The sequence below is a fragment of the Bacillus rhizoplanae genome, from assembly GCF_917563915.1.
Classification (GTDB): domain Bacteria; phylum Bacillota; class Bacilli; order Bacillales; family Bacillaceae_G; genus Bacillus_A; species Bacillus_A rhizoplanae.
In genome coordinates this window covers 1-42,540 of record NZ_CAKJTI010000030.1, presented here as the reverse complement: position 1 = coordinate 42,540, position 42,540 = coordinate 1, and the positions used below count along the sequence as shown (strand labels likewise).

At 35.0% G+C, this 42,540-nt stretch carries 39 protein-coding genes and 3 other annotated features; of the genes, 11 read left to right on the top strand and 28 right to left on the bottom strand.

What is annotated here, in order from left to right; translation table 11 throughout:
• Positions 1–47: 47 nt before the first annotated feature.
• Positions 48–875: a peptidoglycan-N-acetylglucosamine deacetylase gene (locus LRP84_RS18960; protein ID WP_230576499.1), complete on the top strand. Its 828-nt coding sequence runs from the start codon at positions 48–50 to the stop codon at positions 873–875.
• Between the two features lie 204 nt (positions 876–1,079).
• Here the strand turns inward: LRP84_RS18960 and LRP84_RS18955 are convergent, their stop codons facing one another.
• From LRP84_RS18955 to LRP84_RS18890, 14 genes are all read right to left on the bottom strand, one after another.
• Entirely contained in the window at positions 1,080–1,520 is a 441-nt protein-coding gene (locus LRP84_RS18955) for a sigma-70 family RNA polymerase sigma factor family protein (protein WP_230576496.1), read from the bottom strand.
• Between the two features lie 23 nt (positions 1,521–1,543).
• On the bottom strand, positions 1,544–1,981 hold the full coding sequence (locus tag LRP84_RS18950) for a sigma-70 family RNA polymerase sigma factor (RefSeq protein ID WP_230576495.1): 438 nt from the start codon (positions 1,979–1,981) through the stop codon (positions 1,544–1,546).
• 37 nt (positions 1,982–2,018) lie between these two features.
• Positions 2,019–2,270, bottom strand: a complete 252-nt coding sequence (locus LRP84_RS18945; protein WP_230576494.1) for a hypothetical protein — start codon at positions 2,268–2,270, stop codon at positions 2,019–2,021.
• Positions 2,271–2,477: 207 nt separating this feature from the next.
• On the bottom strand, positions 2,478–2,954 hold the full coding sequence (locus tag LRP84_RS18940; protein WP_230576493.1) for a YbaK/EbsC family protein: 477 nt from the start codon (positions 2,952–2,954) through the stop codon (positions 2,478–2,480).
• A 144-nt stretch (positions 2,955–3,098) separates the two neighbouring features.
• Complete coding sequence (locus tag LRP84_RS18935; protein WP_230576492.1) at positions 3,099–4,727, bottom strand: ABC-F family ATP-binding cassette domain-containing protein; 1,629 nt, start codon at positions 4,725–4,727, stop codon at positions 3,099–3,101.
• A 641-nt stretch (positions 4,728–5,368) separates the two neighbouring features.
• Complete coding sequence (locus LRP84_RS18930) at positions 5,369–6,592, bottom strand: MFS transporter (RefSeq protein WP_230576491.1); 1,224 nt, start codon at positions 6,590–6,592, stop codon at positions 5,369–5,371.
• 602 nt (positions 6,593–7,194) lie between these two features.
• The gene (locus LRP84_RS18925; protein WP_230576490.1) at positions 7,195–8,367 is read right to left on the bottom strand and encodes a GNAT family N-acetyltransferase; all 1,173 of its coding nucleotides are present in this window, start codon (positions 8,365–8,367) and stop codon (positions 7,195–7,197) included.
• Between the two features lie 123 nt (positions 8,368–8,490).
• Positions 8,491–9,783 (bottom strand): 3-phosphoshikimate 1-carboxyvinyltransferase, encoded by a 1,293-nt coding sequence (aroA, locus tag LRP84_RS18920; RefSeq protein WP_230576489.1) that lies wholly within the window; start codon positions 9,781–9,783, stop codon positions 8,491–8,493.
• A gap of 24 nt (positions 9,784–9,807) precedes the next feature.
• Entirely contained in the window at positions 9,808–10,908 is a 1,101-nt protein-coding gene (locus tag LRP84_RS18915; protein ID WP_230576498.1) for a prephenate dehydrogenase, read from the bottom strand.
• Positions 10,901–11,995 (bottom strand): histidinol-phosphate transaminase, encoded by a 1,095-nt coding sequence (hisC, locus tag LRP84_RS18910; protein WP_230576488.1) that lies wholly within the window; start codon positions 11,993–11,995, stop codon positions 10,901–10,903. Before hisC ends, LRP84_RS18915 begins: the two co-directional genes overlap by 8 nt.
• Positions 11,996–12,010: 15 nt before the next feature.
• A complete protein-coding gene (gene aroC, locus LRP84_RS18905; protein WP_230576487.1) occupies positions 12,011–13,183 on the bottom strand; it encodes a chorismate synthase in 1,173 nt (390 codons plus the stop codon).
• A 113-nt stretch (positions 13,184–13,296) separates the two neighbouring features.
• Positions 13,297–13,528 (bottom strand) — a binding site (T-box leader).
• A 7-nt stretch (positions 13,529–13,535) separates the two neighbouring features.
• Positions 13,536–14,612 carry a bifunctional 3-deoxy-7-phosphoheptulonate synthase/chorismate mutase gene (locus LRP84_RS18900; RefSeq protein ID WP_230576486.1) on the bottom strand — a complete coding sequence of 359 codons (1,077 nt, stop codon included), beginning with the start codon at positions 14,610–14,612 and terminating at the stop codon, positions 13,536–13,538.
• 141 nt (positions 14,613–14,753) lie between these two features.
• Positions 14,754–14,988 (bottom strand) — a binding site (T-box leader).
• 50 nt (positions 14,989–15,038) lie between these two features.
• Positions 15,039–15,273, bottom strand: a binding site (T-box leader).
• A 98-nt stretch (positions 15,274–15,371) separates the two neighbouring features.
• The gene (locus LRP84_RS18895) at positions 15,372–18,887 is read right to left on the bottom strand and encodes a DUF4020 domain-containing protein (protein WP_230576485.1); all 3,516 of its coding nucleotides are present in this window, start codon (positions 18,885–18,887) and stop codon (positions 15,372–15,374) included.
• 212 nt (positions 18,888–19,099) lie between these two features.
• The gene (locus LRP84_RS18890) at positions 19,100–19,345 is read right to left on the bottom strand and encodes a DUF2651 family protein (RefSeq protein ID WP_230576484.1); all 246 of its coding nucleotides are present in this window, start codon (positions 19,343–19,345) and stop codon (positions 19,100–19,102) included.
• Positions 19,346–19,501: 156 nt separating this feature from the next.
• On the opposite strand from LRP84_RS18890, the gene LRP84_RS18885 reads away from it, so the two are divergent.
• Positions 19,502–19,951, top strand: a complete 450-nt coding sequence (locus LRP84_RS18885) for a YndM family protein (RefSeq protein WP_230576483.1) — start codon at positions 19,502–19,504, stop codon at positions 19,949–19,951.
• A gap of 536 nt (positions 19,952–20,487) precedes the next feature.
• Here LRP84_RS18885 and LRP84_RS18880 read toward each other — a convergent pair.
• The 3 genes from LRP84_RS18880 to dsdA all read right to left on the bottom strand — a co-directional run bounded on the left by LRP84_RS18880 (position 20,488) and on the right by dsdA (position 24,309).
• Positions 20,488–21,192, bottom strand: a complete 705-nt coding sequence (locus LRP84_RS18880) for a YoaK family protein (RefSeq protein ID WP_230576482.1) — start codon at positions 21,190–21,192, stop codon at positions 20,488–20,490.
• 560 nt (positions 21,193–21,752) lie between these two features.
• On the bottom strand, positions 21,753–22,781 hold the full coding sequence (locus LRP84_RS18875) for a DUF2332 domain-containing protein (RefSeq protein ID WP_230576497.1): 1,029 nt from the start codon (positions 22,779–22,781) through the stop codon (positions 21,753–21,755).
• 196 nt (positions 22,782–22,977) lie between these two features.
• Entirely contained in the window at positions 22,978–24,309 is a 1,332-nt protein-coding gene (gene dsdA, locus LRP84_RS18870) for a D-serine ammonia-lyase (protein WP_230576481.1), read from the bottom strand.
• Between the two features lie 175 nt (positions 24,310–24,484).
• Here dsdA and LRP84_RS18865 point away from each other — a divergent pair, with 175 nt between their 5' ends.
• Positions 24,485–25,039 (top strand): helix-turn-helix domain-containing protein, encoded by a 555-nt coding sequence (locus tag LRP84_RS18865; protein WP_230576480.1) that lies wholly within the window; start codon positions 24,485–24,487, stop codon positions 25,037–25,039.
• A gap of 492 nt (positions 25,040–25,531) precedes the next feature.
• Here the strand turns inward: LRP84_RS18865 and LRP84_RS18860 are convergent, their stop codons facing one another.
• Positions 25,532–26,035 (bottom strand): GNAT family N-acetyltransferase, encoded by a 504-nt coding sequence (locus tag LRP84_RS18860; RefSeq protein WP_230576479.1) that lies wholly within the window; start codon positions 26,033–26,035, stop codon positions 25,532–25,534.
• A gap of 430 nt (positions 26,036–26,465) precedes the next feature.
• On the opposite strand from LRP84_RS18860, the gene LRP84_RS18855 reads away from it, so the two are divergent.
• Together LRP84_RS18855 and LRP84_RS18850 are read left to right on the top strand one after the other, a co-directional pair.
• The gene (locus tag LRP84_RS18855) at positions 26,466–27,014 is read left to right on the top strand and encodes a DUF1572 domain-containing protein (protein WP_230576478.1); all 549 of its coding nucleotides are present in this window, start codon (positions 26,466–26,468) and stop codon (positions 27,012–27,014) included.
• 247 nt (positions 27,015–27,261) lie between these two features.
• Positions 27,262–27,711 carry a DUF5946 family protein gene (locus LRP84_RS18850; RefSeq protein ID WP_230576477.1) on the top strand — a complete coding sequence of 150 codons (450 nt, stop codon included), beginning with the start codon at positions 27,262–27,264 and terminating at the stop codon, positions 27,709–27,711.
• Between the two features lie 378 nt (positions 27,712–28,089).
• On the opposite strand, the gene lsrB is transcribed toward LRP84_RS18850, so the two are convergent.
• From lsrB to LRP84_RS18830, 4 genes are read right to left on the bottom strand one after another with little or no spacing between them, the layout of a single operon-like run.
• Positions 28,090–29,133 carry an autoinducer 2 ABC transporter substrate-binding protein LsrB gene (gene lsrB, locus LRP84_RS18845; protein WP_230576476.1) on the bottom strand — a complete coding sequence of 348 codons (1,044 nt, stop codon included), beginning with the start codon at positions 29,131–29,133 and terminating at the stop codon, positions 28,090–28,092.
• Positions 29,130–30,125 (bottom strand): ABC transporter permease, encoded by a 996-nt coding sequence (locus LRP84_RS18840; protein ID WP_230576475.1) that lies wholly within the window; start codon positions 30,123–30,125, stop codon positions 29,130–29,132. Before LRP84_RS18840 ends, lsrB begins: the two co-directional genes overlap by 4 nt.
• Positions 30,122–31,090 (bottom strand): ABC transporter permease subunit, encoded by a 969-nt coding sequence (locus LRP84_RS18835; RefSeq protein ID WP_230576474.1) that lies wholly within the window; start codon positions 31,088–31,090, stop codon positions 30,122–30,124. The genes LRP84_RS18840 and LRP84_RS18835 overlap by 4 nt, the downstream gene beginning before the upstream one ends.
• Positions 31,087–32,580 carry a sugar ABC transporter ATP-binding protein gene (locus tag LRP84_RS18830; RefSeq protein ID WP_230576473.1) on the bottom strand — a complete coding sequence of 498 codons (1,494 nt, stop codon included), beginning with the start codon at positions 32,578–32,580 and terminating at the stop codon, positions 31,087–31,089. The genes LRP84_RS18835 and LRP84_RS18830 overlap by 4 nt, the downstream gene beginning before the upstream one ends.
• Before the next feature lie 199 nt (positions 32,581–32,779).
• Here LRP84_RS18830 and LRP84_RS18825 point away from each other — a divergent pair, with 199 nt between their 5' ends.
• Genes LRP84_RS18825 through lsrF form a run of 4 tightly spaced genes read left to right on the top strand, consistent with a single transcriptional unit; the run spans position 32,780 to position 36,452 of the window.
• Positions 32,780–33,712, top strand: a complete 933-nt coding sequence (locus LRP84_RS18825; protein ID WP_230576472.1) for a sugar-binding transcriptional regulator — start codon at positions 32,780–32,782, stop codon at positions 33,710–33,712.
• Positions 33,712–35,274 carry an autoinducer-2 kinase gene (gene lsrK / locus LRP84_RS18820; RefSeq protein ID WP_230576471.1) on the top strand — a complete coding sequence of 521 codons (1,563 nt, stop codon included), beginning with the start codon at positions 33,712–33,714 and terminating at the stop codon, positions 35,272–35,274. The genes LRP84_RS18825 and lsrK overlap by 1 nt, the downstream gene beginning before the upstream one ends.
• A gap of 25 nt (positions 35,275–35,299) precedes the next feature.
• The gene (locus tag LRP84_RS18815; RefSeq protein ID WP_230576470.1) at positions 35,300–35,656 is read left to right on the top strand and encodes a cupin domain-containing protein; all 357 of its coding nucleotides are present in this window, start codon (positions 35,300–35,302) and stop codon (positions 35,654–35,656) included.
• Between the two features lie 13 nt (positions 35,657–35,669).
• Complete coding sequence (gene lsrF / locus LRP84_RS18810; protein WP_230576469.1) at positions 35,670–36,452, top strand: 3-hydroxy-5-phosphonooxypentane-2,4-dione thiolase; 783 nt, start codon at positions 35,670–35,672, stop codon at positions 36,450–36,452.
• A 122-nt stretch (positions 36,453–36,574) separates the two neighbouring features.
• Here the strand turns inward: lsrF and LRP84_RS18805 are convergent, their stop codons facing one another.
• A complete protein-coding gene (locus tag LRP84_RS18805) occupies positions 36,575–36,784 on the bottom strand; it encodes a DUF4083 family protein (RefSeq protein WP_230576468.1) in 210 nt (69 codons plus the stop codon).
• Positions 36,785–36,843: 59 nt separating this feature from the next.
• Positions 36,844–37,413, bottom strand: a complete 570-nt coding sequence (locus LRP84_RS18800) for a DJ-1/PfpI family protein (RefSeq protein ID WP_230576467.1) — start codon at positions 37,411–37,413, stop codon at positions 36,844–36,846.
• Between the two features lie 294 nt (positions 37,414–37,707).
• On the opposite strand from LRP84_RS18800, the gene LRP84_RS18795 reads away from it, so the two are divergent.
• Positions 37,708–38,202: a GNAT family N-acetyltransferase gene (locus tag LRP84_RS18795; protein ID WP_230576466.1), complete on the top strand. Its 495-nt coding sequence runs from the start codon at positions 37,708–37,710 to the stop codon at positions 38,200–38,202.
• Between the two features lie 64 nt (positions 38,203–38,266).
• Here LRP84_RS18795 and LRP84_RS18790 read toward each other — a convergent pair whose 3' ends face one another.
• Together LRP84_RS18790 and LRP84_RS18785 are read right to left on the bottom strand one after the other, a co-directional pair.
• Entirely contained in the window at positions 38,267–38,830 is a 564-nt protein-coding gene (locus LRP84_RS18790; protein ID WP_230576465.1) for a GNAT family N-acetyltransferase, read from the bottom strand.
• Between the two features lie 14 nt (positions 38,831–38,844).
• Positions 38,845–39,228: a VOC family protein gene (locus tag LRP84_RS18785; RefSeq protein WP_230576464.1), complete on the bottom strand. Its 384-nt coding sequence runs from the start codon at positions 39,226–39,228 to the stop codon at positions 38,845–38,847.
• Positions 39,229–39,362: 134 nt separating this feature from the next.
• Here LRP84_RS18785 and LRP84_RS18780 point away from each other — a divergent pair, with 134 nt between their 5' ends.
• Complete coding sequence (locus LRP84_RS18780; RefSeq protein ID WP_230576463.1) at positions 39,363–39,608, top strand: DNA alkylation repair protein; 246 nt, start codon at positions 39,363–39,365, stop codon at positions 39,606–39,608.
• A 316-nt stretch (positions 39,609–39,924) separates the two neighbouring features.
• Here LRP84_RS18780 and LRP84_RS18775 read toward each other — a convergent pair whose 3' ends face one another.
• Together LRP84_RS18775 and pdxR are read right to left on the bottom strand one after the other, a co-directional pair.
• Positions 39,925–40,839: a D-alanine--D-alanine ligase gene (locus tag LRP84_RS18775; RefSeq protein WP_230576462.1), complete on the bottom strand. Its 915-nt coding sequence runs from the start codon at positions 40,837–40,839 to the stop codon at positions 39,925–39,927.
• A 5-nt stretch (positions 40,840–40,844) separates the two neighbouring features.
• The gene (gene pdxR, locus LRP84_RS18770) at positions 40,845–42,293 is read right to left on the bottom strand and encodes a MocR-like pyridoxine biosynthesis transcription factor PdxR (protein ID WP_230576461.1); all 1,449 of its coding nucleotides are present in this window, start codon (positions 42,291–42,293) and stop codon (positions 40,845–40,847) included.
• Positions 42,294–42,540: the final 247 nt, after the last annotated feature.

Below are 42,540 nucleotides of genomic sequence, written 5' to 3'. Positions count from 1 at the left end.
ATAGAATGGAATGGAATGGAATTATAGAAATAGAAAGAAGGACATTTATGCGTAGCAAACCATCTCTTGTGACCTTATTTAAAAGAGCTTTTATTATGTGCGTAGGAATTTCGTGCATATATGGAGTATCCGGAGGAACAAAATACATTGTAAATGCGAGTACAGAAGATTCCTCACAATCAGTTCAGCTAGTAAGTGAAATACAAACAGCGCTAGCTCCAAAGCAGGCACCAGAACAATATAATGGTCAAGTTAGAAAAGTAGCTTATCTTACTTTTGACGATGGACCAGGAAAGTACACAGCTCAATTATTGGATATACTAAAACAAAACGATGCGAAAGCCACTTTTTTTCTGGTTGGTTCTAATGTTAAAGCATATCCCGATTTAGTAAAACGTGAAATATCAGAAGGACACTATGTTGGGATGCACAGTATGTCTCATGACTATAATAAATTGTACAAACAAGGCGGTTACGTAAATGAAATGATAGAGGATCAAACATTAATAGCCAACATTATTGGGTATGCTCCAAAATTAACACGCCCACCATACGGTTCTATGCCAGGTCTTACAGAAGCTGAGAGAAATCAAGTCGCGGAAAAGGATTTGCGAGTATGGGACTGGACAATTGATTCTTTAGATTGGAAGTATAATAAAATGCCAGTAGATGCTGCTTCTGCACAAATTGTACAACATGTACTTGACGGTGCAAAATCAAATAAAGAAGTCATTCTTTTACACGATATTCATCCGCAATCCATTTCTGCTGTACCTGCTATTATTAAAGGGTTAAAGGAAAAAGGTTATGAGCTTGATAGTTATAATGAAAATGAACATTTCCCATTAAATTTTTGGCACGATAAACGAATTTAACATAGTAAAAGGCTTACATTCTATTATATAGAATGTAAGCCTTTTATATTTTCATAATAAAGTGAAACTTTCATCAGTAGAGGACTTATTGCTCTTTAATACGGATGAAATTATATTTTTCATACAGTATGTGAAATTACATCATATCCAGTTCGCAAAGCAAATGAACCATCATTAACAATTCCTAATAATATAATTCGTTTCTTAACTGGCTGAATGCGTATCAATATGCAAATGTCTTAACTTATCAGGATTTAAAATATTATAAATGGATTTAATTTTATTCCCTTCAAATTCGAAACTCATTACCGCTTGTATTCCTGTATGATTTCTTATTACAATTCCAATACAACCGTTTACTTCTGTTTGCATCATAGAGTAGTCTTCTTGATTAGTAAGAAATTTAGTTGCTAAAGAAATAAGAAGTTGTTTTACACGCATTGCACCGTAAATAGGTTTTACTGCAGCTGTTACTTTTCCGCCGCCATCTGCATAGTAAGCAACATCTTCCCGAAGAACTTCCATAACTTGATTTGTATTTCCCTGCTGAATAGCATTTATAAAACATACGATAACTTGTTCATGATTTACCTTTACATTTTCAATCTCAATCTGCTTTTCAAGTTCTGGAAGCATTTTTTTCATTCTACTTAAAATCTTACGGCAATTCACTTCTTTTTTTGTACAATTTCAGCAATTGTTTCATAGTCATATTCCAAAATTTCACGGAGTATAAAGATTGCTCTTTCAATTGGATTCAATTGTTCAAATAATACAAGCAAAGCATATGAAATATCATTTTTCATCATTATTTCCTGTAATGGATCTGTTTCTATCACAGCGATTGGTTCCGGTAGCCATGTCCCAACATACAGTTCTCTTTTTTTCTTAGAAGATTTCAATAGGTCTAAGCAGCGGTTCGTAACCACTTTACACAAAAACGCTTTTACATTTGAGGTGTGCTTCATTTCATATTCATTCAGCTTTATAAATACATCTTGAATAATATCTTCTGCATCAGCAATACTACCCGTCATTTTATAAGCAAGTGAGAAAAGAAGAGGTTTATACTCAATATATAGTTGGCCTAATTCAGCTTTTTCCATAGAAAAAAATCCCCGTTTTCTATTCCATTATGCATAATTAGACAAGTAAACTCGCCTGATCCCATGTTCGTTCTCGAATACGAGCACCAATCTTTCCTGATAAAACAAAATCAAGTCCCCATTTTTGAACCCAAACAAAGCCATTGTTAGGCCCGAGACTAATACAATATAATTTGACCGGATACGCTTTGTGTGTAATAGAATTAGATATTCCATATATCTCATTCTTTAAAATTTCACTTAATCTCGTTGCCTGAGGAATCGCTTCTTTACATGTCATTCCATCCACTTGATTCGTCTTCTTATCAACAATTCTCGCACAGTCTCCGATTGCATATATATGTGAATGCCCTTTTATACAGTACGTATCAGTAACTAATATTTGATTCTCATTTGACAAAGGAAGGTGAAATTAAGAAAAAATAAACTACCTGTCCCTCCACTGAATATAGAAACAGGTAGTTTATTGTTTTAATACGCATTCCATTTTAATAGCTCACTTTATACAAATTACTTGACCCTTTGTCATTTGTACTAATTCATCAGGTGTTAAACGAAATATTGCTTTTGGGTGCCCTGCAGCAGCCCAAATCACATCATACTGCAAAAGATCTTCATCAATGAACGTCATAATAGGTTCTGTATGTCCTAATGGCGGAACACCTCCGATTACAAACCCAGTATGTTTACGTACAAAATCAGCATCAGCTTTTCCTAACTTGTCATGTAGCTGTTTTGTAATTTGCTTTTCATTAATTCGATTTATTCCACTTGCAACAACTAACAGTGGTTTATCGATTGTTTTGAGCCTAAAAATAATTGATTTACCAATTTGCGCAACTTTACAGCCAATTGCTTCTGCTGCTTCTTGAGCAGTTCTTGCACTTTCTGGTAATTCTATTACTTGATTTGCATATCCTAGCTCTAACAACTTATTTTGTACCCGTTGTGCACTTTCTTTCAAATCTTTCATGCATTTCATTCCCTTCAACTTTCTAAAATATTTACTATCTATTCTTTTTAAAAAGCCGAGACTCCTCTTATTATGCAGCATCAATTTTACCTATTCCATAAAACATAAAAAAAGCATCCCCTTCATATAAGGGGATGCTAGTAGTTATTTTGCTTCTTTATACATCGCTGCTACTTGTTTTTGAAGCTCTTGGTTTTCTAAATACTCATCATATGACGTTTGTTTATCAACAACACCGCTTGGCGTTACTTCGATAATTCGGTTCGCAATTGTTTGAACAAACTGATGATCATGAGATGTAAATAGAATTGTACCTTTAAATGCCATTAAACCGTTGTTTAATGCTGTAATAGACTCAAGGTCTAAATGGTTCGTTGGATCATCAAATGTTAATACGTTTGCACCGCTTAACATCATTTTAGAAAGCATACAACGCACTTTCTCTCCTCCAGATAAAACAGACACATTTTTCTTTACTTCTTCACCAGAGAATAGCATACGACCTAAGAAGCCGCGTAAGAAACTTTCAGACTCGTCTTGTGGTGAGAATTGACGCAACCACTCTACTAAGTTATACTCACTATTTTTGAAGAACTCAGAGTTATCTCGTGGGAAGTATGCTTGAGATGTTGTTACACCCCATTTAAATGAACCACTATCCGGCTCCATTTCACCCATCAAGATTTTGAATAATGTTGTCATCGCAATATCATTGCGGCCGATAAATGCAACTTTATCACCTTTATTTAAAGTGAAGTACACGTTATCTAATACTTTTTCACCGTCAATAGTTTTTGAGATGCCTTCTACTGTTAATAAATCATTACCTACTTCACGTTCTGGTGTAAAGCCAACGAATGGATAACGACGAGAAGATGGTTTAATATCATCTAATGTGATTTTATCTAATAATTTCTTACGAGAAGTTGCTTGCTTCGCTTTTGATGCGTTCGAACTAAAGCGTGCAATAAAGTTTTGTAATTCTTTTACTTTCTCTTCTTTTTTCTTATTTGCATCTTGTGTTAACTTTAATGCTAATTGACTAGACTCGTACCAGAAATCATAGTTACCAACATAAAGTTGAATTTTACCAAAGTCAAGATCCGCCATGTGCGTACATACTTTGTTTAAGAAGTGACGGTCATGGGATACAACGATAACTGTGTTTTCAAAGTTCATTAAGAAGTTTTCTAACCACTGAATCGCTTTTAAGTCTAAATGGTTGGTAGGCTCATCTAGTAATAAGATATCTGGCTGACCAAATAATGCTTGTGCAAGTAATACTTTTACTTTCTCTGCCCCTGTTAACTCAGACATTTTTTTTGCATGAAGGTCTTCCCCAATGCCTAATCCTTTTAAAAGAATTGCAGCTTCTGATTCTGCTTCCCAACCGTTTAACTCAGCAAATTCGCCTTCTAACTCAGCTGCGCGCATGCCATCTTCATCACTGAAATCTTCTTTCATGTAAATCGCATTCTTCTCTTGCATTACTTCATAAAGACGTGTATGTCCCATAATAACTGTTTCTAAAACTGGGAATTCTTCATATTCAAAGTGGTTCTGTTTTAAAACAGCTAAACGCTCACCTGGTGTAATATGAACATCTCCTGTTGATTGATCAATTTCACCGGATAGAATTTTTAAGAATGTAGATTTACCAGCACCGTTTGCTCCGATTAAACCGTAACAGTTACCTGGTGTAAATTTTATATTAACATCTTCAAAAAGCTTACGATCTGCAAAACGTAAACTTACGTTACTTACTGTAATCATGTAGTTCCTCCTAGTAATACCGCTGTTTTCAGCGTTTTCTCGCCAATTGCCTTAAAAGTCGCAGCTTACGACTCACTTATTTTAGACTATTGCTATTATATAGTAGAACTTGAATGAATAGCAACGATAGATTCATTTTCTGCAAGGAAATCAAAGAGCTTCCTGCAGCAATCCCTCGTCTTTCTCTCATAAATTTTACTTCACGATCCTATACATTAAATGTCGTCTCAATACGATTCTCTTCCTACAAATGTATATTACTATTCTAAAAGAAGCTCAGGAAGCATAACTTTTTGTTCAAAACGCGTAGACAATACCATCAAAGGAGATGTTAATGTATGAGCTATCATAACAATCGAAATGATTCCAATGGTTTAAAGATACAACGTAAAACTTCCAATTTTGATGATTGGAAATATGAGTCAATTTATAAATATTCTCCTCTATTTTCATATAAAAAGCTTTTCAAAACTTTTTTTCGTATCTTTTCCACAACAACAAAAAATTAAATAGCTAAAGTTATCGGTAAAAGGACACGCTTATAAAGTAACTAAATCCTAATTTCTCAGTTTTGTAAGCGAGAAATTAGGATTTTTTATATTTGGATTTCCTTAACGTTATAAATCCGCATTTTCCTAACGTTACCACATTGTATGGTGAATATCCATTTTCTCATTTTTTGTTTTAATTAAAACAAAAGATAGTCCAGCCGATATACAAATAAGTATAGCCCCAAATATATAAACCATTCTGATACCCAGGTATTCAGCTATAAGGGCAATTATAAAAATAGAAAGACTCGAAATCGTTGATAGCAGCACGCTACGAGATGCATATACTTTTGGAAGTAATGACACATCTATATTTGTTTGAAATGCAGTTTGCTGCGCTACATCCCGTATTTGATATGCCGGCCCCATGGCAATACAGAGTATGAGGGATAAGAAAGGAATACTACTAAGCCCATATAACAAAGTAAGAACGCTAAATAAAAAAGACCCTGCTGCCATACTGAGTACAAGATTTTTTTGAATCTTTTTCGCTAAATATATCGTTATAACTCCTCCTACAATTGTACCGATATAATAACTAGCGTTAATATATCCCCACCATTGTTCTCCTTTGTGAAGTATTTCTTTTACATAAACCAATGTAATCGCACCAACCCATATTTGACCTGCAATCCCTTCAATTACATCCATTAATGTAACCAATCGCAGGGTTGAGTTACTCCAAAGATGAATCCAACCTTCCTTCATAAGAGTCCATTTAGATGCCGCTTGATTTTCTGTTATCTGATTGTAAAGGGAGCGAATTGCTATATATAAACAAACAATAGAAATCCATAATAAGACAGCCATTATTAGTAAAGTAGGAATATGTCCTATTTTTACGACAATAAATCCTGTCAGAGTATAGCCACCAATTTGCACCGCTTGATTGGAAATACTTAACAAGCTATTAGCTTTCACGAGCTCTTCTTTTAAAACAATTTGGGGAATTATAGAATTTAATAAGGGACTCCCCCATCCTTCTACGAAAGAAAGTATCAATATGTAGGTGAATAAAATATAAATATGAGAAGTTAAGAATGTAAATCCTAATAGTAATAAAGTGATCAAAATGGCTTTAGTAATTTGTAAGTTTACAAGTGCTTTTGACATAGAAATATTTTGTAGGATTAGTGGTGCTGTCAAGCCAGCTATTAATCTTGTAAGGGCTTTTAAAAAAGGAAATAAAGAAGCGAATAATACAGATTCCGTTTTCTGATAAATGTAAGTCGTAATAACCATGATGTATACGACATCAGCTAACGAGATGCTTGTTTGAGCTATCCAAAATGAATAAAATCTATAATTTTTCATCGCCACCTCCAGATAAGAAATATAATTTAATTAAAATAATTATAAAATAAACATTATTAAAATAAATAGAAATTGAACGGGCGCTATAAATATTCAGAATACAAACCGAAGATATGAGTACATAGCATTTTTTAAAATGAACTGTAAACAATTGAATGCTCTTATCGATGGAGTAAAAGTGAAATAACCACTTCCTGAAGGTAGAAATTACAAACAAGAAAAAGAACCTTTACAATCCTAACTAAAATTCACCTGCACATTTCAAACAAACGAAAGAATATACTATTTCATACATGATCCATTGGAGTGAACATATTATGAACCTCTTTCTAACAAGGGTTGTTGCCGGCATTTCTGTAGCAACCCCTTCCGTTCACATTGCCACTGTCCATACAGCAAGTCCCGTTGTAGGAATTCAAATGCCATTCATCTGGCAATATCCCCCATTTCACTTATCGCTAACACATCCGTACGTCAGCTATCATCTCTATCACATTCCTACAATATATAGAAGATATTGATGAAACGTTAGATTTTTAAAGAACATAAAAAAGCACTACTTATAAATAGCGCTTTTTATGTTCTTTATCTATTCTAAATGATTAAAAGAAATCATAAATAAATGGTTGTTGGAAAGGAATCAGGTTTTCAAATTGTTTTATGTCTTTTTCCATCCCAGAAATGACACCAATTTGATATAATTCCCATGGACTTTTATAGCCGAAAAGTGCTGTAGACAGTGCGTTAATATTTAGTTGTACACCTTTTCCTTTAAATGCTACAGCTTCTTCTTCGTTTACCATAACTATCTCTTTATCCCCGAATAAGACTGTCTGATTATTCCAAGGTGCAAATGAATCAGAAATATGTAAAATAAGTTCTTCTTCGTTGTTCTCCCATACAAATGGATATTTCTTTAAAAAACGCTCAACATCTACGATTCTAACCATAAAGTAAGGTTTTATTTCAGCCTTAACACGAGGTTCTTGCAATGAAAACAGCAATGGTTCTTTTTCATGAACAATCATCTCGAGCTCTTGAATCATCGAATCATGCTGACAAATGAAATTCCACAAACCATTTCTAGCCTCACTGTTTAATGGTAAAAATTCTTCTACCTTCATCTTAGAACTCTCTATTTTATAAAGCATATAACCTGTAGGCTCATCAACTTGATTATAATAAACAGCTGCATGCAAATCACCATAAACAAAATCCAACCAGAAACCCTGATTACGAACTAACATACCAGAATATCTTTTTGCAAATTGCTCATATATGATTTCAATCTCTTTCAAATGTGATTCCTTATTAAAACGTTTTATGCTTCCTGATACGTGTTCTTTCATGATTAAATCAGCTTTTGATAATGACCATACAAGACGATTCGCAAACAACTCCCATCCATACTTCCTATAAAAAGAAACGGAAAATGGGTGTAGCATTGAAACGCTATATCCATCTTGTCTCATTGTCTCTAATACGTGCTTTAATAGTTTTTTTACATACCCATTGCGTCTAAATTCTGGATATGTAGCAACACCGGCAATTCCACCCATTTTACAATTTTCTTCCCCTAAAAATATTTCAAATGGAATTAGGTGCAATTTTGCTGTAAGCTCTTTTTCTTCCAAAACCCCAAATATTTGATGATACTTTTTAAAAAGTTGCAAACGTTTTTCAATTTGATCTTCTGGTACTTTATATTGAAAAGCATATTCAGATAGTCGAATTGCCTCGAGGTATTGTTCTTCCAACAATTGAATAACTTCCATACTATCTTCTCCTCCATCGTATTACTAACTGCACATGTACAATACATCAAATATAACACATTAATCAGAAAAATATAAAAATACAGTATTTACAAATAAAAAACCGGTAGATTTCATATCAATCTACCGGTTTTCCAACTTCAACTTCTCAATCTCTTCAAAAAAACTTGGATACGATACTCCAACAGCTTCCGCATCTTGGATCAATGTCTCCCCTTCTGCAATGCATCCAGCTACTGCAAGCATCATTCCGATCCGATGATCACCATGACTATTTACGGTATTTCCCTTTAATGATGTTTTCCCATAAATAATCATACCATCGTTCGTTGCTTCTATACGCGCCCCTAATTTTGTTAATTCTTCTACAACTGTATCAATTCGATTTGTTTCCTTCACTTTTAATTCATGTGCATCTTTAATAATAGTAACCCCTTCTGCTTGCGTTGCTGCAAGAGCGATAATTGGAATTTCATCAATTAATCTTGGAATCATATCACTGCCAATCTCAATTCCTTTTAACTTTGATGTTTCAATTAAAAGATTAGCAACGGGTTCTGCAGCATCTGTATCATATTGTTCAATTTCTAACTTTGCTCCCATTTTTGTAAGAACTTCGATAATTCCCGTTCTTGTTGGATTGATTCCAACATTTTTTAATGTAAGTTTGCTATTCGGAGTGATAGCACCGCCTACTAGGAAAAACGCAGCCGATGAAATGTCTCCTGGTACATGAATGTTCGTGCCTTTTAGTTGTTGCCCACCTTCTATTGAAACTTTTGTTCCATCTCGTTTTACTTGTACACCAAATGCTTGAAGCATTCTTTCCGTATGATCTCGTGATATATGAGGTTCTGTAACACTTGTTACACCCTGCGCTCCAAGGCCTGCTAATAAAATAGCAGATTTCACTTGAGCGCTTGCAACAGGTGAAATATAATCAATCGCTTGAAGGCTTCCTCCTCGTATCGTTAGCGGTGTATACGTTCCGTCTTCTCTTCCATCAATTATTGCTCCCATTAGACTAAGCGGTTTTGTAACGCGTTTCATTGGTCGTTTTCCAATTGAAGCATCACCTTGCAAACAAAAATGAAGATTTGTATTCGCTAATATTCCAAGCAATAAACGAATCGTTGTACCAGAATTTCCAACATCAAGTACGCGCTCTGCTTCTTGTAATCCTTTAATTCCTGTTCCAATTACCTCTACTTCATCTCCGTTTTGCGTTATCGATACACCCATCTCACGAAAACAAGAAATAGTGCTTAAACAGTCTGCTCCTGGTAAAAAACCTTTAATCGTTGTTTTTCCGTGGGCGATTGCGCCAAACATGACAGAACGATGCGAAATTGATTTATCACCTGGAATAATAATCTTTCCTTGCAAACCTTCTATAGCTGTTTGTACAGTTTTCATATTTGTTACGGCACCTTCTTTCATTTAAATATTTTCATATGTTTGATACTGTTCATTCTGTAAAAATTGCGTTGCTCTCATGCGATCTTCTTCTGTTTGAAAGCTAATACGTAACACCCCGAGTAATCCTTCACGCGCTTCTAGTATTTGCAAGTTCGTAATACTAATCTCTTGCCTTGCAAGTATGCTTGTAATATGCGCTAACGCCCCTACTTTATCTAAAACATCAACGTATAGATCATGATAAGAAGGAATCGCACCACTTTTACGAACAGGCATGGAATCACGGTATTCTTTTGCATTCGCAAAGTAAGTGTGTAGTACTTCTGCATCTCCTTCTGCGACTGTATGCTGCAATTGCTTCATTTCCGTAATCCATTCCTCTAATAACTGTAATAAATGAGTACGGTTTTGTCTTACAATATCACTCCACATTTTCGGACTACTAGAAGCGATGCGGGTAATATCTTTAAAACCGCCAGCTGCCAGCATATGAATCAATGGATTGTCACCCGCATGTTTTTCTACTTGCTTAACTAATCCTGCAGCAATTAAATGCGGAAAATGACTCACAACACCTGTTACATAATCATGTTCTTCTGTATTTAACACAAGAAAATGCGAACGCGTTCCCTTTAACCAATCTTTTAATTGTTCGACTTCCTCCGTCTGAACAGTATTCATTGGCGTTAAAATGTAGTATGCATTTTCAAATAAATGTGCCTTCGCACTTTCTACACCCGTTTTATGAGATCCTGCCATCGGATGCCCACCAATAAACGTAACACCGTTTTCTAGTAACGTCTCAGCTTCATTCATAATTGTTCCTTTTGTACTCCCGACATCCGTAACGATAACATCTTCACGCAATTGATATGAAGCAAGTTTTCTAAGTAACTTAGTTGTTTCTTCGACAGGAGATGCAAAGATAATTAAATGTGCTTCTTCACACATTGTCTTTAAGTCCACTCCCACTTCATCGATTACATTCAATCGTTTTGCACGTTTTACTTGTTCACTTTGAATGTCATAACCAGTAATGGTCACACTATGTTCTCGCTTAATTGCTAAAGCAAGTGAACCGCCAATTAGTCCTGTTCCAATTAATACAACTTTTTTACACATGCGCCTCATCTCGAAACCTACTATTGTTAAAGTGTTGTGTTAACACTGCAATCACTCCTTCATTTTGCTCACTCGTGCCAATTGTAATGCGAACACCATTCGGAAACGGACGAATGATATACCCAGCGTGTGCACAAAGTTCATAAACTGTTTGTGCATCTTCTAACGGTAGAAAGATAAAATTTGTTTGAGACGAATAAAACGGAATTTCATTTTCTTTGCAAAATCTTTCATATTGCTCCAAGCCTTCTCGATTTGCACGAATTGTCTTTTGTAAAAACTGTTCATCGTTCCACGCAAGCACTGCCGCTTTTTGTGCAAGTGCTGACACATTAAACGGAAGGCGAACGACATTCAAATTCTCAATTATTGCTTCATTTCCAATTGCATAACCAACTCGAAATGCGGCTAATCCATACGCTTTTGAAAATGTTCTTAATATAAGAAGGTTCTTATACTCTTTTAGTAATGAAATTGTATCTGGAAAATCACTCGCTGTGACATATTCATAATATGCTTCATCAATCACAACTAATGTTTCTTTATGAACTTCCCTCATGAATTCACGTAATTTTCGGTCATTTACATATGTTCCTGTTGGATTATTCGGGTTACAAATCCAAACAATCTTTGTTTTCCCATCGATTGCTAACGCAATTTCATCTAAGTTATAAGTTCCATTTTGCAACGAAACGTCCTTTACCTCACACCCCTCGATTACTGCGTGATGACGATATTGCGGGAATGTTTCTCCAGCTACAACGATATTATCTCCTTGACAAAGCATCGTTCGGCTAATGATTTGAATGACTTCATCAAGCCCACTTCCGCATAGAACTTCTTCCTTTTTAACATGTAGTTTTTCCGCAATTGTTTGACGGAGTTCAACCGCTCCCCCGTCCGGGTATAAAGCATGTTCATTCCACTCTTCTTGTAACCCTTCCATAACACGAGGTGAACAGCCAAATGGATTTTCATTTGAAGCTAATTTTACAAATGAATGGAAACCATAATCTGCTTGCATTTGTTTTGCCGATTTACCCGGTTTATATGGTTGCAGTGTTTCTAATTGTTCTTTTACTTTCACGAAAATCCCTCCTTTTTAAAATTCTTTTGCGTACTTGTTATGCTGAGCAATATTTTGTTTAATAAGATCCATACGATCTTTCCCAAACTGTTCTACTAATGCAGTTGCCAGCTCCCACGCAACAACTGCTTCTGCTACTACACTTGCTGCTGGTACAGCACAGCTATCTGAACGTTCAATACTTGCTTGAAATGCTTCCTTTGTGTCAATATCTACACTTGCCAGTGGTTTATATAATGTAGGAATTGGTTTCATAACACCTCTCACAACAATTGGCATACCTGTTGTCATCCCGCCTTCTAACCCGCCCGCGTTATTCGTTTTTCGTGTGTAACCCGTTTCTTCATCCCATAAAATTTCATCATGAACAGCACTCCCTGGTTGCCAGGATGCATCAAAACCAATGCCAATTTCAGCACCTTTAAATGCATTAATACTCATGATGGTTGCAGCTAATTTTGCATCTAATTTCCGGTCATAATGAACGTAGCTTCCAACACCACTTGGCATTCCTTCAGCAACTACCTCAACGATTCCGCCAATGGAATCTCCATTACTTTTCGCTGCATCAATCGCTTCCATCATCGCTTGCGCTGCTTCTTGATCTAAGCAGCGAACAGGTGAGTTTTCTGAAATAACCTGCAGCTCTGCTAATGATACATATGGAACTTGTTTGGCTTTCACACCACCAATTTCAAGCACATGCCCTGCGATAGTTACTCCTAATTCTGTTAAAATCTTTTTTGCAATAGCTCCTGCCGCTACTCTCACAGTTGTCTCTCTTGCTGAAGAACGCTCCAATACATTACGTATATCACGATGACCATATTTAATTGCTCCATTTAAATCAGCATGCCCTGGACGTGGTTTTGTAATCGTTCGTTTCATTTCTTTGCTTTCTTGTTCAGAAATCGGTTCAGCACCCATTACTTTTGTCCAATGCTTGAAATCATCATTTTTCACAACTAATGTAATTGGCGAACCAAGCGTATAGCCATGACGCACGCCGCTTACAATTTCAACAGTATCCGTTTCAATTTGCATACGTCTTCCGCGGCCGTGACCTTTTTGTCGTCTTAATAACTCTGTATTTATATCTTCCGCAGTTAAAGAAAGACCAGAAGGAACACCCTCCAAAATAACTGTCAACTGCGGACCATGTGATTCTCCAGCTGTTATATATCTCATCTTTGTTTCCCCTTTACGATTTTATCCTGCTACTTTTAGACAGTGAAAGCTTAGATGTAGCCTCTCCACTGCTGGAAGTTCATCCTATAAAAAAGCCCCTACTGATTCAGCTCAGTAGGGGCGATGATATCGCGGTACCACCCTAGTTATAGACAAGTATGTCTACCTCTCTTTATTGTTAACGATCATATTGACCGTCTTTCCCTTCATAAAGACTGCTATCTTTACTACGAAAAAGATGCTCCAGGGCTGTAATTCACATTTATCTTTGTACTGATTTCCACCAACCATCAGCTCTCTGTAACAGGGAGATAAATGCTACTGTTTTCCTTTCAACGCAATGTCTATTTAATTATGATAACTTATTTTTAAATCCTTTTAACTCTTCCATGAATGCATGGAACTGTGGAATATCCATTTGCTGTGCGGAATCTGATAATGCAACCGCTGGGTCTGGATGCACTTCTGCCATAACTGCATCTGCACCGATTGCTAGTGCTGCTTTCGCAGTTGGAAGAAGTAAGTCTTTTCGTCCTGTTGAATGTGTTACATCCACAACAACCGGTAAATGTGTTTCTTTCTTTAAAATTGGTACTGCTGAAATATCAAGTGTATTACGCGTTGCTTTTTCGTATGTGCGAATACCACGCTCACATAAAATAATTTGGTCGTTTCCTTGTGCAATAATGTATTCTGCTGCATGGACGAACTCATCAATTGTCGCTGCTAAACCACGTTTTAATAATACTGGTTTATTTACTTTTCCAACGGCTCTTAATAAATCAAAGTTTTGCATATTACGAGCGCCCACTTGAATCACATCAACATAATCAAGCGCCATTTCTACATCATTTGGATTTAAGATTTCACTAATGATTGCTAAATCAAACTCGTCTGCTACTTGGCGTAAAATTTGCAATCCTTCTACTCCCAACCCTTGGAAATCATAAGGAGATGTTCTCGGTTTGAAGGCACCCCCACGCATTAATTTTATTCCTTGTTCTTTCATCGCCTGAGCAACTTGGCGAACTTGGTCTAAACTTTCAACTGCGCAAGGCCCCATAATGAATGTTTGTGCGCCGCTACCTAACAATTCACCTTTTACATCAACAATCGTATTTTCTTGTTTCTTTTTACGCGAAACTAATAATGCTTTACGATTATCATCTTCTTGTAATTCTAAGCTTGCTTTAAAAATTGTTTTGAAAATATGTTGCATTGTAGATGTTTCAAATGGCCCTTCATTCTGTTCTGCAATCATATCAAGCACTTCACGCTCACGAACAGGATCGAAGCGTTTCGTACCTTGTAATTTCTTTTGCTGTCCGATTTCTTGAACAACCTTTGCACGCTCATTTAATAAGTGCAGAAGTTGTAAGTTTATTTCATCCACCTGTTTACGTAATTGTTCTAATTCATGATTTCCCATTGAAAATTCCTCCTTTTATCTTTGAAAATATATAATAAGGGATTGAAAATTCCCTATTTTCTGAACCTAAAATTTGTAACAAAACCAGATTGGTAACGATTTCTCATATGAAATATGCAAAAAATCCCTACTGATCCAATCAGTAGGGACGATTATTATCGCGGTACCACCCTAGTTGTAGACAAAATTGTCTACCTCTCATTTTTGTTAACGATCATATTGACCGTCTTTCCCTTCATAAAGACATCTGGTCTTTACTACGAAAAAGATGCTCCAGGATTGTAATTCATGCTTGTTTATGTACTGGTTCACACCAACCACCAGCTCTCTGCTACAGGGAAACAATCACTACTCTTTTTCCTATCATCGCGTTTATTATTTTATTATCGGTCCGCATATATGCAAAAAATCCCTACTGATTCAATCAGTAGGGACGATTATTATCGCGGTACCACCCTAGTTGTAGACAAAATTGTCTACCTCTCATTTTTGTTAACGATCATATTGACCGTCTTTCCCTTCATAAAGACACCTCTGCCTTTACTACGAAAAAGATGCTCCAGGATTGTAATTCACGTTTACCTTTGTACTGATTTCCACCAACCATCAGCTCTCTATAACAGGGAGATAAACACTACTCTGTTCCCTTCAATGCTTTATTTTTATTAAGTATGATTTGTATTATAAAATGTCATTTCAAATCATGTCAACACTTTTTCATTATTTTTTAAAATTTCTACTTACACTGCATCGTACGTTTCATAATGACAAATGTGAATCGTTTGCATTTCGATTGATCATTCCAATACGCATCATCTCGTTTTGAATACACTCAAATAGTGTATTTTCAAGCTTTGTTTCATCAAATATTTTCTGAAGATCAATGATTTCATTCTCAATACACTCTGCATCATTTATCTTTGTTAATAAAACGAAAAATAAATTTGCATACACTTTAGGATTTTGATGAATTAGCTCACTTTTTTCCAGCATCTGTTTGAACAAATATTTCACTTCTTGTTTCTCTTTATGCAGTGAAGATATAGAAAAATACGATAAAACAGCTTCAATCCCTTTTTCAGCAATAGCTTCCATGTGTAACACAAACCGCAGAAAGATGATATATTCTTTCCCTGATATTATACTCATTTTGGGGCGTTCTACTAAAAAATCCGCAAGCCAGTCTTGCCAAAACTTTTGTTGTTCTTTTATACTCAATGTTTTTACATAATAAGATACATTTCCGACAAACTTTACTTTTTCTAGTTCTTCTCCCTGTATAAAAAGAGTGTATAACCAATCTATTTGCTCATCCCAATATAAAATACACTTTAAAAAGACCAGACTCAGCCACTTCATAAATACTTCTTGTGTTTGTTCATTCAACAAATGTAAATGGCGAACAGCAAAAGCAATATATTTCTTTGTTTGTATGAATAAAGGCAAATTAATTTGAGTATTTACAAACCCAGCCCATGCATACTTTGTTTCTTCTTCATTTTTCTGCAAATCTAAATAAGGAATCATATGCTTTCTACACCATTGCTTCTCGATATGATAGAGAAATGTTAAATCAGCTGTGAGTCTAGCAATCATAACATTTACGTAGTATGATTTTTTTCGCATCTGCTCTTCAAATACATACAAATAAGCATGTATATTTCGATCATATAAATGTTCATATGCAAGAAGTTTTAATAAAACTGCTGTTATTTTCCCTACCGGATGCTGAACAGCCTCATTGTAGTAATCCGTTTGCTCTTTTCTTCCTCCTTGCTCACCTTTCATAACATGAGGAAACAACGAAAAAGCAAGCTGCTTTACTGCTCGAATTGTGTCTTCTTGAAATTCCTCTAACCGATTGCTCTTTTCATACAGAAAACTACAAATGAGCCAATGATAAGTAGCATGTCGTACAAATTGATGCAACAACGGTAAAATCTCTTGTATTTGCTCATTTGTTAATTGTCGATTATTGCACCACTCCTTCATTAACACAAACCATACTTCTTTACTCACTTCTTTATATCTAACTAATTCATATGCAAGAGAAATACTCCATTGTACATTTGTTTTAGAAGCCTTTGAAAGCATTTCTAAAAAATGATGCTTCTCAAACAACCCTTCATGTGAATATTGAAGAACCTGTCTTACCATTTCGTCCTCTCTCATATGCAACAAACCATCTGCTGTTAAATTGCATGTAATCGGTTGTAACGTCCGCTCTTCTTGTAAATCCGGATACTGCCTCGATAAAAAATGAGGGAATTTCTGTTTCATAAATTCATATGTTTGTTTCGTAGATTCGTTATCTGGAGCGCACATGTAAAGCCAATCTATTAAGTTACAAGCCGCGTAACAAGTTTTTACTTCAAAGTGTTTCATTACGTTTTTTAGCACTTTTTGTTTTGAAGATTCAGATGCCTGTTCATAATGATTCTTTAACAGTTGAAACACCTCATGCTTGCAAGAGTCTTCAATAAGCAATTTATGTTGTAATAACCATTCAATTTTTTCATTTTGCGTTCGGAACACAGTATGGTTCATACTATGTACTGCAATTCTTTTTTGCAGTGTGTTTCCGAATTCAAGCATATAAGCAATATAAAAATTTGCTTTGTCTTCATAATTAACACTGACATAGTCCATACAATCTCTAACAATATTAATTAAAAAAGAAAATGCGCGCGGTTGACTATCTTGCTCATGCGGTTCGATTGCACTTCGTAATTCACTGATTGTATCATGACTTTGAAGCAACTGTTGTTTTAGAGCTAATCTCTGTAATTTTTCTAATCCAATCTGCAAAATTGGGATAGAAAAATAAGAAAGATGCGGCTTCATTTTCACTTCCCATATATGCTGCATTCTTGAAAAGGTTGCAGCTGACAGGTAGTTTGTTTCCGTTAACTCTACAACATCTTGCATTTCTTGTTCCCATTGCCGAATTCGCTTCAATTTTAGTTTTCCATCTAATATACAAGTTAGTAAAAGAACCATAATTTCTTTATGCTCCGGGTACGTACATCTATGAAGTAAAGAAGGCAAATTGCCAATAAAAAATTCTTTTGTTTTCGCCTTTTCTAACAATAATAAAAGCCATTTTGCAAAGGAAATCGTATGTATCGGTTGTTCCATATCTACTAAAAACGTGCATATCGTATTCCATAACAAAGCCGATATCTTCGTATTATTTTTATACATTAACTGAAATAATTCATTTTGATGACTTAATAAAAAATGATCAACAATCCACTGTGCAAGCAACTGATCTTTCTCAGAAGTATCAGCTTCTTCTGAAAATAAATTCCGTAACTGCCCCTCTTTTTCTAGCCATTCTACCCATTCGTAGTCTCTTGCAAACTCTACAAAATATCGAAGAGTTTCAATCTTTTTTACAGATTGTTTAATATAAGACAGCTGCTCCTGCTCTAAAGATGGTGGAACCGTTACGATATCACGAATCCGTGTTCTTTTTGTAATATAATTATCACCCATTAGCTCTGCCCATCGCTGTACTGCTTTTGCTAATGACTGATGATTTTGCATCTTATTCGGATATACAATCGGCTTAACCCCTAAATGCTCCCAGTGATATGTATTTTCTCCATTAGCAACAAAGGCATACCTTCTCGTACTAGGTGGTAATCCAGTTGCTAAATACTTCATAACAGGATCATTATGACTATAACCAATAAATAAAACGGTATAATTCGAAAATAGGTCTACTAAAAACCTCCTTGCCCATCCTTCTGTTAAGTAAGCCCTTCCAAAATCACCATCTGTCAAGATTAAATTTTCTTTTTCTTGTTCCACATTACCATGAATGTATGCCAATCCTTTAAAAGTTCTTCCAGTTGGAAGTGCCGGAGCATAATATATATTTACTTTACGCTTCGATTCCTCGAGTAAAGTTGTAAAATGTTGATCAAAATTTGTAGTTACAATACGAACATTTTCATCAGCCGCAAATAATTGTAAAATAGAATCATGCAATGGATTTGGCTTTGAATACGCTACACGAACAAGATTCTTAGCAATCTGATGAACATCTTTCGTTTTCGCAATTTTTCCAAGATAATAATCGTGCGGTTCATTTTCCTCGCGCTTTTCTACATATAGAGCGTTCGCAATATAATCAACTAAGTCATCAAAATTCGGTAAGTTTGAATTACCTTTCATAGATACTCCAGCTCCAACAAATACCACCAGTTTTCCTTGTTCGAGTTTATCAAATAGTTCATCTGGAATTTCTACCTCTGAAGTAATCCACATCTCTATCCCTCCTTACCTAAAAATGTTAATTTTCTCTTTTTAATATAACATTTTTTGTGTATTTTTAACATTCAGATAAATAAAAGGTAATAAAAATTTTCACTTTTAAAAATCAGCTCTACCTTTGAGAATAATATTTCATTTTCCTTTCAGTTCATTCAAGAATCCTCCAACTTAAAGTTAAAGTTCAAGGGCAATTCAAATCACTAAATTCATTTAGACAAAATATATTTGAACAAAAGCCCAACTAATATTGATAACGCTAGATATACAATTACCCAAAAGAGAAATGTTTCATTTGCATACATAATCATAAAGACTATTGAAAGCAGAAAAATGATTAAGGGCATAACAAACAATTTTTTTAACCTTACATAAGCGATTGCACTTAAAATTACCGTAATAACCGGAAACAGAATGAGTACTAAAAACATCGGATTGATTAATAATTGAGTCATTATCTCACTCCTATTTAGGTATATGAACTAGGTATTTATCTTTTTAACAATGATACATTGTTAATTTAACTCCACCTTACAATTTGAACTTTAAATTTCCATGCATAAACTCCCTTTTTTTCGTTCAAACTAAATAGAAAAAGAGAGGTTCAGATGATGAATCATATTACTATTTTGCTTATAAAGTTTGTATCCTGCATGGTTGCTTTTGCAATTGGCTTGGATTTTTTCTTTGATGCAACGATCGTTGACATCTTTTCCTTTAGTCTATTTATCACGATTTCCTCGTATATGCTAGGAGATTTGATCGTCTTACCACGGGCGGGAAATACCGCTGCAATCATGGTTGATTTTCTTTTCACTTACATGAGTGTATGGATTTTCGGCAGCATTCTTTTAGATAATTATATGCAAATTGCTTGGGGAAGTATTTTATCAGCAATTGTAGTTACAGTAGCAGAAGTATTTGTTCACCGTTATTTACTCAGCCGTATTTCTACTCAGCAAACAAGCAAAAGAAAAGATATTAATTTCCATCGATCGCTAGCTTACGGAACAGAGTTTGCTGAAGAACAGAATGTTACAGATGCGAAAAAACAGAAATGATACAACCTCTTTGCATCTTGTTCTCTACTTTCATACAATATATGACCGCATATACAACAACAGCATCTGCTATATTGTTATGATATATTTCGCACAGCTAGTTACGATAATACTTTATCAGAAATAACGAAAAAGTAATCTCTCGCAGAATCACTTTTTCGGTTACAATAAAGTGAAACTTCCATCAGTGGGGGTTTTCTTCATCCCCCACTGATGGTTAGTTGAACCAATTAGGCTTTTACGGGCAGTTTCCCCCACCTATCTTCTTCGCTTCTCTCAATCTTGAGGTGTGGGGGTCTTACTGCCCGTTAATGCGGGATAAATTATAATCGTCGGTAGTTACTAACCTTAATTTCAATTAGAAAAATCCTGAGAACCATTATTTCTCAGGATTTTTTGTCAATTTGAGGGAATTGTTTACCGAGCTAAGATTTTAATGTTATCAACGCCCAGCACTCCACATGAGTCGAATGAGGAAACTGATAATGAACCAATTGCAATAATGAGGTATTATCAAAGCAACATTAAAAAAACTTTTATTGTAACGTTAGGCGTTTTCTCCAATAACCTCTATCTTTATGATACAAAATAAGAGCAATCACTAAAATTCCAGATGCAATCCAAATAGATCTATTCCCTAGATGAGTGGTGGAAAATGTCCCTAACAATACACCTAATATAAAAGAAAGAATGATAACAAGAAATTCTTTAAATCGTTTTTTCTCTTCCTCATTATGTTCTATGAATGCTAAATATGCTGCCTGCGTTGCAGTTCGAAGATTCCCTGTTGTCATCGTTGAATTGTAAGCCCACTTGTCTAGTTTATTAAAAGTAGAAATTTGTAAAGATGATACAAACGAAATACATACTGTTACCACTATGTTAGGTACACTACTTGGCAAGATACCTACAATAATTAAAACAATACATTCTAGTATAAGAATAGAACGTCTATAACTATGCAATACTTGTCTTATATGAGGAATCTTTACTACTTCTGATATTAAAACACCTAATATAAAAGCTAAAATAGGCGGGATATAAAGCAAAGCACTTTCCCATTCCCCATTAGCTGCTCTTACAGCGAGTAGTACTATATTTCCTGTCTGTGCATTGGCAAACACTCCGTCTCTGCTGATGAAAGTATAAGCATCTAAAAAACCTCCAACTACAGCTAACAAAACACCTAAACGAACAGAGTTTGAAGATAATGAGGGGATCGTACTTAGTTTGTCTTTCATATTATTATCTCCTTGTATCTTATATTGAAGATACTCATTTATAGTTAATATTCTGTTTATACAAAAATAACGGTCCTTTAAAATTCTCCAAAGCAGATTAGCAATCCTTATCTCGATTTCGCTTCCCTTTTCTTTTTCCCATATTAGCTATAATAATGTATAACCATACCAAGTTTTTTTACTATAATCAACACTATTATTTAACATATTTTATTTGTTTAATTTCGTTCACATTCAACGGTGTTGCCGTCATAACAGAGTATCAATATATGACCATATACCTCACAACAGCATCTGCAATATTGCGCATGTCTAGTTTCTCCTTTATCAAAAATAACCCCCAAAAGTGCTCTTATACAGAATCACTTTTGGGGTTACCATAAGTTATAGTCATCGATAGCTACTGATTTGAATTTCAATTGAGAAAATTACATCTATACCTATCTTAATTAGTTCCTCTTGAATGTAATAACAATGTTCTGTCCCAATTGTTACTAAAATCTTTTCTTCATAGCGATTTTAGCCATAAAAATTTTCTCCTTAATACATTAAGTAAAAATCTACTTCAAGTCCCAATCGAACCATCTACCATGCCCATCTGTTTCTCCGATAGTTTGATTATATTCTATACCATTTAAAAAATAATCAAGATGAAGTTTTCTATCCCACATATTGTTGTAAAGATGAAAAACATCTCTTTTACTGCCAATCGTTTTTATTTTTTCTATTAGTTCATACTTAGAATCTTCTGGTATTTGATTTGCAACGTGAGTATGGAAAATGCAAATAGCAGTATCATTTGGAAGTTTTTCTGCAACTTCTGTAAGTAATGCCACTCCATCTCCTTCTATAAGTTTTACTGGATTCTCGATAAAGCATTTAGCTGCACTTTCAAAAAGCGCTAGCCTTTCTTCATGTTCAGGCCAAATAAGCGACTTTAACCACAAATAATCTTCTGAATTGCCTAAGTCACTAATATGTAAGTCTAATCCTACCTTTGAAGCTACTGGAGGACTAGCTAAAAGAAATGGCGGCGTATTATTTCCTTTTATTTCAGATGTTATATGGACATTTGAATCTTTATCTCCATAAATCTCATTTGTTCCATATGAATAACTATACTTGTCCCATAACAATTGCAGACCAGCACTTGTTCCAATTTCTATTAGTGATAAGGGCTTCTTTACAACGTTGTAAATATAGCAAAAAATTGGATATAGATAAGCAGAGCGTCTTACTTCATTAGTCTGTACTAATTTACTTTTTAGGAGAGAAATAATTTCGTCTCTATACATTCGGCAAAAATCCTTGAAATGAACAAAAGAACCTTCTACTTCTCTTGGATGCTTAGTAATACTTGGATAATACTCTTTTAAAACATGTTCTTTTCCTTTTAACAAAAGATAATGAACAGCCCCTAACAATAAATTAGGTACTGGTTGTCCTTCTTGGGAATTCGCACTTAACTCTATCAATTCATCATCTTCTGAAATTTTCATAGATAAATACTCATAAAGTTCACTTGAACCTCTGCATTCAATTTTGGCGAAATTTTTGAATCGTTGAGATAATTGAGTTGTATTCAAAATAATCCCCCTTCATTAGTGAGAATTTTCTAATTTTACAAACAAATTTATTATAACTGAAACTGATGTTATGGTAAATCATTCTTGTTACGATTTTGTTATAACAATATATGAAATCAAAAAAATCTTATAAAAAACAAAAAGTACACCACTTTAGATAAGGTGATGTACTCTTAAATATACATTAGACAAAGATTGTTTACCCTTTTTGATAATATTCTTCCATAATGTGAGGTGGTACCATTCCTCCACCTGTTCCCCACATGATATGCGTTGCTTGCATCATTTTTTCTTGTAGATGATTTTCTTGTATATATTGCTGTTGTTTGAACAATTGAACCGGCCCGTATACACTTGCCAATGCTGACGGCTCTAACTTGATTCCTTCTGTATCTACAAAAGCCTTTAATAGTCTATATAATTCTTGATCGCTAACTGTGTAGCATCCACTTAATAACGGTTCAATTACTTTTCCGACAAATCCCGATGCTCTTCCTACCGCAAGACCATCAGCTTCCGTCACATTATCGATACCAAAGTCTTGGACAGAAATTTCATCGTGAAGACCTGTCAACAAACCGATTAACATACAAGGCGAATGAGTCGGCTCTGCAAAGAAACAATGTACATGATCACCAAACAGTAATTTTAAGCCGAACGCTACACCGCCAGGTCCGCCGCCGACACCGCACGGTAAATAAACAAATAACGGATGATCGGCATCAACAATAATATTTTGATCCTGCAATTGTTTTAGTAGGCGAGAAGCAGCTACAGCGTATCCAAGGAAAAGATTTTTTGAATTCTCATCATCGACGAAATAACACATAGGATCCGCTTCTGCTTGTCTTCTTCCTTCTTCTACTGCTTTACTATAATCCGCTGCATATTCAATAACTGTGACATTTTTGCTTCGAAGTAAATCTTTTTTCCACTGCTTTGCATCAGCCGACATATGAACCGTCACATTAAATCCTAGTTTGGCACTCATGATGCCAATACTAAGCCCTAAATTCCCCGTTGAACCTACTGCGATTGAATATTGCGAGAAGAACGTGCGGAATTGATCACTATCTAAAATTGAATAATCATCTTGTTTATTTAATAAATGATGTTCCAAAGCTAAATCTTCTGCATGTTTAAGAACTTCATAAATTCCGCCTCTTGCTTTAATAGATCCTGATATAGGAAGCTGACTATCACATTTTAGTAATAATTCACCTGCTATATGCTGCTCATACTCTTCTTCTAAATGTTGTTTCATAGAAGGAGTTGCCACTAAAGGAGATTCAATGATCCCATTCGTATCTTTTGTCTCAGGGAAAGCTTTCGCAATATACGGAGCAAAACGTTTTAATCTTTCTTCAGCATCCTTTACATCATCTGTAGTAAGAGGAGCTTTTTTAATTCCTGTTTCAAACTCTTCTTTATTTGGATTAACCCAAAATACTTCTTCCGTTAAAACAAGCTTATTTAGTAACGGGTGCTTTTCTTTCAAAGTTTGTATAGTTGCGCTGTCAAAATTCTTCATTTGTAAATTCTCCCTTCGTGATTCCTATTAATGAATGTTAGTATTTTAAAATTTAATTTTATTTATTATAATTAAACTAAATTTAACACATAAACGAAATTAATTAAATATATATTAATAAATTTTAATTAAATTTAATCAAATTTATAATAATTCATATACAAGGAGAAGAAACATGAATGATATAAACGTCGGACAAAAAATAGCAGAATACCGAAAAGCACAAGGCTTGAGCAGTCGAGAACTGGCAACACTCGTCAATGTCACACCTTCCATGTTAAGTCAAATCGAAAAAGGATCAGCAAACCCATCCCTGCAAACCCTTAAATTAATATCTAACGCATTAAATATTCCTATGTTTAATTTCTTTTTGGAAGATACAAGTGCACAAAGTTTAGTTGTAAGAGCCGATCAACGAAAAAAGATTAGCTTTCCTGAAAGTGAACATTTGTCATATGAATTACTATCTCCCGATTTAACTGGAGCTCTTGAACTTGCACTTATGACTTTATTACCTCAGGCCTCTTCTTCCGAAAAACTAATAGAGCATAAAGGTGAAGAAATCGCATTTGTTTTAGAGGGAACTGTTACTCTATATTTAAATCAAGAAACATTAACTTTACACACAGGTGATAGTGTAAAAATCCCATCTTATATGAAGCATAAATGGGAAAATCCATACAAAAAGAAAGCAGTAGTAATCTTTGCAATCACTCCTCCTACTTTTTAACCCTGCATGACATTGACTAATTTCAGCGAGAAGAACTGTTTAAGGACTTAATGAAAAACTAAATTTACTCATAAATAAGACATCATTTCTAGGGATTTATGTAGCTTTGAAAAAAAGTTTGATCAAAAATACCTCGCAATCCCAAATTTTACGATAAATAAAAAGAATCCATTTTGAAAAAAGATTAATCAAAATGGATTCTTCTAAGCAGATTTAAGTTTGGTTTTTATAAAAAAGTTTGATCATTTCTACCTATGTTGTTCCACAATCGCGCTCGATTGTGGAAGATCGTCGCTTAAATCTTATTCAAGATAAGCACCCAGTTAGTGCAATAAGATTTTTTGTCACTGCTTCAGCAGGAATAAATGCTTCGTATTGGTTATAGTTTGTCACTATTTGGGTTATAAACCAGTCCTTTTACCTGTATCTGGATTCTCCCCTAAAGTAATGACCTTTTCTCCTTTTCCATAGTTTCGAATCAGGTCGAAATCTCTAAAGATCGCGTACGTTCCAAACTATCTCGCCGCGCTCGTCCCACGTGATGTGGTGCCGCTCAAATCCTATCTTTTCTAGTACTCGGAAGGACGCAACATTCCAAGCGCGTACAGTCGACCAAAGCCTGTTGCGCCCGGTAGCAATCGCAGCGTCCAGGACCACGGATGCTGCCTCAGTCGCATAGCCTTTACGGTGAACGCTGCGGAACAGCTCATATGCGATTTCCGGCTCTTCAAGTGTGGAACGACCGATAATCAAGCCACAGTATCCGATGAAATCGCCTTCGTCTCGGCGGCGAATAGTGAGAAGGGAAATGCCATTTTCGACTGCTCTCTTACGCATCTCGATAATCCGGCTACGGGCGGCGTCAAGAGTCGGCATGTCCACACCACGTTCGCCAACTAGTTTTCTCATCCAGGCTGAATCGGATTCCTCCCACATACTCAGGTCAAGTCGTTCGGTTTTCAGCTGGAACGCCATAGGTTTAAAGAAAGCTGTCATAGTGGAAACCTCCTTGTTATGTCACTGCACTCATAATAGCTTCGCATCTCATCACCACATCAGGTTGGAAACCCGGTTGATTCGCGGATCTATTTTCCAACTCTCGCGAGAGTTTATAGCAACAGCATACAAAAAATTAGTGTTATTTTATGCTTAAGCAATTGGTGTATGAATTTGAAACATATTGAAAATCCTAATTCACGTCCCTAAAAAAGTATAACTGCTGCAAAAATTTCTGTTAGTTTTTTCTTTTTCATCAAATTTTCCTCCTCTCTTGCAACATTACTGTATTCGACTTTTAATAAAACAACCCTTCCTTATGAAAAAATGGGTTGTTAAGAAATTTATCTTCCACTTTGTTGAGATAAAAGGTTAACACAGCTAAGTATCGAATCTTTTATAAAAAGTATTTTTTAGGAAGGTGTTTATAATGGGAATTGAAAAAGAGTATTTACGCTGTGTATTAAAAACATTTCAGTCTATGAAAAAGTTAGGCGAAAATGCTATGGATCAATTAAGTTACGAAGAACTCCATAAGTGTCCAAATGAAGAATCTAATAGTATCGCCATTATCGTAAAACATATGTGGGGAAACATGCTATCTAGATGGACCAATTTTTTAACAACAGATGGGGAAAAGACAAACAGGAACCGTGATGATGAATTTACTGGGGCATTTCCCTCCAAAGCAGCTTTATATCAGGCATGGAATCAGGGGTGGGAAGTTTTATTTACAACATTGAATAGTTTGAAAGAAAACAATTTAGAAGAGACAATTTATATACGCGGGGAAGCTCATTCTGTTATCGAGGCCATTGAAAGGCAAATATCACATTATTCCTATCATATTGGCCAAATTGTATATGTAGGTAAGTTCATTAAAAACGAACAATGGAATTGTCTTTCTGTTCCTAGAGGAAAATCGATTGAATATACGGAGAAACTCATGAGCAAACATAAAAATCTAGAGAATAAATGAAAATCATACTTTTGGGACAATCAAAGGTAAAAATGGTGATAAAATATTGTCCGTTTTTATGATAGGCTCTGTTAAAGTATAGTGTTGATATTTAATACATTCCCGAATCCTTAGTATAATTGTTATAAGAACAAACATTCGCGGAGGAAGCAAGAATGAGCAAAGCATTTAGTAATCTACTAAAGCACATTGATAAATTACCACATACCCAAAAAGAACAAGTATATCAGTGGAGGATTTAACTACAATGGTTGACAATAATACAATAATGGAATCTGGTAAATGTATTGAATGTGGAGCAAATGAAATAGATGGACTTTCCTGTTACGAGATGTTTCAATTCCCACTGGTTTGGGAACATAACGACTCTAAATTATATGATTTACATTTTTGGCTTGTTTCTTGTTATATGATTCAACACCCATCTAACTATACTAAAGATGGATATAATCATTTGATAAACTTATTCACTGGAGCTTATGATAATAATTGGGATACTGGTTATATTCTTAGAAAAAATAGGGAACTCGTTTCAAAAGTAGGTAAAATAACCAATCCACTGTCAAACCACAAAAGAAAACGTATATATAGAAGATGGTCAATGACAATTGAAGATTTATATAGCGGTGGAGAGAAAAATGCAATAAACAACATCAATAAATGGAAAGAAACAATTAGAAAGGATTTAAAAAAATAATGTAATGCGTATATTCAACTAACGGAGTACGTTAGTTGAATAGTGACTGTAAAATTTAGACAGTCATTGTTCATATTCAATTATCAATATTTTAGTTTAACAGAGCCTTATGATAAGAAATAATAGGGGCTACATCTGCTCCTTTTGTTTCTATATCTAGCCCCCCTTTTTTTTCAGTCTACAACTATTTTTTCCCTTTGGACAGCAATCATTTGCTGCAACCATTCTTGTAATTCTACTTCATTCAAACCGTAGCGCTTTTTAAAAGCTTTCACTCTATATTCGCTCGAATTTCATAAAAAAGAGCAACCATATTAGGCTGCTCTTCATATGAAAATATTCATCATTATAATTAATTTTTCTTTATAAAACACGCTATTAAAAATTATATTTTTCAATGTTATCCTTTGTAAAAACAACCCGTTCTGGCAATACAATAATTCCATTTCCTTCTGCTTCATAATCGTATCCTTGAATCGAATTTGGTTCCACTTTAACTTTTCCAATACCAGGAACTTCAAAGCTATCACCAACTTTTAACTTTTCCCCCTTTACAACCATTTCATTTGCAACATAGGTTGCAAGTGCACCTTGTTGTTTTACATCCCACAAGCCAAACTGTTGAACTGTACCACGCTTCACATAATCACGCATGACATTAGGTGTTGAAAAGCCAGTAATAGCAACTTTCTTATCCATTTTCAAATTTTCTGCAGCTTGTGCCATTGCTGGTAATGCAGTTGCATCAGGACAAATGACTGCATTAATATCTGGGTATGTTTTCAAAATACTTTCACCTACTGCTAATGATTTTTGAGCATTGTTTTCACCATACTGGGTCGTCACAATTTCCCAATTAGGATATTTTTCTTTTATAATTGCTTTCGCTTTTGTAACCCATTGATTCTGGTCTGTTACTGTTGGACTAGAATAAAAGAATGCTACTTTTCCTTTATCACCAATTTGCGAAGCAGTCATTTGAATAAGCAAATTGGCCAATTGTTCTGGTGTTCCTTGACTAATATAGAAAGAGCGATCTTTCGGATTAACGTCAGAATCCCATGTTAATACTGTAATCCCCTTTTTCTTTGCACGTTGCAAAGCTTGTGATAAACCGTCGACAGAAGTAGATGAAACCATAATTGCATCATAGTTTTGATTAATAAAGTTATTAATATATTTTACCTGCCCTGATACACTTGCCTCAGAAGGACCATCATATTTTAAATTTACACCGAGCTTATCCGCCATTTCTTTTGCGCCTTCTCCACCCGATGTAAAGAACCCGACTCCAGTTAATTTGGGAATAAAGGCAAATTTTACATCTTTTGATTTTTTTCCATCTGATTTTGTATTTGTACATGCCATCACAGAAACAACAAACACTAATAAAACGATGAATACACTTATCTTCTTTTTCATGTTGTTCCCCCCCTATGTGAAACATTTTTTTTGATAAAGAAATATCTTATCTTGGAATGGCGTACCATAACAGAAAAAATTAAAATAACACCAATTACAACATTAGATTGTTCATTTGTTAATCCTGTCATCTGTAGCCCATATTGCATAATTCCAATAACGATACTGGCAAGAACAGTTCCTACTATACTTCCTTTTCCACCAGTAATAAGAGCACCGCCTAACACAACTGCTGTAATGACTGGTAAAATTGCTTCGTTTCCTAAATCCGCTCGAGCTGAACCAAAGTAAGCAGTTAGAAATATTCCACCTAATCCACCGCCTAAACCAGAAAGCATATATGCTAAAATAACAATTCGCTTCGTTTGAATTCCAGAATATTTAGCTGCTTTTTCATTCATGCCTGTTAAAATTACATACCGACCATATTTCGTATAGCGCAGCAGAATAGAGAATAAAACAGTCATAATAAGGAGTAACCAAAATAAATTAGGAATCCCTAAAAATATTCCATTTGCAAACTGGACATATGAATCTGGCAATCCGTTAATTCCTTCATATCCAGTTGCTTTAGATCCACCCGAAATCACAAGAGCAATACCAGAATATAAAAACATTGTTCCTAAAGTTACAACCAGTGGTTCGACAGATGTCATTTGAATAATAAGTCCATTAAAAAAACCCGCTAGTATACTTATAACAAGAGCAATCATTACAGCAATAACAATAGATGCTCCATTTATCCACAATACACCGATAAGAATAGATGTAAGCCCCATAACTGCACCAACTGAAACGTCGATTCCTCCCGTAATAATGACAAATGTCATCGGTATCGCAGCAATTGTAATAAAAATAAAATCATTAATACTAAACAATAAATTCCCTATATTAAAAAAGTCAGCATTTAATAAGCTAAAAACGGTAAACTCCATACATAACAAAAGAAGGAGTGCTCCCTCCCAGCGAAAGAGCCAGTGAATAGACTTCATATTTCCACCTCTCTCTGCCTCTGTTTCCTCCATTTCTGTACTACACTATCTAGAATAATAATAAGTAATAATAAAAACCCTGACATTGCGTTGTTCCAAAAGGCTGGGATTTTTAAGTATACTAATGAACTACTAATCACCTCTAAAAACAATGCTCCTAAGGCTGCACCAAAAACTGATCCCGTACCACCTTTTAAACTAATACCACCCAGCACCGCAGCAGCGATTACTTGCAGTTCAATTCCTGTTCCTGTTTGATTCGGTACAAACCCAATATTCATAACAAATAGACATCCAGCAATTGCAGCAGTAATGCCTGAAATCATAAAGGCTAAAATTTGCACAAACGATACCGGAATCCCAATCAGTCTTGCACCTTCTTTATTATCTCCTACCGCATAAAAATATCTTCCGAACGACATCTTTGTTAAGAAAAGATAAGCAGCTATTAATAATAGTCCGATGAACCAAACTGTTATTGGAATCTCTAACCATGTTACGGAAGACAATTTTTTATAGTCATTTGGAATATCTTCGATCCATTTCCCTTCTGTATATATAATCATCAAACCTCGAATAATACCAAGCATCCCTAGTGTCATAATAATTGCTGGAACATGAAACTTTGTCACACCTACGCCATTTACAATTCCGATAAACGCACCGATCAAAAATGTAATTATAATTGCACTAGAAGGATTATTTCCACTGGTCAAAAACATTCCACACAAAGCAGCACATAAACCCATTATCGATCCTACCGAGACATCAATATTTTTAGTGAATAACACGAATGATTGACCCATTGCGAGAACAATTAAAATAAGACTTGATTTTAAAATAATCGAAAAAGAATCAAATTGAAGAAAATCTTTGTTCATTACACTAACAAAGATAATATAAAGAAATAACAGCCCTACAATAGAGGTTTCACGCATTTTCAATATATATGTAACATATTTCATCCATTTGAAACCTCCTCTCCCCAATAAGCAGAACGTGTAATACGATCCAATGAAATGTCTTCCTGTTCTAAATGTGACACGATATTGCCATTTCGCATTACATACACACGATTTGCTAAATTCATGATTTCTTCTAAATCTGAGGAAATTAACAATACCGCTAAACCATTTTCTCTTAGTTCTTTAATTGTTTCATATATTTCGAGTCTCGCTTTTGCATCTATACCACGTGTTGGTTCATCTAAAATAATAAGCTTAGGCTCACAAGCCAGATATTTTCCTAACACTACTTTTTGTTGATTTCCTCCCGATAAAGACTCTATGCTTTGACTTATATCTTGAACCATAATTTGAAAATTTTTAATATACTCTATCGTTAAAGCGCTTTCTTTTTCTTGGTTTAAAAAAAATGTACTTAAACGATATAAGAGAACAGAGGTCATATTTTGTTGTATAGAAGCAATTGAAAAAATCCCATGCCCCGCTCGGTCTTCAGGTACATATATAATTCCTGCTTCAATTCTCTTTTTTGTTGACCACGTTGTAATTTCGTTCCCGTCTAATAGAACATTTCCTTCGGTTGCAGATGTAATACCATATAATACTTCAGCTAATTCCGTTCTTCCCGCTCCCACAACACCAGCAATTCCAACAATCTCTCCTGCTTTTACTTCTAATGAAACATCTCGAAATCTATGACTAAATAAATGATTTACTTGTAATACTTGCTTTAACGATGCTGTCTCGTTATATAAACTCTCTCGCTTTTGAATTTGCTGATAATCTTCTGGTAGTAGCCCCTGTAATAGAATATCGTAAGTAAATTCATTTACAGTACCTTGGTTAGAAATTACACCGTCTCGTAAAATAGCTACTTGATCTGCAATTGCAAAAATCTCTGGAAACCTATGCGTAATATAAATCATGCCAATTCCTTGTTCTTTCAAATTTTTCATCACAACAAATAGACTCTTAATTTCATTTGCTGTTAACGTCGATGTAGGTTCATCTAAAATAAGAATCTCTGCCTCTCTTATTAATCCTCTAACTATTTCTACTAATTGCTGCTGTGCAATAGACAACAATGAAGCACGTTCACCCAGCTTTAGATTCCAGCCAAGTTGCCTCATGAGTACATCTAATTTCGTCCGAAGCTCTCTTTTTTTTTGCCTCATACCTAATAAAATATTTTCTTCAATAGTCATATTAGGAAAAATAAGCGGTTCTTGCGGAACTAAATAAATCCCGTTTCGATGAGCTTCAGATGGGTTGGAAAATGTAACAGATCTCCCTTTTATTTTCATTTCTCCTTCATCATAAGTGTACAATCCTGTCAATATCTTCATTAACGTTGACTTTCCAGCCCCGTTACCACCAACTAATGCAAAAATATCCCCTTTCTTTACTGTTAAATCGATTCCTTTTAGCACAGGTTGCTGTAAGAATGCTTTTTTTACATTTTTAACTTCCAATAAAGGAACTTGTTCCAAGCTTCTTTCACCTACCTTTAACAGGAAACAATTTTTCAGGCGTTAATTTTTTGCTCTACTTGTTTTGTAGCATTGTATATCCTTTTCCTCATATCTAGAACTTATTTTTTCTCAAGTAAATCTCCTATTACAGACGGTATAAATAAAAATATACTTACATATGTTTAAACATCGGTCATTTGTTGAAAGGATGAAAAGCATGACACAACTGAACTTTGAAGAAAATTTGTTAACAAAAGCTGCTTGGTATTATTACAAAGATCACCTTACCCAACAAGAAATCGCCTCATTACTACATATATCTCGGAACAAAGTTGTTCGTTTATTAGAAAGAGCACGGACTGAGGGAATCGTTACATTTCATATTAAAGGCACTGGGTTACATTGTTTAAGTATGGAAAGAGAACTTGTAAAAACATTTCAACTAATAGATGCTTTCATTATTCCAACGCCGAAAGATAATCTTTCTGATTCATTAGGTAAAGCAGCTGCGCAATATTTAGAAACACATTTACAACACGGCGATTTACTCGGTATTGGCTGGGGTGAAACCATCTCAAAAACGCTAGAAAATATTAATTTTGATGTAACTATGAATATTTCTATGGTCACGTTAACCGGCGGCGTAAGTTACTATCTTCCAATAAAACAAAATTACCTTAATCAAGTACATGGAAATCTCCATATTATCCCTTCGCCATTTTTAGCTTCTACACAAAAAATGGCAGACAACATACTATCTGAACCATCTGTGAAAGACATGTTGCATGTTGCATCGCTCGCAAATACTGCTGTTGTTGGAATTGGCGGCTTATCTTCTGATGCGACTATTTTAAAAGAAGAAAAAATGACCCTTCGGGAAATGACATATATTCGAAATCAACATGGTGTTGGTGATATTCTTGGACAATTTTATACCATCGATGGAGACATCCTAAATTTGTCTCATCATAAACGACTCATCGGTACGCCTCTTTCTACACTTCGAAATATGAAGCATGTTGTTGGAGTAGCTGGCGGTAGACAAAAAGTTGATGCGATTTACGGGGCATTGAAAGGAAGGTACATTCATACATTGATTATCGATGAAGAAACAGCCCTTTCTTTATTGAAAAAGGAGAGTGGAATATAATGGCTGCTCTATTAGCTTATGATGCCGGAACTGGTAGTATCCGAGCTGTCTTATTTGACTTACAAGGTAATCAACTTGCTGTTAGTCATCGAGAATGGGTTCACATAGAAAACTCACGATACCCAGGTTCAATGGATTTTGACGTAAAGGAAAACTGGAAACTTATTCAGGACTGTACAAAAGATGTACTACAAACAAGTGGTATTCCTCCTTCTTCTATTCAAGGAATTAGTGCAACAAGTATGCGTGAAGGATTTGTTTTATATGACAAAGATGGTACTGAAATTTGGGCGTGTGCAAATGTTGATAACCGTGCTGCAGCTGAGGTTACACAACTTAAACAAATACACCCTCACATTGAACATGATATATATACAGTATCAGGGCAAACGTTCGCTCTAGGTGCATTACCAAGGCTACAATGGATTGCGAAACACCAACCAGAGATTTATAAGAAAGTACATTCTATTACCATGTTAAATGACTGGATTTTATATAAACTGTGCGGTGTATTACAAATTGACCCTTCCAATGGATGTACAACGGGAATTTTCAATTTACAAAATAGAAATTGGGCTCCAGAATTAGCGGCTCAATGCAGACTCTCCTCTGTTCTCTCACCACAAATAAATGAAGCCGGAACTCTTATTGGAAACGTAACAAAACAAGGTGCAGCAGAAACTGGATTATTCGAGGGAACGCCTGTTGTTACTGGAGGTGGAGATGCTCAAATGGCTTCTCTCGGTTCTGGAGTTGTAAAAAGCGGGCAAACATTCATTTGCGGAGGAAGTTTTTGGCAACAAGAAGTAAATGTAAACAATCCTGTACCAGATCCAAACGCTCGCATTCGTGTAAATTGTCACGTTCTTCCTACTCTTTGGCAATACGAAACAATTGCTTTTTTTCCCGGCCTTGTTATGCGCTGGTTTCGGGACGCTTTCTGTCAAGAAGAAAAACAACGAGCAAAAGAAATAGGTATCGATGCTTACGAATTATTAGAGGAGCAAGCAAAGCATGTCCCAGTTGGATCACACGGTATCATTCCGATTTTTTCTAATGTCATGAACTATATTTCTTGGCGCCATGCATCTCCCTCTTTTATAAATTTAAGCTTAGATTCTGAACAATGCGGGAAGAAAGAACTGTTTCGAGCAATTGAAGAAAATGCTGCTTTTATAACATATGGAAATTTAAAATTAATTGAAGAATTAACAGGACAGTTCCCAAGAGAAGTAGTTTTTGCTGGGGGGGCTTCAAAAGGAAAGCTATGGTGTCAAATTGTAGCTGATGTATTAGGTGTTCCTGTAAAAGTACCAGTAGTGAAAGAAGCTGCTGCTTTAGGAACAGCAATAGTTGCAGGAGTTGGTGCTGGTATTTATGATTCAATGGAAGCCGTTTCTGAACGATTTGTAAAATGGGAGACAACGTATATACCAAATATCGAAAACCATCAACAGTATCAAGAATTATATCAAAACTGGAAAATTGTATATCAGCAGCAACTACAATTAGCTGATCACGGATTTACTTCTCATATGTGGATTGCACCTGGCGCTCTGTAAATTGTTACATAAAGGAGTGAAAAGCATGATAAAAGTAAATGAAGAAGATTTTTCTTATCGCTTCGGTGATAATGGACCAAAATATTTACTGAAGGGACCTAATATTGATATAGGTGTTGTCGTCATTAAACCAGGGCAAGATTTTCAAAACCATTACCATACAACTAGTGAAGAAATTTTCTATGCATTAGAAGGTGAAATAGATTTCTATGTTAATCATGTAAAAGTCCCTATTAAACAAGGCGATGTCTTACAAGTTCGTCCTCATGAATCTCACTATCTCATCAATCGTTCTTCTCAAAATTTTAAAGCGCTCTTTATTAAATCGCCTCATTTGCAAGAAAAAGATACTGTGCAAACAGATAATCCAAAATGTAATTAAGGAGTGATATCCTATGACTTGGGGATTTCAAAATCGCTTAAATACTATTTTACCTGACGGAAAAGCAGTTATGTTGGCAGTTGATCACGGATACTTTTTAGGACCAATTCACGGATTAGAACAGCCTCATGAAACAGTAAAAAGCTTACTCCCATACACAGATTCCCTATTTTTAACTCGAGGTATTCTTAATTCTTGTATACCGGAAGATTGTAAAACTCCTATGGTCCTTCGTGTATCTGGTGGGGCGACTGTAGTTGGGAAAGATCTAGCTAATGAAACAATTGTTACTCCAATAAAAGAGGCACTGCGTCATAACGTGGCTGGGGTTGGCGTATCTGTCTTTGTTGGATCTGATTATGAAACACAAACTGTAACAAACCTTGCCAATGTTGTATCTGAAGCGCATGATTACGGTTTGCCCGTATTAGGAATTACTGCAGTAGCAAAAGAACTTCAAAAACGAGAAGCACGCTTTTTAGCACTAGCATCACGTGTATGTGTTGAAATGGGCGCTGATATTATTAAAACGTATTACTGTGAAGGCTTTGAGAAAATCACAAGTACATGTCCTGCCCCAGTCGTTATTGCTGGAGGACCAAAATTAGACACAATCGAAGCGGTGCTAACAATTACATACAACGCACTGCAAGAAGGAGCCATCGGTGTAGATATGGGACGGAATATTTGGCAATCCGAACATCCGGTTGCTATGATTCAATCTATTCATGGCATCGTAAAAAATGGATTGAATGTAAAAGAAGCTCTAGAATTATATAATACTATTATAAATTAAATACTCAGATAGCATTTATGTTCGATATATTTGTTATTATTAAGAACAAGAAACATGGTTTATCCATATTTCTTGTTCTTTTCTAAATTTAAGATATTCTTACACTTGTATTATTGAAAGTATTATTTTTTCTCCTCTAACATTCCAATAATTTTATCTAATTTCTTCTCAATTTCAACTAAAGAAGCTCTTTGACTAGATTGATTGATAAGTCGCGATCGTATAAACGCTCCAAGCGAAACAAAAAATAACAGTATTAATCCAAAGAAAAGAATTATTGAAATAATGTTTAAGGCTGAAAAAATATCCATTTTTTCATCTGTCCTTCCCATTTCTTCTCTATCATTGGGTTTAATTATTATTAGTAATATTCTATTTAAAAAATGTTAAATTAAGAGGTTATTCCCTTACAAAACTTTAATGTTGAATCTAATTTTTCTTTCTCGTTCAACAAACCCATTAGCTGACAAACAGATACTGCAAACTCTGCGAACGCAGTACCTTTTGCGGTTATTACTGTGTTTTCCACTTCAATATCTGTTCCTGTATATATTGATCTTTCAAAAAGTGATTTATTATTCTCATATGTATTTTGAAGGCAAGTGAAGTTTCTACCATTAAGTATTCCAGCTTTCGCTAACAAGATTGCGGAAGCACATATAGAGGCAATCGGAATATGTAGGTTAAAGGCACTCATTAACATATTACTAACAATATCTTTATCTAATATTTCACAAACACCGTCTCCTCCAGAAATAAGGATTAAATCAAATTCATTTACTTTAATTTTTGATAAAGAGGCTTCGACTTGAGTCCATAATCCACCAATACTCTCTACTGGTTTACCATCTACGGAGACAGTAGTAATTTTTGCTTTACCCATTTTTCTAAGCAAAAATAATGCGTGAGCTATTTCAAAATCAGCATATTGTGGATAGACAAGAAACAATACTTTTTTCATGCAATAATCCTTCTCCCATATATTTTTTATTTTGTTACTTCTAAAATCTTAATTCAGACCCTTATTGGATAATATTGTTATCATCAGACTATCATATGTGGTGTAAGTGTAGAATAAGCAAATTTCTACAATCATTTTGGTCACAGTTTCATTGTAGCCGCACTATTTCACTACATCTAAGAAATGTAACAAACCACAAATAACGGATTAGAGTTGAATAATTATTAGAATAATCAATAAAAAAACCTGTATAATGAAAGCAGTATTATCAATCTATATTGGACGGTGTTATATATGAACGACAGCATTACCTTAAAAGAATACTCTTCTGATTATCAATCTCAAATTTTAGATTTAATTCTCTCCATCCAACAAGATGAATATAATATCCCTATTTCAAAAGAGGACCAGCCTGATTTAGTTAGTATAGAAAGTGTTTACCAATCCGAAAACGGTAACTTCTGGATTGCACTTTATCAAGGAGAAGTTGTAGGCACTATCGCTCTTTTAGATATCGGCAATCGTCAAGTAGCTTTGAGAAAAATGTTTGTGAAAAAGGACTATAGAGGCAAGACATTTCAAACAGCTAGTCTTTTATTACATAATGCAATTGCATGGGCAAAGACAAAAGAAGTGAAAGAAATATATTTAGGAACGACATTGCAATTTGTAGCAGCCCATAGGTTTTATGAAAAACATCGTTTCGAAAATATAGAACTTAACAAGTTACCTATCAATTTCCCTATCATGCAAGTAGACAAAAAATTATATAAATACATTGTTTCCTAAATAAAAGACAATCTAAGACCTGAAACTAAAGGTTTAGATTGTCTTTATTCATATTTATCCCGCATTAACGCACTTTTTGAAGTAATGTTGCCCATTCTTCCTGCAGCAACGAATACATAATTGCATCGTGTGCTACCTCATTTTGAATCATATATTTTCGAAGTAATCCTTCTTCTGTAAATCCTGCTTTTTGTAATAATTTACGAGACAATTCATTTTCCGGGTACACAACTGCTGAGATTCGCTCAAAATAAAGTGTTTCAAACCCAAATGAAAGAATAGCTTGCAGTGCTTCTGTCGCATATCCTTTTCCCCAATAGGTTTCATCAAGTTCATACCCAATTTCAGCACGTTTATGTTTGTGATTAATTAAATGAAATCCGCACGTTCCAATTAATTGATCTGTTCCTTTTAATACGATTCCCCAGCGAAATGCAGATCCCTCTTCATATCTTTCTCTAAAATTACGAATGACGTTTTTTACTTCTTCTATATTTTGAAACGAATCCATTCCAAAATAACGAATAACAGGTTCTTTCGTAAAATAATGAAACATCGCATCCGCATCTACTAACGTTAATTCCCTTAATTGCAAACGATCTGTTTCTAAAATAGGAAACTTTCTCATTCTCTCCCGCTCCTTTAGTCTAATGAACTGCAAATTTCAATATAATTTCCATCTGGATCAGAAACGTAGGAAACTGTTTGTCCCCATGGTTTTGTAACAGGTTCTACTAACACCGTTACTCCGTGTTTTTTAAAATTATGTATGGTTTCTGTAACATCATCGACAACAAATCCAATCTCAAATGTAGATGATTCCGATAACGCCTTCGGAATTGATAATCCCGTTAACTCTTGAACCTCATCTCTACTATTGATTGCCAAAATTGTAGAGCCTGTATCAAATTCAACATATGTACCATGCTCACCCTTTATCGGTAACTGTAATATGTCACGATAAAATCGGATACATTCCTCATATTGTTGTACATATAAAATGATGTATTTCATTTGAAGTTTCACACTCTTCTCCTCCTTTACATTCTTACTATTTTGACAAAAATTGCAAAAACCCTTTTTAAGGATGAGATATGGAATTTTTTCTTATGAATAAACTCCACTATAATAACAAATACTAAAAATGGAGGTGTGTTGAAATGGAACCAATGCTTTGTCCAAACTGTAAAACAAACCGAACAAGATTTAATATCATTGAACAAACAGCAAAGCCAGTAAAATTAAATCCACAAACTGGTCAAATCGAGGAAGAGTATATAAACGAAAATGTGAGTGCATTTCATATGGCCTACCAAGGTCCTACATATCGCGTACAATGTGCTGCGTGCGGATTAATCGAAAACCCGGAACAATTTATTAAACCGGCGCAAAACCAATCATTTTAGTCTTTTAAATAAAAAAGTTGCTTGTAAAATAAGCAACTTTTTTCACTTTCGAAGAAATTCGATTTATCCCACATTAACGAGCAGTAAAACCCCCTATTACTTTGGGATATGGACCTGATTTAAATGAGTGAATTCGAAGATACTTGAAACAAACAAATGATTCTTGGAAAGAATATAAGATATAGTATTCTTTGTCCGAAATCATATTTTCCAATACCATTAAAATACCAGAAAGACTAGAACACTTATGCTCCCACTAGGTCTAAAACTCCTGAATCAACAATAAATTTTAACACTGCATTTAATTATATTTCTATTAAAATCCTTCGTTTCTCCTAATCCGTAAGGAGGTTTCAATAATCATATCCAATAGCTTACTATAGGTGATTCCCACTGCATGAGCGCTTTTTGGCAGTAAGCTATTTTTTGTCATCCCTGGCAATGTATTCACTTCCATCACATATGGGATTCCATCTTTTATAATCATATCAACCCTAGCATAAACACTGCATTTTAATGCTATATAGCACGCCATTGCAGCCTCAGCGACACGCTTTTGTGTTGTGACCGGAAGTTCTACAATCTCTTCAATCGTAGCCGCATCATCATATTTTGCATGATAGTCAAAGAACTCGGCCGTATGTTGAATTGAAATAATCGGTAAAAGTTTTCCGTCCAAAATGGAGCATGTAATTTCTTCGCCCTTTATATATTTTTCAATTACGATTTCAGAATCCCATTTCAATACATCCTCAAGCGAGGATAGTAAAGAATCCTTATCGTATACGATCTTTACCCCTACGCTGGAACCACCCGAATTAGGTTTTACAACTAATGGATACCCCATTTTTTCGATTTCATCAAGCTGAAGTTCTTCCATATTCGAAAGATGAATCCAATCCGGGGTTTGAATTCCTTCATAACGAATCAATTTTTTCGACATATTTTTATCCATACAAATACCGCTTGATAGCATGACACTTCCGGTATAAGGAACGCCGAGAGTTTCTAATGTACCTTGAATCGTACCGTCCTCCCCATATTCTCCGTGAAGTGCTAACAAGGCAATATCGATATTCCTTACCTTTTCAATAAGCTCTTTTTTGTCATTTAGTTGAATAGGCACAATTTCGTACTTACTTTTATCCAAATGTGCAATCATTTCTTCCCCAGTCATGAGGGATACTTGTTTTTCGGAGGACACGCCTCCCATAATTACGCCAACTCTCACTTTTTTCAACTCCCATTTTCATTTTTCAATGTATCTCCAATTATCTTAATTCCCTTAAGAATATCCGCTTCTTTTAACCGAGAGAATCCTAATCGAAACGTATTATTTCCCCTTCCATCCGTGTAAAAGACGTCTCCAGGAGAAAAAACAACTCCCTTTTCATAGCATTTTTTCAAAAGTGTACGCGAATTCATTCCTTTTTCTAACTCTATAAAAAGATGAAGTCCCCCATCCCCAGTCATTCTTTGAAAAGGAATGTATTGGTGACAAGCATGAACGGCTAGCTCATATTTTTTCTTATAAACTGACTTGGCCTTTTTTAAATATTTTTCGAAATAACCATCATGCAAATATTGATAAAGCACTGCCTGATCCAGCGTGGATGTATGAATCGTCCGTGCCCTTTTCACACTTTCCAAACAGTGGATTAATTCCTTATCTGCTAAAATCCAACCAACACGTAATCCTGGAAAAAGAATTTTTGAAAAGCTGCTGATATAGATAACATTGTTTCCAGATCCGGCGAAAGTCAATAACGGTGCCAAATGGGAACCTGAATAACGCAATTCCTCATTAAATCCATCCTCCACGATAGGGATCCCATATTCCGAAAAAAGTTTCATGATTTCGGTCCTTTTTTCCGAGGATGTGACAATCCCAGTCGGATTATGATAAGACGGGATTAGATATGCAAAATCAAAATCCGTTTCGGATAAACTTTTCTCAATTTGACCAATATCAATACCATCATCCTTCATTTCAATCCCATGCACATCAAGTCCATGTAATCGAAACAATTTTAAGGCAGCATGATGAGTAGGGTTTTCACAAATAATACGCCCGGATTTTTTAGCTAAGGAAGACAATAAAATATCCAGACCCTCGGTGAAGCCATTCGTGATAAGAATATCCTTATTAGAAATATCTACCCCTTTCATTTCCATATAGTGAAGAAGATAATCAATGAGAGGTTTATAGCCTTTTGCATATCCATAGTTCAAAACGATATCTCCTTCAATGGACATTCGGGTCAGAAAAGCCCTTTTAAAATTTTCAACATCAAAAAGCTTTTCGTCTGGAGCAATGCTATTAAATGAAATCATGCCTTTTTCCCAGCGAACACCGTGCTTCATTAAATCTAATTCATCAGCTAACAAGGTAACTTCATTGACCTTTTCTTTCCAGTTTAGTTCGATGGATGGAGTTTTGGATGTTTTAACTTTTCCTATAAAATTTCCTTTTCCCTTTATTGCATAGATTAAACCTTCTTGTTCTAAATCTGCGTAGGCAGTGAGAACAGTATTTCTGCTGACCGATAATAATTTACTAAGTTCTCGGGTAGATGGAAGCTTCTGGTGTTCCAGCAGATGTCCTTTCATAATCATTTTTTTCAAATAATCCTTTAATTGAATATAAAACGGACGATCATCCACAAGTTTAAAATCATTAAACACTCCCTTGACCCCCTTGCTATCATTTTTGCATAACTATATCTATCCTAAAAGGTCCACAGCATATGTATTTTCTTTAACCAGCGGTATGGTATTAGACACCATTCATACAATTTTGAGATGAAGAATGTTGCAAATTTAAATTCACTTCACCCTCTTATCCAATAATAATTAAGCTTTTTTAATGTAGTGTAGTGCTATCCTAAGGGGAAGTAAAAAATTTCTCTTAGTAATAGTACTATTTTTATAC

Bases quoted from the DNA above. Each gene is read 5' to 3' on its own strand.
- LRP84_RS18960 (WP_230576499.1), top strand. From the start codon at position 48: ATGCGTAGCAAACCATCTCTTGTGACCTTATTTAAAAGAGCTTTTATT.
- LRP84_RS18955 (WP_230576496.1), bottom strand. From the start codon at position 1,520: ATGAAAAAAATGCTTCCAGAACTTGAAAAGCAGATTGAGATTGAAAAT.
- LRP84_RS18950 (WP_230576495.1), bottom strand. From the start codon at position 1,981: ATGGAAAAAGCTGAATTAGGCCAACTATATATTGAGTATAAACCTCTT.
- LRP84_RS18940 (WP_230576493.1), bottom strand. From the start codon at position 2,954: ATGAAAGATTTGAAAGAAAGTGCACAACGGGTACAAAATAAGTTGTTA.
- LRP84_RS18935 (WP_230576492.1), bottom strand. From the start codon at position 4,727: ATGATTACAGTAAGTAACGTAAGTTTACGTTTTGCAGATCGTAAGCTT.
- LRP84_RS18930 (WP_230576491.1), bottom strand. From the start codon at position 6,592: ATGAAAAATTATAGATTTTATTCATTTTGGATAGCTCAAACAAGCATC.
- LRP84_RS18925 (WP_230576490.1), bottom strand. From the start codon at position 8,367: ATGGAAGTTATTCAATTGTTGGAAGAACAATACCTCGAGGCAATTCGA.
- aroA (WP_230576489.1), bottom strand. From the start codon at position 9,783: ATGAAAACTGTACAAACAGCTATAGAAGGTTTGCAAGGAAAGATTATT.
- LRP84_RS18915 (WP_230576498.1), bottom strand. From the start codon at position 10,908: ATGTGTAAAAAAGTTGTATTAATTGGAACAGGACTAATTGGCGGTTCA.
- aroC (WP_230576487.1), bottom strand. From the start codon at position 13,183: ATGAGATATATAACAGCTGGAGAATCACATGGTCCGCAGTTGACAGTT.
- LRP84_RS18900 (WP_230576486.1), bottom strand. From the start codon at position 14,612: ATGGGAAATCATGAATTAGAACAATTACGTAAACAGGTGGATGAAATA.
- LRP84_RS18895 (WP_230576485.1), bottom strand. From the start codon at position 18,887: ATGTGGATTACTTCAGAGGTAGAAATTCCAGATGAACTATTTGATAAA.
- LRP84_RS18890 (WP_230576484.1), bottom strand. From the start codon at position 19,345: ATGACTCAATTATTAATCAATCCGATGTTTTTAGTACTCATTCTGTTT.
- LRP84_RS18885 (WP_230576483.1), top strand. From the start codon at position 19,502: ATGAATCATATTACTATTTTGCTTATAAAGTTTGTATCCTGCATGGTT.
- LRP84_RS18880 (WP_230576482.1), bottom strand. From the start codon at position 21,192: ATGAAAGACAAACTAAGTACGATCCCCTCATTATCTTCAAACTCTGTT.
- dsdA (WP_230576481.1), bottom strand. From the start codon at position 24,309: ATGAAGAATTTTGACAGCGCAACTATACAAACTTTGAAAGAAAAGCAC.
- LRP84_RS18865 (WP_230576480.1), top strand. From the start codon at position 24,485: ATGAATGATATAAACGTCGGACAAAAAATAGCAGAATACCGAAAAGCA.
- LRP84_RS18860 (WP_230576479.1), bottom strand. From the start codon at position 26,035: ATGACAGCTTTCTTTAAACCTATGGCGTTCCAGCTGAAAACCGAACGA.
- LRP84_RS18855 (WP_230576478.1), top strand. From the start codon at position 26,466: ATGGGAATTGAAAAAGAGTATTTACGCTGTGTATTAAAAACATTTCAG.
- LRP84_RS18850 (WP_230576477.1), top strand. From the start codon at position 27,262: ATGGTTGACAATAATACAATAATGGAATCTGGTAAATGTATTGAATGT.
- lsrB (WP_230576476.1), bottom strand. From the start codon at position 29,133: ATGAAAAAGAAGATAAGTGTATTCATCGTTTTATTAGTGTTTGTTGTT.
- LRP84_RS18840 (WP_230576475.1), bottom strand. From the start codon at position 30,125: ATGAAGTCTATTCACTGGCTCTTTCGCTGGGAGGGAGCACTCCTTCTT.
- LRP84_RS18835 (WP_230576474.1), bottom strand. From the start codon at position 31,090: ATGAAATATGTTACATATATATTGAAAATGCGTGAAACCTCTATTGTA.
- LRP84_RS18825 (WP_230576472.1), top strand. From the start codon at position 32,780: ATGACACAACTGAACTTTGAAGAAAATTTGTTAACAAAAGCTGCTTGG.
- lsrK (WP_230576471.1), top strand. From the start codon at position 33,712: ATGGCTGCTCTATTAGCTTATGATGCCGGAACTGGTAGTATCCGAGCT.
- LRP84_RS18815 (WP_230576470.1), top strand. From the start codon at position 35,300: ATGATAAAAGTAAATGAAGAAGATTTTTCTTATCGCTTCGGTGATAAT.
- lsrF (WP_230576469.1), top strand. From the start codon at position 35,670: ATGACTTGGGGATTTCAAAATCGCTTAAATACTATTTTACCTGACGGA.
- LRP84_RS18805 (WP_230576468.1), bottom strand. From the start codon at position 36,784: ATGGGAAGGACAGATGAAAAAATGGATATTTTTTCAGCCTTAAACATT.
- LRP84_RS18800 (WP_230576467.1), bottom strand. From the start codon at position 37,413: ATGAAAAAAGTATTGTTTCTTGTCTATCCACAATATGCTGATTTTGAA.
- LRP84_RS18795 (WP_230576466.1), top strand. From the start codon at position 37,708: ATGAACGACAGCATTACCTTAAAAGAATACTCTTCTGATTATCAATCT.
- LRP84_RS18790 (WP_230576465.1), bottom strand. From the start codon at position 38,830: ATGAGAAAGTTTCCTATTTTAGAAACAGATCGTTTGCAATTAAGGGAA.
- LRP84_RS18780 (WP_230576463.1), top strand. From the start codon at position 39,363: ATGGAACCAATGCTTTGTCCAAACTGTAAAACAAACCGAACAAGATTT.